The sequence below is a fragment of the Stieleria sedimenti genome (assembly GCF_025060895.1).
In the GTDB taxonomy this organism is placed as follows: Bacteria; Planctomycetota; Planctomycetia; order Pirellulales; family Pirellulaceae; genus Stieleria; species Stieleria sedimenti.
Map to the genome: position 1 here is coordinate 57,672 of NZ_JANZKV010000063.1, position 57,671 is coordinate 115,342.

Consider the following 57,671-nt stretch of genomic DNA (forward strand, 5'->3'; position numbering starts at 1 on the left):
AGTCCGTCGGCCAGCCGACTTTGCCGCTCAACCGCATGACGGGACATGTCCAGCGGCACGGCGGTTTTCGGAGCCGCACGGACAACGACAGAATTCAGCTCGGTCAAACGTTCCCGCAGAAACTCCTTCTCGCTGCGATTCAAATCAATTTGCTGCTTGAGTTTGGCAAACAACTGTTGGTGTTCCGATTGGGACTGAATCTGCAGCATCTCGCTGATTTCGGCGCGGGTTCGTTGAATCAATTGCTCCAATTCCTCGGCGAACCGGTCGCGTTGGTCCGTCAGACGTCGCATCTGTGGCGAATCCGAACTGGCGGCAATCTTCTCCATTTGCTCGCACTGCAGTTCCAAACCCATCAGCTGCTTTCGCGCGGTGCTGACCTCACGATCCTGCCGCAGTAGTTTTTCGACGACTTCATCGCTGACCGCGGGTTGTCCCTCGTGACTTGCCTGCAACTCGTCCAGCTGGCTTTGCAGTTGATTGCCCCTGAGCTGTGCCGCTTGCAACTGTTGGGCGAAGTCCCGATAAGACTGGAACTGCAACTCGTCACGAATCGTCAACGATTCAGAACTGTCCGAACCCACCGATCGTGCGACGCTATTGAGATCCTCCCAGAGCTTGTCCAGCTGCAGGTCAGCCGCCACCACCGCTTGCTCGAGCTGTGTTTCACGCAGCTTTCGATCCGACGTCATCCGGTGTGTGATTTCGTCCAGATACGCCCGTGTGATTGCGTTGCAAAACGCTTGGGCGACCGACGGCGTTTCGTGGTGCACCGTGATGCTGATCACTTCCGATCCCGATTGGGTCTCAACCCGCAACAGCCCGTCCAGCCATTCGACTCGATTCCCATCGGGAATCACATCGGTCAACGGCTGGACTTCGTCGTCATCAAAGGCGGCCGAAAGGACTTGATGGGATCGTACCAGAGCGGCCTGGGAACGAAAGAACGCGAGGTCTTCTGACCGCGACGTCTGCGGGGCGAACACCACGTTTTGCTTCTCGCGAACACGCACCAAGGCCTCGGCGTGATAGCTCGGCCGGATCCACGACCAGGCGACCATCGCCAGCGTGCCCGCGAACACGCTGCTGACCACGAACGTCAGCGCCAGGTGATGACGGCAGGCCAACATCAGGTCGCTGAATTCGGGGATGCCACGATGAATCGAGGCCCCGATCGCGTGGTGCATCAGAGATGTTTGACCGTCAGACGCCGCCAAACGGCGTCCCTCGTCGGTTGGGGATTCGATTTGCATTGAGTTTGGTTGGTTGCTCGCTTTGTCTCAATCATCTGTGCTATCCGGTCGCCGTGTCTGGAGAACCAAACGCGTGTGGCGACTGAGTCAGTGGTGGCACGAACCCCTTGACGGATTTTCGTCTTCCGTAGCTGTGCGAGTGAGAGAAATGCGCGTTCCCCGCACAGGGTCAGCAACCGCACGACTTTCATTCAACGGGACGTTTTCCGTGTTCGGCAAACCGATCCGCAATTTGTGCAACACACCCGCTGCGGTGAGGTTCAACCGACAAGCAAGCGATTTCGTTTCACCCGACCGAAGGTAAGCCCAGCGATTCCAACCGCCGCGGGTGTCGAACACGGCATGATGTTTTGATGAGGTTTGAGGAGTGCATTTCGTGATGCACGGCACGACACCCGGAGTTTCGAAGGGAATTTCGTGTCCCTGGCAGAGGGCGGAATCGGTTTCGTTTCAATCGGACAGCCTCAACGGGCAGCGGCGGGCGTTCGACTCGGCTAAACTGATGAGCCCCGAAAGGATGCTTCCTCCATCCATCCCACCCAATGGCCCCTGCATGAACGTTCGAACGATCGCCGGCGTTTCATTTCTAGCTTGCTTGTTGCTCACGTCGACCGTCTCGGCCGACTGGCCGGCCTACCTGAACGGCAACGATCGCGCGGGCTTCACGTCGGAGCACTTGGACGCTTCGCTTCGGCAGGCTTGGACCTACCAGTCGCCGGCCAAACCGGTCAAAGCTTGGTCGGGACCGCGAGAGGATCCGATCGAAGGCCATGAGATGAAGCATCGCGTCGATTTTGATGACGCGTTGCAAGTCGTGACGGCCGACGGGCGAGTCTACTTCGGCAGCACGGTCGATCATCGTTTGCATTGTGTCGACGCGAAGTCGGGGCAGCCGATCTGGGATTTTTACACCGAGGGTCCGATTCGCCTGGCCCCGACGCTGGCTCATGGCAACGTCTATTTTGGATCCGACGACGGACTCGTTTATTGCCTGCGTGCGGTCGATGGAGAAGTCGTCTGGCAAATGCGCGTCGGACCTCAAGATGATCGATTGCTCTCACGCGGAGAAATGATTTCGCGTTGGCCGGTTCGCACCGGCGTGTTGATCGACGGCGACACGGCCTACTTTGGTGCCGGCGTTTTTCCGCATGAAACGGTGTACCTCTGTGCCGTCAGCGCGAAAGACGGCTCGATCCTGTGGCGCAATGACACGATCAGCGAGCAGGACGCCGGGCGCAACGACCTGTCGCCACAAGGTTATTTGCTGGCCAACGACCAATACCTGTACGTCCCATCGGGCCGATCGCTGCCGGTGGCGATTTCGAAAGCAACCGGAAAAATCGTTTTCCAACGCACGCATTCCTGGCGAACCGATGCCGGTGGTGTCGTGGGCGGAACCAAAGCGTTGTTGGGTGACGGTCAAGTCTATGCCGGTGGTCCCCATCACTTTTTGGCGATGGACCAGAAGACGGGCAACGTCGGTGAATCCTGGATCAACGGCCGCCAAATGGTCTTGGCCGGCGAGCTTGCTTATTTGATGGATGGCGAAAAGATCTTTTGCGTCAATCGCGCCGAGCACGCCAAGGCGAGCCAAGAAAAACAAAAGTGGTTCCTCAAGCTTCGCGAGCGGCCGACGACTCCGGAGAAAATCGCCCATGCCAAACGGATGATGAAGGAGGCGATGAAAGGTGGCATCCTCTGGGAGTACGCCAGCGACTTCGATGATGTGTTGATCGCAACCGAGAACGCGGTCATCGCCGGCGGCCTGAACCAAGTGGTGATGCTCGATCGATCCAACGGCGAAAAGCTGTGGCAGGCAAGCGTTGATGGCAACGTGCGGGGACTGTCCGTCGACGACAATCTCCTGACGGTAAGCACCGACAGCGGAAACATCTACGCGTACCGCAGTGACGTGACGACCGATCAAGCCGCAACGTGGCCTGGCCCCCTCTCGGCCCCGTTCCCCGCCGACGACCTGACCGAGTTCTACCAGTCGGCGGCGCGACAGATTCTCCAGCAGAGTGGACAGCAAACCGGTTACTGTCTCGTCGTCGGAAATGGTCAAGGACGATTGGCGTACGAATTGGCCCGGCAGAGCGAATTGACGATTTATGCGGTCGAACCGGACGCGGAAAAGGCGGCAGCGTCGCGCGAAGCTTTCCAGCGGGCGGGCATTCACGCCACCCGGATCACGGTGGTCAACACGCCGATCGACGACATGCCATTTTCGAATTACTTCGCCAACCTGATCGTGTCCGAGTCGATGCTGCTCGATGGTCAATTGCCGGGTGATCCCGAACAGATCGCGCGGCATCTCAAACCCTGCGGCGGCGTCGTCATTCTGGGGCGTCCGGCCGGTGCGGCGAACTTGCCAGAGATGACGCCGGCGGAGGAGACCCTCGCTTGGCTGACGCAGTTCTATCAACAGGAAGAAGGCGAAGTGGTCACGGGAGCGGATTGGCAACTGCTGCGACGCGGCAAGCTGCCCGGGGCTGGAAATTGGTCTCACCAATACGGCAACGTCGCCAACACCTCCTATTCCGATGACCATCGCATTCGCGACGGACTTGGCGTGTTGTGGTACGGCGACCCCGGCCCGAGCGCGATGATCAATCGTCACGAGGCCGCCGGGGCGCCGCTTTCGACGAACGGCCGCATGTTCATTCAGGGAACGGACCGGCTGATGGCCTACGACGCCTACAACGGCACGTTCTTGTGGGACTATGAAAATCCCGGCGCGATTCGTACCGGTGTATTCAACAATCGCGAAACTCACAATCTGGCCGCCAGTGATGACGCACTCTACGTGGCGATCAACAACCAGTGCATCGCGCTCGATGCCGCGACCGGCACGGTCAAGGCGACCTACCAAACACCCGAATCGCCCGATGGGGTGCAACGTGCCTGGGCGTACTTGGCTTATGACGACGGACAGTTGTTCGGCACGAGCACGATTCGCGAAGAACTGGAACAACGGATGCGTCGACGCGGCTTGACCGTCAAGAGCCAGACCGACGCGGTGTTTGCAGTCGATACCAAGACCGGGGAGCGGATGTGGACGTATCGCGGAAGCAATATTCTGCACACGACGATTGCGATCGGACCGGAACGGATCTATTTCATTGACAGTTCGATCACGCCCGAAGAACGTCAACAGCTGTACCTGAAAGACAAGAGCGACTTGAAAGCGTTGACCGGTGAAGCGGCCAAGCAAGCCGAAGCGGAGATGAAGAACTATGACGTGCGGTTGGCCGTCGCGTTGGATCGCCGCAGTGGCGAAAAGCTGTGGGAGAAACCGGTGAACGTCACCGACACCACCAACGTCAGTGCCGGCGGCGGAAGTTTGACGTTGATGGTTGCCGACGGGCATGTCGTGTTGTGTGGTGCCAATGCGAACGGGCACTATTGGAAACAGTTTCTCGCCGGAGAATTCGATCGCCGCAAGTTGTTGGTCCTGGACGCGACAGACGGAACCGAGCTGTGGTCCAAGAACGCCAATTACATGAACCGCCCCGCCGTCGTCGGCGGCGAGATCTACGCCGAACCGTGGGCGTTCAACTTGCACACCGGCGAGCCGAAGACGCGGCCGCATCCGTTGACCGGCGCCGACAGCCCATGGCGTTTCAGTCGTCCCGGCCACCACTGCGGGATTATCACCGCGACGCCGAACATGATGTTCTTCCGCTCCGGCTTCATCGGCTATTACGATTTGTACGAGGACAGCGGCACACGGCATTTCGCCGGTCAGCGACTCGGTTGTTGGGTCAACGCCATTCCGGGCAACGGACTGGTGATGATCCCCGAAGCCAGTGCGGGCTGTGTGTGTCAATTTTCGATCGCATCGACCGTGGTGATGGAACCGAAAACGGAGAACAAGTCCTGGGGGATTTTCAGCGCCGTGGGTCCGACGACGCCGGTCAAACGGATCGCCATCAACTTCGGTGCGCCGGGCGACCGCAAAGAGATCGCCGGCCGGGAGTGGTTCGGCTATCCGAGGCCCAGCAGCCGGGCGCGGCTGGAGTTCGTTTTTGATTTGAAACCGCAGCTGTCCGGCGGCGGGGGCTGGTACAGCCGCAATCTTGAATCGGTCGAACTGGGGGATTCAGACAAGCCCTGGGTCTACGCTTCGGGGGCACGGGGGCTGAAACAATTTGAAATCCCGCTGTTGGGAAAAGACGACCCGAAGGCGACCTATGACGTCAAGTTCTTGTTCGCCAACTTGGACGAATCCGATACGGGCGCGTTCGCGATCAAGCTACAATCAGAAATCGTGAAGTCCGGGATCGTCATCGCGGCGACACCGGGGCAACCGGCCAAGTCGCAAACGATTGAGTTCTCCGACATCACGGTCAACGACAAACTGTTGGTTGAACTGGTTCCCGACGATCCATCGCGACTGCCGATCGTGTCGGGGATCGAGGTCACACGAAAGGAATAGCCATGAGCCCCTGCAAACAATCGTTCCCCTGCAAAGCAGCCGCCCTGGTTTCGATGGCACTGCTTTCGTTCGCGTTGGCGGCGGTCGCCGATGCCTGCCAGGTCCCGGTGTTCCGCTACGCCCTGGAGCGTTGGCCGGCGGACAATTATGAGCTTGTCGTGTTGCACGACGGCCCGCTCGGCGATGCGGAATCGAAGCTCGTCGAGCACTTGCGGGCGTCCGATCATCAATCGCCGGTTTCGGCCAACTGCGGCGTCAGACTGATCGAAGCAGCCGATCTCCAAGACGGGGTGCTGAAATCGGCGTGGGCGGAGCATGGCAAATCCGGCAAACCGGTTTTGGTGTCGCTGTATCCCTTGACGGCTCAAGAAGTCCCCGATCGTCTGATTGCCGCAGCCCCCTTGAACACGGAGTCGGTCGGCAACCTGATCGACTCCCCGATCCGACAGGAAATCGCAAAACGGCTGGTCGGGGGAGAGTCTGCCGTTTGGATCTTTGTGCCCTGTGGTGACCCCAAGCAAGACGAGGTCGCACTGGGCAACTTGACACGCTTCGTTCAGCAAAACGAACAATCGTTGGAGTTGCCCGAGCAGGAAGAGGTCGAGGACGAACAAGCATTGTTGGAACAGGCGGCGATCGACCTTCGATTGGATTTTTCGATCCTCACGCTCCGTCGCGATGACCCCAAGGAGCAGTTTCTGTTGAAGATGCTGTTGGCCAGTGAACCGGATCTGGAGGGACTCGATCAACCGATGGCGTTTCCGGTGCTGGGCAGGGGCCGTGTGCTGTACGCACTGGTCGGCAAGGGAATCTCGGAATTGACGATCGGGTTGGCATCGCGTTTCATCATCGGCCCCTGTTCCTGTCAGGTCAAAAATCAGAACCCGGGTTTTGACCTGTTGATGGCGATCGACTGGGAAAAGAAAATCGGTACGGCAAAGTTAAGCGACCCGTTGCCGGAGGCGTCGGCCGCCCCGGTGCTGCTGACCATTCCGCCCGGGCGAAACGCCAAGTGATCCGGTCGGACGCTGTGAAAGCGGCTCAGCCGATCGAGGACCGCCCCGTTCCAAGGCGCCCTCGTCGTGATTCTGCGATTTTTACCGTGCTTTCCGCGAAAAAGCGTTCCCCGCCGCAGAAGGTCCCGCAACGTCTGTATGGCAATCAGCTTATCTGTTGACGGATTCTCGAGGCCCGGAGGGCCGGCAGAGTGTCTGCCGGTGGCGTGACGGCCTGTCGATGGAAGCCGATCACAGATGGCATCAGCCGGTTCGCGCGTCGATCAGCGACGGTCCCAATGCCGAATCTGCGTGGGAACAGACCCCCTGCGGGTCAACGGCGTGTCGATAGGGTATCATCAAAGTCTTATCCTATTGCCCGCCGGGAACATTTATTTGATTCCACCAAGGTTGCTTTCCATGACCACCGTCCTGATCGTCGATGATTCCGCCGTCTGCCAGCGAGTCGCCGGCGCCTGTGTCCAAGCGGCTGGATGCGACGTCCGCTATGCCGCCGATGGATGTGAAGCCCTTGAATCGGTCAACACGGACAAGCCGGACATTGTGTTAACGGACCTGCAGATGCCCAAGATGGACGGGTTGGAGCTGGTCGAACGGCTTCGGGACGTGTATCCGCAACTGCCCGTGATCCTGATGACGGGATTCGGCAGCGAAGAGGTGGCCGCCCGCGCGCTGCGGGCCGGGGCATCGAGTTATGTGCCCAAGGAGAACCTCAGCAAAGGACTCAGCGAAGCACTCCGCACCGTCATGTCGGTCGTGCATGCGATTCAGGAGCGGGAAAAGGTCTTGGCCTTCTTGGAGGAGAGCCAGTCCCGTTTCGTGTTGGGGTATGAACCCGGTGGGACTCAAGCGCTGGTCGGCTATCTGCACGAACAATTGAAACTGCTGAATTATTTTGACGAATCGACCTTGGTGCAATTGACGACCGCGCTCAGCGAATCGATCACCAACGCGATCGACCACGGCAACCTGGAACTGGACTCCGACTTGCGTGAAGAGGACGACGGTTCCTATCGCGATCTCGGCGAAGAGCGGATCCAACAGCCACCGTATTGTGATCGGCGGGTGACCGTGATGGCGACCTTGACACAGTCCGAGGTCAAGTTTGTCATCAGCGACGAGGGGCCGGGATTTGATCCGTCGTCGTTGCCCGATCCGACCGACCCGGAGAATTTACTCAAGGCCAGTGGCCGCGGCATCATGTTGATCCGCACCTTCTTAGACGAAGTCACGTTCAGTGAAAAAGGAAATGAAGTCACGTTGATCAAACGTCGCGATTCCGTCGACGGAGACACTGAAATTTGAGATTTGAAAAGCCGCGCGGAGGTAGGGCGGTTCGATTAGGATCTTTGTTTGACGATTTCAGCTTTCGCTGTGCCCGAGCAAACCAACCCAGCCATCCACTCGCCCCGGCTTCGGCATCGACATGATTTGGAACCACCGGAAACGCCATCGCCCGATCCCGGTGCGTCCGATTGAACGACTCGAATCGCGATCGTTGCTTTCGGCCGATTTCGCTGTTCCCGTGGGCGATTTGCAGATCGATCCGATCTCCGGGCATGCCCCTCACGAATCCGTCGTTGAATCGGCCTTGTCCGGCGACGGGGATGTGCACACCGCTCACCGGCAGAGCTTCCTGCCAGGCGCCGAGGCACCGCAGAACGCCTCGTCACCCAACCTGCGTTTGATCACCGGATACGTTCGCGACGGGCTGGGCAATCCGATCGCGGCGCCTTTCCTGGGGCAGCGACTGGCGATTCAAGTACAGTTCGAAACGACGGATCTGCCTGCCGAGGCGTCCTATGCGTTTCACTTCACCGTCGATGGAGTGACGCTGGGCAGTGGAATCGTGACGACCGGCGCGGGGCAATCGATCTACACCGGGTTTCGTTGGCGGGCCGGCTGGTTTGCGACGCCGGGCACTCACAATGTGGTCGTGACCGTCGACGCGTTTAACTCCATTTCCGAAAGCGACGAATCGGACAACTCGTTCAGTTTCAGCTTCACCACCGGGCAAGCGACGTTTGCCCAGCCGTTGATCTGGCCTGTGGAAGGCGTCCCCTACTCCAACCACGCCTTCCTCAACTACGTCGACGTCGATCCGACGACGGGAATCCGAGACTTTCGTGGTGGCCGTTATGCTTACGACGGCCACTCGGCGTGGGACATCGCCGTGCGGGGGTATGACGAGCAAGACGCCGGCATCGAAATTTATGCCGCCGCCGACGGGGTGGTCGTCGACACGCATGACGGCGAATTTGATCGACAGACCGATCTCGGGCCCACTTTCCCTCCGGTCAACTACGTCGTCGTCGATCACGGTGACGGCTGGACGACCAGGTACGTTCACCTACGGCGTGACTCGGTCCAGGTCGCTGTCGGTGACGCCGTCTCCGCCGGCGACAAGCTTGGCTACATGGCCAGTTCCGGTTGGTCTGACATCACGCATCTGCACTTCGCGCTGGAACATCACGGGTTCTCCGTCGAACCCTGGTACGACCCAGCTGTGTTCCTGGACGCCTCGGTCGCTTCGCTCCACTACATCGGCGAGAGCCAATACGTGCTCAGCAACGGGATTTCCAATGTCCCCGTGGCGGCGCATGTCCGCGAAGGCACCTCGCGGGTCAGCGTTTTTGAGCAGAAGTCGGGACAGCTCGTTTACACTTGGAATTGGTTTTCCGGTGTCGAACAGGGAGATCTGATCCACTTGGATTGGCGACGTCCCGACGGATCGGTGTTCTGGGTCAATGAAACCACGGCGGGAAATGATTGGGCACATCAGTGGCGTTGGTTTTCTTATCGTTTCCCCACCACGCCCGAACTGGGGACGTGGACCATTGACGTCCTCGTCAACGGCATCAAACTCGCCGAGCAATCCTTCGCCATGGCTGCCCAAGGTGTCCCCGAGGCTCGTGTTTTGCAAGCCGGCGCATTGATCGTTGATGACCGCGTCACCCCGATCGATTTCGGAACGGTCCCGCAATCATCGTTCGCTCCCTCTCAGAACTTTACCGTCGAGAATCACGGCGAAGCGGTTCTCAACATCGGCGATGTCTCGGTTCCGGCCGGCTACACCATCACCGATCCGCTCCCGACCTCCTTGGCCGCCGGTCAGTCAGACACGCTGACTGTTCAACTCTCGACCGCGACACCAGGTCACTTCGCCGGTCAGGTGCGAATCGAAACCGATGATGATGATGAAGGCGTCTACGAGTTCTCGGTTGAAGGAATCGTGACCTCCGCCACACAGCCGCAGCAGTTGATTCTGGGGATCAATGAACGAAAAGAATCCGAGGGGGCGACGCTGTTTGGCAACGTCCGCCGCAGCGACCAGGGGGCAGGGACGTCGCAGCCGTTGGTGGTGAATCTGGCTTCGGACTCCCCATCGGTTTCGGTCCCCGACTCGGTCACGATTCCGGCGGGCAGCGATCGCGTGATCTTCCCGATCGTGACCACCCCGGACGGAGTGATCACGGGCGATCGTGTCGTGCAGCTGTCGGCGACATCCGCGGTCACGCCGGCTGCCCACAATGAATTGCTGTTGATTGACGTGCCGCTGCCGCCGACGATCGTCGATGTCATCGTCAATGCCGGAGACCCATCGAGATCGTCGCTTGATTCGGTCGCCATCCGGTTTGACCAGATCGTGAGCATCGATTCATCTGGCCCCGATCCGGCAGTTGAGATTGTCAATCGAGTCACGGATGCCTCGCTGCCGATTGACATGCTGGCATCGATCGTGGACGACAAGACGGTTTTGGAGATCCGTTTTTCGAACCCAGCGGGGATTGCCGACGCCAACTATGTGCTGAACCTGGATGCCCAGTTGATCACGGCTGCCGGTCTTCCGCTGGACGGAAACCGAAACGGTGTCGTCGATGGAGAAGACGATTTTCAGTTCGGCGCCGAAACGTCCGATGCGTTCTTCAAGTTCTATGGCGACAGCGACGGCGATCGCGATGTCGATGGACAGGATTACGGTCGCTTTGGACTCAGTTTTTTGAAAACGACCGGGCAGGCGGGGTTCGACCCCCGTCTGGATTCTGATTTCGACGGCGACGTGGACGGGCAAGACTACGGTCGATTCGGAATCCGGTTTCTAAGGACGTTGCCCGATTGACGCGTGGTGCACGGGGTTTTGTGGGGCTTTTTGAGTCCATTGTGACGCTGACGCATGTTCATCACGGGAGTGTGCCTGCCGGTCCTTCGCCCCGAAAACGCTGGTCCCCGCAACGCCACAGAACAAGCAACTACTGGTCAAGTGGTTGCAAACCGTACCGCTGTGTCTCAGAACCGACGGCAAAGAAGCGCTTCAGCTGGGGTTCAACCTCAACCCCGACGTGATGTTCGTGCTCGGCGACGGAGCCTTCACCGACGGAGCCTCCCGCTACTTCAGCGAGCGACCAAACAAGAAAGTAGTGGTTCACACCCTGGGGATGGAGGTCAGCGGAAAGAACGCGCAAACGTTCAAGCAACTTGCCGCCAAACATCGCGGCACCTACCAAGACGTCGGTGTTCATCCGCAAGCCGCACTGATCGCCAAACAGTTGCCTCGCCCACGACTGAAAACCAGAAACGGGTACTGGGGATTAAAATTGCCGGCTAACAACAAAAAGCTGCAGTAGCTCCGAGTGTGGACGCCGAAGCACCTGCACCGCCCGCCGTCGATGCCCCAACGGCACCCGCCGACCCGGATCAGTCCGCGCCGCCGGCCCCGGCCGCACAGTCGGCGGGCCCGACGACGGCCAAGTCAATCGCTCAAGACGCACATCAAGTGCACTACACCGGTGCGGATCGCTCGGGTGATCTGCATCAGCTTGAGCATCTCTGTGACCTGCTCGCAAGCCGCGGCATCAAACACCCCCAGCTCGACACGATGCGTTTTGCGACCGCCCAGTTTTATCAGCGCGACGGATTCCATCTCAAGGCCGCGCAAACCTGCCTCAAAATCCCCAAGCGTTCCCCTCTCTACGCAAAGGCTCAGTTGGCCGCCGGCAGAGAGTTCTGGGCCGAGGCGGTGCGGCGCGACAACGAAGGGATCAACAAACAACGTGCCGCGATCGTCAGCTGCGCGGCGAAATACCTGCGCGGCGCCATCGACCAGATCGATACCAAGAGCGAGATCACGGCACCCGTATTGGCGGGGATGTTCTCGCTCGCCGAGATCTCATTGATGCGTGACGATCCACGGCGAGCGATTGCGTTACTCGATGGAAAGCAAGGCGTTTTGGAACTGGCAAAGAAGGTGAAATTGTCGGAGGATTGGATGAAGAAACTTCAAACGCTTCAAGCGATGATCGATCAAATCGAGCAATAGCACGTACGGCAGTCGCAGGGGTGTGGAAATTTGGCAGAACGATACGGGGCAGAATCATGTCGGACTGAAATCATTCTGCCCCGTATCATTCTGCCCCTTCTTTTCAGGAGATCGGAACACTGCAACTTTGTGAAAAAGACACTCAGCGACGGCCCCATTCCTGAACATTGATGTTCGAATCTGCCGGGACACGGTTCGGCTATACTGTTGGCTGCCAGAGCCCAGTCCCCCGCCGCAGGGTTGAACATGAGACACCGAGTCACGAACATCACGTCCGCAACCCTTCTCGTTGTCCTTGCGTTAAGCGGTGCAGCGGAATGCCCGGCCGAGGACGCGACCCAGTTTGACCCAGCCGCCGCCGCCAATCTACAGGGTGGTTTGATCGTTCAGCTGGGTGGTCAAAACACCGATGCCGCCGCCCGGCTCAGTCGAACGGGGCGTTACCTGATTCACGTGCTGGATGCCGACGCCCAGGTCACCCGGTCTGCGCAGCAGCGATTGCGTGAGCAAGGGCACTATGGTTTGGCATGGGCGGAGCACGTTCGCGATCCGCGGCGGCTTCCCTACGCCGAAAATGTGGTCAACCTGATCGTCGTTGACGGTTACAGTGTCCCCGCTGCGGAACTGCTGCGCGTCTTGACGCCTGGCGGATCGGTCGTGGTTGTCAATGAAGGCTTGTTCGAAGCGATCGATTTGAATGCGCCGGGGTTTGCATCGGCTCGCCAAGTCGACTCCGCGCGAATCCTGCAGAAACGTTGGCCATCCGAAATGGATATTTGGTCTCACTCGCGACACGATGCCGATGGGAATGCCGTTTCGCTGGATACCGCCGTCGGACCCCCGCAACGCGTGCGTTGGATTGCCGCCGCGACGTCGGAAGTCGAAGGCATGGTGACCGCCGGCGGTCGCAACTTTTACGGCGGTGTTTTGGCGCGTGACAGCTTCAACGGGTTACGTCTCTGGCACCGCGACTTGAACAAAGACGGTGTCAACAATCCCGACACGTTTAGCCTGCCAAGACTCGCCGGCGATGGCTCCCGACCGGTTGCGTCGGATCGGCGACTGTTTGCCAAATTGAAAGACAGGTTGGTGGCGATCGATGCGGCGACCGGCGAAGTGTCGGTCGAGTTTGCGGAAATGAAGTCGCCCCGAGCGTTTTTGTTTGATGGCGTCCGCGTGATTGCCGCCGATGACAAAACGGTACGCGCGTTCGACGTTGAAAATGGGGCGGAGCTATGGCGGGTCGAGTCGGCCGAACCGCGTCACGTGGTCGCCGATGGCCAGCGAGTCGCGCTCGTTCAGGGTCGGATCAAACGTGGCGAAAAAGCGGTCGCGGTTGTGTTGGACGCCGAGTCGGGGGAGACGACCTGGACACGAGATGATTTTTCCTGGCTCGGTGAAACGACGCGTACCGTGCTCGCCAAGGGGCTGCTGGTCTTCGAAGTGTCGACGTTGAACGACCACGATGCCGGCAATGGAATTCATGTCGTCTCTGCAGACGCCGGCGAGCACCGTTGGTCGAAAGAGTATCCGCCGGGGATGAACCATGCACGGCAGGCGCGGGCGATGTTCTTGGACAACGACATCTGGATTCTGCATGGGGGAAAATCGAACACGACCGACAAAGACAATCTGATTCGATCGAAACCGCAAGTCTCCGCGCTCGATCCCAAGACCGGCGAAGTGCGTGTGAGCTATCCGGCGGGGCTGGCCCATTGTTTTCCGCCAGTCGCCACGCCCAACTATTTGTTTGCCGGCGAGTTGGACATGACCGACCTGAGTTCCGGCGAAGTCATCGCCAACCGAATCACGAAGGCGAATTGTTCACGCGACAGCGGTTGGATTCCGGCCAACGGGCTGATCTACACCACGCCCAAGCACTGCACCTGCTGGCCGATGTTACGCGGATTTGTGGCGATGGCCAAAGCACCCGGTCGTGAGAGTGACGCCAACCGTCCGCTGGCGGAAATCGAATTCGTACTCGAACAGGGGCCGGCGGAGATCGACCCGGATGCGGCAGGAACCGGTCCGAACGACTGGCCGCTGTACCGTCACGACCGCTGGCGCAGTTCGAGCACCGGCGGATCGGGTCCCGACGGGTTGAGTCAAAAGTGGACGGCCGTTTTGTCCGCTGACTTGGTCACCGATGCAAAAATCACCGGGCCGATCATGCACGACTGGAACGAAAATCCGGTCGTCAAAGGCCCGCTGAGTGCCCCGACGATCGCCGGCGGAACCGCCTTCGTGACGCGGTCCAATGCCCATGAATTGATCGCGGTGGACACTCAATCGGGATCGGTTCGGTGGAGATTCACCGCCAATGGTCGACTCGATACGCCGCCGGCGATTCACCGCGGGCTGTGCCTGTTCGGGACGGCCGCGGGTTGGGTGTACGCGGTCCGCGCCGACACCGGCGAACTGGTCTGGCGGATGCGTGCCGCCCCCCATGACGAGCGAATCGTCGCCTACGGTCAAGTCGAATCGCCTTGGCCCGTTCCCGGCGCCATCCTGGTCATGGATGGCATCGCGTACTTTGCAGCCGGCCGACAACCCTTGGCCGATGGCGGCATCCTGGTTTTCGCCGTCGATCCGATGACCGGCAAACGCCACTGGGTCAAACGCATCGACAGCGTTCCACAAAAAGGTTTCTACGAAAATTCCGGTTTGGAATTTGATCCTTTTGATATCCTGCATGCCGAAGGTGACAAGTTGGCGATGTCGCGTTGGATCTTGTCTCTCGATGGCAAGGACGTTGACGTCGACAAGTGGAACGCATTCGCCAAGCTGAACACCGGCAAAGGGGATGTTTGGGTTCCGCGCGGCAGTTGGACCTACGGCGCGCGGCATCAACATCGTTTCCGTGGTGAAGCACCACGACGACCGCTGACTGTTTTCAAGGACGACAAAGTTTTCAGCTCACTCGACGGCAGCACGGACGTGTTCCGCCGCGATTTCAGCGCCGCAGACGTTCAATCCTTCAACAGCAAGTGGATCACCGGATGGGAAGCGGGCAAGTTGGCGCGAGAAGGTGGAAAACCCTATCGAAACCAACGCGTTTCCACCAACTCGGCCTGGGTTCACGATCCCTTTGCCGATCCAGAGGAGATCAAGGAGGAACCCGAATACGGAACTCAACTGCACAACGAGATCTACGCGATGGCGTTGTCCGGCGATGAAAAACTCTACGTCGTGCACCGGGACGGTCGTTTAAAAGTCCTGTCGACCGAAACCGGTTACGTCATCAAAGAATCAAAGGTGCCGCCGCCGGCCTGGGACGGACTGGCGATCGCCGATGAACGTCTTTTTCTGACGACGCAGGACGGAAAACTGATCTGTCTTGGAGACTAGTGCTTCAACCCTAAGATTCAATCTGGACAAAGCACTCCAGCAATTTCACCGGGTTCACAATCGAAAACAAGATCCACCGATGGCAGCGTGACCCCACGGATGACAGAGAGCAAAAAATCCGTGGGTCCGCGCTGCTATCCGTGGGCCCAGTATTTATTTCATTATTCTGTCTTCATTCCCATCCGCAGCTTCATCGTGAACGCCAACGCCGCGAGTGCCATCACGGCGAGCACCCAGATCTTGCCATCGTCTTGATCCTCATCGCCCGCCGCTTCGGTCGCGGTTGTCTGCGGTGTCTCGGGTTTCCCGGCAGGAATCGCCAACTCCAGTGGCTCACCCGAGTCCGCCGATTCGACCATCACGATTTGATCGCCGAGGGTCTGTTGCCAATCGGTTTTTAAGATCAGGTCGACGCCCGGGTTGAGCGCCTTGACGCTGCAGCTGCACTCGCCAACCAGATAGCGGCACGCCGCGATGATCGAACCGGCGTCAAAGTCTGCAGCGGGCAGGGGTTCGATCATTCGTCCGCGGCCGAACACCGGAAACACGAACGGGGCCTCGACCGTTTCGGTCCAGCCATCGACCATCGCGCGAAATGCGAATTCGTTTTCATCGTCGTGTCGAAGTCGCTCGATCGTGAATTTGATTGAGAGCGGGATGTCACAGCGCAGCACGTCATCCATCGACGCCGCCGGGTGGTCCTGCAGATACTGCGCGGCCTCTTCTCGTCGAATCACGCCCTCGGGAATGGCGATCGCGGCGGTCGCGTCCCGGAGTGCAGATTGCAGGTTCGCCCGCAGCGCGTCGTTCTGAGATTCGTCGGGGCCTTCGACCAGGACCCAGACGGCGGACGCACCGGTTTGGATTTCACGAATGATGTTCTCGCGTAGCGGAGACTCGATCCAGGCGTTCAGATTCGCCGATGTCAGTGCGCCGCTCCAGCAGAGCGCTGGTTGACCGTCACGCTCGGGATAAAAGACCTGCAGCAGCGGCGTCTGCTCGGTGCTTTCCAATCCCTCGACCGACCAGAGTTCGGCTTCGGAGAGGGTGGCCAAATCGACGACTCGGGTGGTCACGTTGATGCTTGGTCCGGCGAGAGACCGCAGTGCCGCGAGTGCGTCGGCCGCATCGCCGGTCGATTCACCATCGATCAAGGCCACGATTTCATACGTGTCGGCCGGCCACCGTTCGAGTGCATAGCGAAACACGGGAACCTTGCACGCGTTCGCGGTGTTGGCGAATAACAGGGTGAGGACGACGCAGAGAGTGCGTCGATAGAAGGATCGCCTCAAGGCTAGACACCAACGATTGCCGTTCATCGTTGCGACCCGAAGGCGTAGATGTGGCCGAGTCCGGTGCTGACGAGCAGTCGGCCGTCGGCGACCGCCAGCCCGTGGGCGACACCGTCAACCTCGGCCGACCATTTCAGCGTGCCGTCGTCGGCGTCATAGGCACGGACTTCGTTTTCCAGGCCGACAACGATCGAGTCGGCGGTCTTGATGAACCCGGTCGGGTTTGGGCAATCGACCTCCCACCTCCAAGCTTCCGCTTGTTGCTTGGTGGCCTTGGCCAATTCCGCTTTCGCGGCCGCCTCGGCTTGTTCGTCAGTCCTCTTCTTGTCGTTGATGATCCCGTTGGCTTTAGTCGCGGCAACCTGTGCGGCGACATAGCTGGATCGGTTCAGCATCTTGAGTTTTCCCGCGGTCGGAATCCAGGCACGTTCTCCGGCGACCAGGATGCGATTGGTGCCACTGAAGGTCGCCAGACGCTGTCGGCTGCGCGCATCGGCCAATCGCATTTGATCGCTGGACGATTTTTGGTCTTGCGGGCCGGCCAACAGCATTTCGTCTTCGGTCAACACGCAGAACACGCCACCGGCTTCACCGATCGCACCGAGGCGACTGCCGTCGGCCATCTCAAACGCCAACGGCGCCGCCCGGCCTTGGGGCACATAGATCCGCTCCGACGACGCCAGCAACGCACCCTGCATCGTGACGCCTTGAACTTCGTTACGGAAGCATCGATCGCCGTCCAAAGCCCCCGTCATGGCGTCGACCTTGCACAGGTAAGACGCCTTCCACGGAACCAGCGACGCGCCGAACAACGCGGTGCCGTCTTGGACGAGCACACCGGTCCGCACCGGCCACATCGAAATCAGCTTACGATTGCTCGCCACCTGTTTCCGCTCCGGTGCGGCTTGCCGTTTCCAAATCAATTCGCCGGAGCTCTGGTCACAACAATAGACGAACCCGTCATCGGAACCGAAGAAGGCCCGTCCATCGGACAAGGTGGGAGGAAATCGGACGGCGGATCCGGTGAAAAACACCCATCGTTCTTTGCCCGTCGCGACGTCCAACGCGTGCACGGCATCATCGACCGACGAACCGAAAAAAACTTGGTCGCCATCGACCGTCACGAAAAAGCAGGGGTCGAAGTTGCGCATCGATTGCAGGCCGCTATTGCCCGAATAGGCGTCCCACTTTGCAGGTCCCGTCCACGCGGTTTGCGGGGGCTGCTGCGAGACACGCACCCAATGCGGTTGCATGGGGAACGTCAGGCTAGCGTCGGTGACGCCGCTGCGACGGGCGTCGTGACGATACGTCGGCCAGGGTTGGGCGCACGCTTTGGAGCCAACGCCGACAACTTGGCTGCCGATGCAGCCCAACAAGACGATGACGGTTCGAAGTTGGATCATCGCTCCTCTCCCAACGGCAAGACGGGGGCAAAACCGATCGAAGTTTCCATCCAACCGCCACAGGAACACCCGCCACCGCCCTCCGGTGAAAACAGCATGCCTTGAGCCGGAATGGTGCTCAGCCAACAACTCGGCCGCAAGCGGGTGAATTCGCTGGGTTTCTCGTCTTGGAGTGACCATAGCGACAGGGGGCCGGTTCCACCGCGATAGATGATCGAGTTGCCGGCGCCGATCGGTGTCGCACATCCGCGGCGTTTGCCCAGCGTCCCCGATTTGACCACGCGGCCGTCGTCGGCACTGAGAATATGCGGTTGGACGAAGATCTGTCCGTTCATCAACACCGCGTGTTGGATGTGTGCGCTGTGATGGTCTTCGGGCCACTGGACGGATTGCTGCCAACGCGGCTTGCCGGATGCGGCATCCAACGCGACGAAGTGAAACTCGTTCTTTCCAGAGGTTTGCAAGATGAACTGATCGTCGTCGGCGATGCCAAAACTGATCAGCGTTTCATGATCCTGGGCGGGCACCTTTGCTTTCCATCGCTCTTCGCCGCTATCAAGGTCCAGGCAAACGATGGAGGCCGCGCTCCAGATTTGGCGGTTGAGTAGTTTTCCACTCGACGCTTGTTTCAGCGAGGGATCGTCGACTTCGACAAAGTAAACATGGTTGCCGGAAATGGTGATGGTGGAATGCACGATCGCGTCGGCATCACGCTGCCAATCGATGCTGCCGTATTGCTTGTCGTAGCCCACGATGGCGTTCCCGCAGACCTTGGCGGTCGCCGCGTCGTCTTTGCCGTCGTACCACGCCGCCTTGTCCCAAAATCCCGAATAACCGCTGCCTGGTTTCATCACGGTTCCGACGACGCGATGCTCCGTGACGGCGACGTAGCCCCATTCGCTGTTGCCCTCGTATTCTTCCGGCAGCAACATCGTGCGAATCATTTCTCCGCTGGCGGCGTCGATCACCCACAAGCGATCTTTCACGGCGGCATAGACGTGCGAATCATCCGCACACCAGTTGCCACAGTCTCGCGGGATGTTGACGCGTCGCAGGTCGGGGATTTCGAGCGACCACAGCACGGCGCCGTTGAAGGCATCGAGCGCGATCATGCGGTTCATGCCTTGATGAAACAGTCGGCCGCCGACGGCCAACGGCGCGGGCATGCGGGGGTTGCGGTCGATGCCAAAATCCGCCCCCGGTCGCCCGATCCATCTCACCTCCAGGTCGGCCGTGTCGTCGACGCCGCCGAGCATTTCGCCGGAGTACGAGGCGTTGCCGCTGGAGCCGTACTGGTGTCCCCAGGCGGCGAGTTCCGGTGCGGCGCGTCGCCCGAAATGGACGTCGGGGTTGATGGTCTGCCAAGCGTATTCGTCGTTTTTCGACTCAGCCACTTCATCGCCGCTGCCCAGTTTGATGATCTGTCCCATCGGGGAGAGCAGACCGGCGACATCGTTGACTTGATTGCCGCGAACAACGACGACGTTGGCGATCGCGTGGGGAACGTCTTGTTTCAGTTGGGCGGTCAGACGAATGCCGTAGGTTCGATCGGCATACCATCGTTTGCGCAAGCGGTTCAACACGTCTGAATCATCGACCGCGGCGACAACTGTCATCGACGTCCCCGCCGCGATCGCTTCGCACCAAGAAGGGGGTACGTCGCCCCACACGACCGCGTACCCGCCGGGCTGAACCAGCCGTTTGATCGCCTCCTCGGCTCCGGCGGGGACCTCGGATGTCTCAACCACCGGAGGCGTGTAGTTCATCCCGCCTTCGAGTTGATAAAACGAGCTAAAGGAACGCTTACCGCCTTGATTCAAGCCGAATCGATACCAGTAGGTTTGGCCCGGGATCAGATCGTCCACGACGACGCGATGGCTGGTGCCGGAGGATGGCGAAGCGATGACACGTCCCAGTCTTCGGGTTGGTCCAAAGGCGACGGCGGCCGGACCGGCGATCGTCGTTTCCCAGCGAATTTCGGCCGATGTCGGCGTCAAAAAGCGGACTCCCGGGCGGACGCCGAAGACGATCGGCTCGTCCGGCAGCGTTTCGTCCTGGGCGTGCGACGACACCGCCAGCCCGATCCAGAACGCGACGATGACCAACAGACGGAGAGGCATGATTGCGTTTCACCAAAAAATCGAGACGCGGAAAGGAGACGATGGCTTGAGGTTAACCGTGTCGCAGACGGCAGTCATCGGTGGTCGCACCGGTTTTGTAAAGCAACCCTCCTGGCAGGAGGGTCGGGCGCAGCGAGGGGAGGTCGAACGGTGAATCGCCACGGTGGTCGCGGCGAGCCGCGACGATCGCAAGCTAGAAACTTACGCCACGGCGCACGTAAGCGGGAAGCAACTCCGCGTTTAGGGCATCAGCTTCATCGTCTTCATCCAGTTGGCCGCTTGCTCGGGCCAGCGGGTGACAGGCTGGTCGGTGACACGGAGCCCGTAACCATGGCCGCCGGTCGCGTAGACGTGAAGCTCCGCCGGCACGCCGGCTTCTTTCAGCGCGCCGGCCAACGTCAGGCAATTGTGAACCGACACGCGATCATCAAAGGCGTGTGCGAAAAACATCGGCGGCGTGTCTTGCGTGACCTTGATGTAGTCGTGCAGCTGCGTGGTGCCTTTTTCGACCATGCCCGCTGCGTAGATCAGCATCGCGAAATCGGGCCGGATCGAAACCTGGTCGACCTTGTCCACGGCTTCGTATTGACGCTCTTCCTGAAACAGCGCGGTCAAACCGGCGGTTTCGCCGCCGGCGGAGAAGCCGCAAATGCCGATTCTCGCGGGATCAATTCCCCACTCTTCGGCGCGAGATCGCACCAGACTCATCGCCCGCTGGGCGTCCTGCACGGCCGCGCCCCAACGACGATCGGGGTCGCGCGCCGGCACGCGGTACTTCAACACGATGGCGGTCACGCCGATCGAGTTGAGCCACTCGGCGACTTCGGTCCCTTCCAAATCATACGCCAAAATGTGGTGTCCACCGCCCGGACAGATCACGACGGCCGTTCCGTTGCTCTTGTCCGCCGGCGGTTGATACACCGCAATCTGGGGTGTGGAAACGTTGCCCAGCTTGATGATCCGCCGTCCCGCGATCAACTTGTCGTCCGGCTTGGTCTGGTCCGCTTCCGCGGGCAACGTTTTGGTTTCGCCCGGTGGCATCCCCGGCCAAACGTTCAAGACAATCGGATCGCCGGCGGCGACCTGCGGCAGCGATGTAAAAACGGATGCGGAGATCAGTGCGATCACGAAGACGGGTTTCATGTGAGTTTCCGGGGGGGGCGCGAATTGAGCGACCGCCATTCTAGCTTCGGTCGCGGCAGCGTGCTGCCGCACCCGCGTTCCATCAAAGTGGGGTAAGCATCTTGCTTGCCACCCCCGACGGCTCCGCCGGCGGCCCCCGAGGCGTAGCCTCCGAGACAAGGTTTTCCCAAGATTCACTCGACCGCGCGTCGTGCTGGTATCCTGCATTCTAAACAGTGACTCCCAGGTCATCGGTCCTGCCCCGATTCCTCCCCCTTTCGAGATCCACCGTCATGCGATCGGCCCGATGGACCTTCATCGTTCTTCCCTTGCTGTTGATCTGCGTTCCTGCCGCGGCGCACGATTACTTTGTGATCAAAGTCGTGGATCGGGCGACCGGACGCGGGGTGCCGATGGTCGAACTGAAAACCGTCAACCATATCCGCTATTTCACGGATTCAGCCGGCGTCGTGGCGTTTGATGAACCGGGATTGATGAACCAATCCGTCTTCTTTCACGTTTGGAGTCACGGCTACGAGTTCCCCGCAGACGGTTTCGGCTATCGCGGCAAACGATTGAATGTCCAGCCGGGCGGCATGGCGACGCTGGAGATCAAGCGGCTGAATCTCGCCCAACGCCTGTATCGCATCACCGGTGCGGGCATCTACCGCGACAGCGTCTTGGTCGGGCATCCCACACCGATCAAACAACCGATTTTGAACGGTCAAGTGTTCGGGTCGGACAGCGTCGTCAACGCCGTCTACAAAGGCAAATTGCATTGGTTCTGGGGGGACACCCATCGACCCTCGTATCCGTTGGGCAATTTTGATGTGCCCGGTGCCGTGTCACGGCTGCCGTCCGACGGGGGACTGGATCCCGATGTCGGCGTCGACTTGGATTACTTTGTCGATGAAAGCGGCTTTGCAAAACCGACGGCCAAGTTACCTGGAAAAGGGCCGACCTGGATCAACGGCTTGGTCACACTGGGCAGCAGCACGGACCGTGAGCGGATGTTCGCGGCCTACGTCAAAATCAAGCCACCGCTGACGGTCTATGAACGCGGGTTGGCCGAGTTTGATCACCAAACCCATCAATTCGAAAAACGGAAGGCATTTGCAATCGATGCGCCGTTGTTTCCCCACGGGCACCCCTTTGAGCATGAAGACAACGGGGTTCAGTACGTGTACTTCGCCGACCCGTTTCCTTTGGTCCGTGTCCCGGCGACCGCCGAGGCACTGAGTGATTTGTCGCGGTACGAAGCATACACATGTCTGAAACAGGGCAGCCGTGCGGACTCCATCGCGGTCGAGCGGCACAACGGTGCTCCGGTTTTCAGTTGGAAATCGGACACCATCCCCTTCACGCCGGCACTTCAAAATCGACTGATCAGGGAAGAACACCTCAATGCGGCCGACGGATTGTTTCGCCTGGTAGACGAATCGGGTAAACCGGTGACGATGCACCGCGGATCGGTGGCCTGGAACGAACACCGGGGGCGTTGGGTGATGATCGGGGTTCAGTACGCGGGCACGTCGATGCTGGGCGAGGTCTGGTATGCGGATTCGCAGCAGCTGACCGGCCCGTGGATCAACGCCAGAAAGATAGTCACCCACGAAACGTACAGTTTCTACAACCCGAAACAGCATCCGATGTTTGCCCAAGACGACGGGCGGGTGATTTTTTTTGAAGGCACGTACACGACGACGTTCTCGGGCAACGACGACCCGACACCCCGCTACGACTACAACCAGATGATGTACAAACTGGATCTTGCGGATCTCGGTTTCGGAGAACGAAACGCAAGCGAGTGAATCGATGTCCAGATCGCACCGATTCCCCTCGTTTCAGGGCTCCGCCGCTGGCACGCCAGACTGCCGCGCCTGGCCGCCTTTTCATCCACGTTCCCGCGTAAAATGGGTTATGATGGCTGACCCGAACTCGCGCCGCGAGTGCCTTCCCTCCTAAATCCCACATCCACTTGGAGTCTATTCAGATGAAACCATTTAGTCGTCGCCAGTTTAACGTCGCATCGGCCGCCTCGCTCGCCGGGCTGGCGACCGCCGTCCACACCAGTTCGGCGGCCAAGGCTGCCGACGGCCCCAACGAAAAACTGGGCGTGGTGGTGGCCGGTGTGAACGGACGTGGGCAATCGCACATCGCCGGATTCGGCAGTGATCCGCGGGCGGAAGTCCGCGCCATCGTCGAAGTGGATTCCAAAGTCGCGGAGCAACGTGCCGGTTCGATCGAAAAACGAACGGGGCTCAAGCCGAAGGTGTACCGGGACATCCGTGAAGCGCTCGAATCCGATGATTACCAAATCGTGACCTGTGCGACACCGAACCATTGGCACGCGTTGATCGGCGTCTGGGCGATGCAAGCCGGGAAAGACGTTTACCTTGAGAAACCGATCAGCCACAACGTGAACGAAGGACGGGCGCTGGTCGCGGCGGCCAAGAAGTACGGCCGGATGTTCCAAACCGGAACACAGTGCCGCAGCAGCAACGGCGTGATCGATCTGGTCGATTTCATCCAGAACGGTGGGATCGGTGAAGTCAAATTGGCTCGCGGGCTGTGTTACAAACGCCGCAAGTCGATCGGCCCGATCGGCAACTATCCGATTCCCGACTCGGTCGATTTCAATCTCTGGAGCGGCCCGGCGACCTACACCGATCCGAAGGTGACGCGGCAACGCTTCCACTACGACTGGCACTGGCAACGCCATTACGGCAACGGCGATTCGGGAAACCAAGGCCCTCACCAAACCGACGTCTCACGCTGGGGACTGGGGCTGGAACGTCATCCCAACTCGATCCTGACCTACGCCGGACGCCTCGGTTATCAAGCCGAACGGAAAGATCCGAACTATGTCGATGCCGGCGACACCGCCAACACCCAAGTTTCGATCTACGACTACGGCGACAAAACGATCGTTTTCGAAACACGTGGTTTAAGCGTCGACGATAGCGCCGACGACGAAATCAACACCCTATTCGGTAGCAACCGGGGCAACAAGATCGGCGTCGTCTTTTATGGCAGCGAAGGTTACGCGATCCAGGGTCCGAATTACGAAAACGGACGCGTCTTTGACCTCGATAAAAAGCCCGTGCGTGATTTCAAGCACAACAGCAAAGAAGATGGTCAGCTGAACGAGTTGCACATGAGCAACTTCATTGACGCGGTCGTCTCGCGTGACGGTTCCAAGCTGAATGCCGATGCGATGTGCGGACACCTGTCCGCTTCGATCGCGCACCTGGGTAACATCTCCTACTATGTCGGTCAGGAAAATCGCGTCAGCCCCGATGAGATTGCCGCAGCCGTGGAAGCGTTCGGTTCATCCGATGATGATTCCGCGACGCTGCAACGAACGCTGCGGCACCTGCGCGACAATGGTGTGAAACCCGAAGTCGAACAGTTGTCGCTCGGTCCGGTGCTGAAATTCGATCCGGTCAGCGAACGCTTTGCCGACAACGACGCCGCCAACGCGATGTTGACCCGCCAGTACCGCGACGGATTCGTCGTCCCGGATCCGAGCAACGTCTGATCGGCAGTGATCAAGCAGCGATACGGAGCAGCGAACGGGCAGTCACTGTCCGTTCGTTGCTCAGCCTAGGATTCTCAGCGAATCATTTGGCGGAAAGGCAGACGACCGATCCATCCTTCAAGCAAACGAACAAGCTGTTGTGGGCGATCGCGACGCCGTCCCAAACCGGTGCCGCGTCAAATCGCAGTTCTTGTAACGGGCGACCGTCTGCGGCGTCCAACAACCAGGCGATGCCGCCGTTCCGGCCGGCGTAGGAGGCATTGGTCTGCTCCGCCGAGGCCGCCGGGCCTTCGACGGTTCCAAACGCAGGCCCCTTCACCAGACGCGGCTCGATCGAAACGTTGAAGCGGCGGTCGGTATTGCCGCAACCGTTGTAGAAACCGTTCACGCCGGTCGCCATCGTGCCGATCGCGCACTGACAGACAGAGGGGCCGTTGTAAAGCATGCCGTTGGCGGGCATCACCGCCAGCCCGCAAGTCGGACGCGCCCAGGGATTCGGCGTTTCCGCCGTCCCATCGAGCTTGACAAAGTCGCTGCCGCCGGACGCGCTGTTGAGGTAATAGCGATGCGTGATGCGATTGCGATAGCAGCGGTCATGCGACATCGGGCCGGCCATCTCCTGGGACAACGTGCGGACGACCTTGCCGGTTTTAGGATCGCGGCCGTTCAAGTCGCGAACTCCACACCAATCCATCGGTCGCCGCCGCTTTGGGCAGCTTGTAGGGCGTTCCCGGACCCCGTCAATCCGCGCTGCCCCTGTCAATCTGCCAGTGGTTCGAATTCGAGGATCGGTTGATCGACTGCCAGCGTGTCGCCGATGCTGGCCGTGATCTTGGAAACGCGTCCTTCGCGTTCGGCCCGTAGGACGTTTTCCATCTTCATCGCTTCGATCACTGCCAAGTCCTGACCCGCGTGCACTTCGGTACCCTCTTCGACTCTCAGTTGCGTCAGCAGGCCGGGCATCGGGGAGAGCAAGAAGCGGCTCATATCCGGTGGCTCTTTGACCGGCATGCAGGCGAGCAGGTCAGCGGCGCGCGGGGTCAAGACCATGATGTCGATTTGCGACCCCCAGTGGAACAGGCTGTAATGCATGTTGCGGCGTTCGACCTGGATACAAACCGTTTCGCCGTTGACCGTGCCCCGGAAGAGCGGTTGGCCGAATTGCCAGTCGCTGATCACTTGATAGGTGTCCGTCCCGTAGGTGATTTCATGGCCGCCGGGCAGCGGACGCATCGCCACCGGAGACTGCTGGCCGTCGAGCATGATCACCCAGTGATCGTCGATGTTTCGTTCGTAGCCGGCCAATTGACCGCTGATCCCGGCGGCCCGGTCCATGTAGCGCCGATGGATGGCTGCGGCGACGACGATCAGCAACGCGGGGTTTTCATGCACGAGATCCGAGGGATGGAAACCGTCGGGATACTCCTCGGCGATCAGATTCGTACTGATGTTACCGGCCCGAAAACGCGGGTGTTCGATCAGTGCGGCCAGGAAGCTGATGTTGTGCGACACACCGCGGATGTAAAACTCGTTGAGCGCTTCGCGCATGTGTCCGATCGCGGCGTCACGCGTCGTTCCATACGTGATCAATTTGGCGATCATCGGGTCATAGTGCATCGCGATCTCTGCACCTTCATAGACACCGGTATCGACGCGGACGACATCGTTTTCTGGCGGCGGGCAATAGCGAACGAGTCGACCGATCGACGGCAGGAACCCGCGGAGCGGATCTTCGGCATAGACCCTCGATTCGATCGCCGATCCGTTGAGTTGGACATCGGACTGGGACAACGGCAACACTTCGCCGGCGGCGCTGCGAATCATCAGTTCGACCAGGTCCAACCCGGTCACGTATTCGGTCACCGGGTGTTCCACCTGCAACCGAGTGTTCATTTCCAGGAAGTAGAAATTGCGATCATTGTCGACGATGAATTCGACGGTTCCGGCCGACTCGTATTGGACCGCGCGGGCGAGCGCGACCGCCTGGTCTCCCATCGCCGAACGGGTTTGGGCATCCAGGAACGGCGAGGGGGCTTCTTCGATCACCTTTTGATGGCGTCGTTGGAGTGAGCATTCGCGTTCAGCGAGGTGGATCACGTTGCCGTGTTTGTCGGCGATCACTTGGATTTCGATATGGCGTGGTTGTTCGATGAACTTTTCGATGAACACGCGGTCGTCGCCGAAGGAGGTTTTCGCCTCGCCGCTGGCGCGTTGGAATCCGTCACGACATTCGTCATCGTTGCGGGCGATCCGCATCCCCTTGCCGCCTCCGCCGGCGCTGGCTTTGATCATCACCGGGTACCCGATTTCCTGGGCAATCGTGACGGCAACGTCTGGGGACTCGATGATGTCGGCGTGACCGGGGACGGTATTCACGCCGGCCTCCTGCGCCAGTTTCTTGGACGTGATCTTGTCGCCCATGTTCTTGATCGCATGGACGTTGGGACCGATGAACGCGATCCCGGCTTCCGCCAACCGCTCGGCAAAGGTTGCGTTTTCGGAGACGAATCCGTAACCGGGGTGGACGGCCTGGGCGCCGGTGTCTCGACAGGCCTGGACGAGCTTGTCGATCACGAGATAGCTTTCGGCCGACGGCGGTGGGCCGATCAACACCGCTTCGTCCGCCATCGAGACGTGGAGCGCATCGCGATCCGCTTCCGAATAAACGGCGACCGTTTGAATGCCCATTTTGCGGGCGGTCTTGATAACGCGGCAAGCGATCTCGCCGCGATTGGCGATCAGTATTTTATTGAACATGATTTTGAATGACCAATCTTTTAAAGCGGAATGTTTCCGTGCTTCCGCCAAGGGTTCTCCAGTTTCTTGCTGCGCAGCATGGCCAACGATCGGCAAATCCGCTTGCGTGTCATCCGCGGCATCACCACGTCGTCGATGAATCCTCGCCGTCCGGCGATGAACGGGTTGGCAAACTTGACACGGTATTCTTCGGTCAGCGCGGCGATTTTTTCGGGGTCGCCCAAGTCTTTGCGGAAGATGATCTCGACCGCGCCCTTGGGACCCATGACGGCGATCTCCGCACTCGGCCATGCCAGATTCACGTCACCGCGAAGGTGTTTGGACGACATCACGTCATAGGCGCCGCCATAGGCTTTGCGGGTGATCAACGTCACCTTGGGGACGGTGGCTTCGGCATAGGCATACAACAGCTTCGCACCGTGCTTGATGATCCCGCCGTATTCCTGGGCGGTTCCCGGCATGAATCCGGGGACGTCGACGAGTGTCAAAATGGGAATGTTGAAGGCATCGCAAAAACGAACGAAGCGGGCCGCCTTGATCGACGACTTGATATCCAAGCAGCCGGCCAACACCAACGGCTGGTTGGCGACGACGCCGATCGGATACCCGTCCATCCGGGCCAGCCCGACGACGATGTTTTTTGCATGCTCGGGCTGCAGTTCGAAGAAGTCGGTGTCGTCGACAATCTTGAGGATTAACTCTTTCATGTCGTACGGTTTGGTCGGCGAATCGGGAACGAGCGTGTCGAGTGAAGGTTCGACGCGATCGGACGGATCGGGGGTTGGCCGATGCGGCGCGTCGACTCGGTTGTTGGCGGGCAAGTAGTTGATGAAACGCCGTACCATCGCGAGCGCTTCCACGTCGTTTTCGAACGCGCGGTCGGCGACGCCGGACACGGTCGAATGGGTCACCGCTCCGCCGAGCTGCTCGTGCGTGACCTCCTCATGGGTCACGGTTTTGACCACGTCGGGGCCGGTCACAAACATGTAGGAACTGTCTTTGACCATGAAGATGAAATCGGTCATGGCCGGGGAGTAGACCGCGCCACCGGCGCAGGGTCCCATCACCAACGAGATTTGCGGGACGACGCCGGAGGCGAGTACGTTGCGTTGAAAGACATCGGCGTAGCCGCCCAGTGACGCGACGCCTTCCTGAATCCGGGCGCCGCCGGAGTCATTGATGCCGATGACCGGCGCGCCGACTTTGATCGCATGGTCCATGACCTTACAGATCTTTTCGGCGTGGGCTTCGGACAGCGAGCCCCCGAAGACGGTAAAGTCTTGGCTGAAGACAAATACGACGCGACCGTTGATGGTCCCGTAGCCCGTCACCACGCCATCACCGGGAATGCTTTGCTGGTCCATTCCGAAGTCTTTGCAACGATGTTCGACGAACATGTCCCATTCTTCGAACATCCCCGGATCCAACAGCAGTTCGATCCGTTCCCGCGCCGTAAGCTTGCCTTTCTTGTGCTGCGCATCAATCCGTTTCTGTCCGCCGCCCATTTCGGCGGCCTTGCGCATTTCTTCAAGGCGTTTGACTATTTCCTGCATGATGCTTCTCGTTGGATTGCGTCGAACGCTGTTGAAGGCGTTCGCGTGACCAGGTTTTTACCGCTTGGTTGAGTGACTTGCGATCCATTCCGCCGCCAGGGGCCAGAGATTGCGCTGGGCTTGTGAGCCCACCGCCAATCCGATGTGCCCGGCTTCGATCGACAATGAGGTGACATCCCGGGAACCGACACGTTCTTTGATCGCCAGTGTGGATTCTGGCGGTACCAAGTGATCGCGTTGGGCGACCAGCAATAGCAACGGGCAAGTGATCGCTGCCAATCGTATCGTTTCACCGGCGAGAACCATTTGATTGTTCACCAGACGATTCTCTTGATAAAGCATCGAAACGAATTCGCGAAACGTCTCCCCGGCGATCGGGATCGTGTCGCTGGACCAACGCTCGATGGTTTTAAAATCATCCAAGAACTCCGCATCGTTCGCATTCTCCATGAACGACAGCTGCTTTTCCGCAAAGTTTTGCACGGGCTTCATCAACTGAAACACGAACTGCAGGAATTCGCCGGGGCAATTCCCAAACGCGTCGATCAGTCCATCGACGTCGAACGTTTCCGGACGTGCCCACAAATTCAACAATCCGTCCTCCCCGTCGAACTCGATCGGCGCCGCCATCAGAATCAGGTTTTCGATCCGCTCGGGATGTAGCGCCGCAAAGAGCGTCGACATGGTGCCGCCCATACAATAACCGAGCAGGCTGAGCCGTGGGGTGTGGGATCGCTGGCAAACGAAGTTGACCGCGTTGTTCAACATCGAACAGACGTAATCTTCCAGCCGCAACGTCGAATCCGATTCATCGGGGCTGCCCCAGTCGATCACATAGACGTCAAAACCGCGATCGAGCAACCGACGGACCACGCTGCGGTTGGCTTTCAGATCCAGGATGTAGGGGCGGTTGACCAACGCGAAACAAATCAGGACGGGTTCGGCGAAGCGGACATTGCGGGGTTTGAAGTGCAGCAGTTTCAGCGGCGTTTGCTCGTAGACCACATCAAACGGTGTGGCCCACTTGGATGGTTTTTTCGGTGCATCCGGTGTCGCGGCACACGCGCCGCCGGTGTGGATTGGGGTCGGCAAGCCTCTCGTTTCCGGAAAGAGTTGCCCAAAACTCATCGAGAGTGCCTGGACATCGTCGCTCAACGTCCTGCCGCTCGCGCGGGCGTCCGCCGGGTCGAAGTTGCCGGCCAACTTTGCGGCGATCAGCGAATCGATGTGTCGTTTCAACAGTTTCAAAAAATCGGAACTGCGGAGATAGGATTCGGTCGCTTGCCCCCACAGATCGAACCACTGGCGGCGGTGAGTGTTCGGGTCCGCGTTGGGATGGGACGCCCGACGCAGTTGATGCGCATTGTCCGCCGCGTGTTGAACAGCCTGAGTCCAACATTCCACCAGGGGCGGCCAGGTTCGATCCGTCGCACTCGTTTCGTCGATTGGTTGGTTCATGCACGGCTCGAACTGCGTTTTGTTTCGCACGCGTTGACGCAATGGCTGCACGGCGTTGACGTTTAGAACAGGGTAACCGTTCCCGCGTAACATGGTTCTAACCCGGCGGGGGTTTCGATGACCAGAGCACCCTCGTCGTTGATACCCCGACATCGTCCCGAAACGTCGCGAGTCCCGAGATCGACTTGGACGGTGCGGTTGGTCAATAAACATCGTTCTCGCCACATGGTTCGTAGTTCATCGTCACGGCAACCAATGCACTCCAGCCGATGCTGCAGTCGATTCAGCACCGCAATCAGCACATCGGTCAACGGAAACGGGTGCCCTGCGACGTCACACAGCGCGATCGCGGTCGTCCGCAATTCGTCCGGTGCCCGAGACAAGGAGTTGTTGACATTGATCCCGATGCCGATCGCCAAAAGCTGTGGATTGGCCGTCGGTAATTCGATCAAAATGCCGCTCAGTTTGCGTTGCCGGCAGTACACGTCGTTGGGCCATTTGAGTTGCATCTCGGAGGATTCAACGATCCCTTCGATCGCCTCGCAGACGGCCAGTCCGACGGTCAAGGATGCTTGGGGCAAACGCCGCTGGGGCAGCCCGGTGTCGAGCAACAGCGTCAAGGTGAGGGCGCCCGAATCGGCCCACCAGTGATTCGTGCCGCGGCCACGACCAGCGGTCTGTGACTCGGCCAGGATCAACAGGGGGCCTGCTGGGCTCCCGTTTCGGGCGAGTTCCATCGCGCGACGATTGGTTGAATCAATCTCGCGATGAAAATCGACCCGCTCCACGAACGTCGACTTGGTCAGATGATCCAAGTCGGCGTCCGAGAACAACATTTCTCGTCTGGGAGTTTCCCGTGCGGGGGCTTCCCGCACGGCGGCGTCCTGCGTCTTGATACCTCGATGCATCGCTCTTCCTTCGCGTGTGGACCGCTACGATCCTGCTTTGGTGACCAACTCGCTCAGTTTTCCCATCGCCTCTTGGTACTCTTTCATTTGAGCTTCGGAGGCTTCACGCATGCAGTCGAGCGTCTTTCGGAAAAACTGCTCGGTGCGTTTGCGAAATTCTTCGGGATCGCTGGACTCGCCGACCTGCAAGGCTTCTTCGAAGGATTCCAGAGCGGCTTCGTACTGCTGGTCCAGGGTGGTGCGATGTCGATGCGCCAATTCAGAGAGGACCGCGCCCCACTGCTTTTGGAATTCACGCACTTTGTCGACCCACACGGATTGCGGCGAGGGCATGGCCGGCCATAATGCAGTCCATTGGGCGATGGCCTCCTGTTGCATCTTCAGTCCGGCATCGGTCGCCTTCTTCATGTTTTCAAAGACTTGATCGTACACGTTCGATTCTGTTTTCGTAGCCATTGTTTCGCTCCTCATGTAAGCGTCGGTTCCAAACGGGTGTCTGTCGGACGATCGGTCCGGCGGACGTTCCTGCAGCGGTAACAACGCTGCAGTTTTATTAAGTGGCTTTGTTGTCCGGGAGGATCACGGTTCTGATGACCGACCATCCGATCTTGATCAAGCGGTATCCCAATCGCCGTTATTACGCCAGTCACACCAGCAAGTACGTGTCGCTCAGGGACATCGAAGAGATGGTGATTGACGGCCACACGGTGGAGATCCGTGACAGTCAGTCGGGCGAGGACATGACCCAAGCGGTTCTGATTCAAATCATCATGGAGCGGCACCCGGATAAAATTTCGCTGTTTCCCGCCGAGATGTTGCATTTCATTCTCCGGTCCAATGACCTGATGTCGGGCTTTTTCGGCGATTACTTTCGTCATTCTCTTTCCTATCTCGATTACTTGCGACGGCACAATCCCGCCGCCACATCGCTTGCCCCGATGCAATGGATCAAGTCTTGGCTGGACAACGTTTCCGCGACCAGCAAGGCCGACCCGGCCAATCCTCCGTCGTCCGAATCCGCCCAACTGGCGCTTCGCGTGAAGCAACTCGAAGAGCGGATCGAACAGTTGGAATCGGATGACGACTAGCGGGCTGTCGTTTTCGTCGTCGTTCCGAAATCAACGCGTCCATGCCAGCCCGCTAGGCGGGCCCGTGCCATCCGGCGTCAGCCCACAGCTCGCCGCTGACCGCCGAGTTGGAGATCATGAAGCAAATCGCATCGGCAATCTCTTCGGGTTTGATCAAACGTCGCAGCTGGGTGTAAGGCAACACATTCTTGTCCAAGAAATCTTGTCCCAACGCCCTGGCCATCGGTGTGTCGGTGAACCCGGGGTGGATGATGCCACAGCGGACGCCGTGGAAAATCGCTTCCTTGGTCAACGTCGCGGCGGCACCTTCCAAGCCCGCTTTGGCGACGGCGTAGGAAATCTGTCCCTTGTTCCCTTGCGACGACACCGAACCCAGGAAGACAACAACGCCTTGGATCATCTCGTCCGGATCCCAACGCTTCAGTCCGCGTTGGCGTCGGTCTTCGGCGATCCGGGCCACCATCTCGATGCCCCAATAGATCGGCGCGATCAAGTTCACTTCGGTGACTTGGCGGAAGGTTTCCGTCGGATAGATCTGAGCCCGGCCGGTTTCTTTGTTGATCGTCACGGCGAGTGCGTCGCGAGTGATCCCGGCTGCCGGCACACAGATGCTGACGATGCCATATTTTTCAGCCGCTTCGTTGAAGACGCGTTTGCGGAAGCCCTCGTCCGTCGTGTCGCCCAGCTTGGCTTCGGCCACTTCACGGCCGGCTTTCTGGTTGATCGACTTGGCCAATTCCTGGACGCTGTCGCTGCGGTCGACCAGCATCACGGCTTTGGCGCCGCGGGCGGCCAATTCCCGCGCCACCGCTTCGCCGATCCCACTGGCCGCACCGGTCACGACGGCGACTTTTTCACGGATGTTCTTGTAAACACTCGATGGAAGTTCAGGTGTTTCTTGCAGTTCTGGTTCTGGTGCGTTGGTAATCATCTCGGTTTGTCCCTGTTCGCTGGTGTTGATCGTTTCTTTTTGTGTTTGCACTGCACCTGGCGGTGGCACTGCATCCTTGGTTGGCGATTGCGTTGCCGGAGGAGCACTGACCGCCTCGGCCTCTTGGCTGATCCCCAGCACCGAGTCCAATGCAGCCAGCACACCGTCATAGCGTTGTAGCGCCAGTTGGTGTTGGGTTTTGGCCAGACGCAGGGCAGCTGCGGAGATCGGATTGGAAAGCCCGCTCTCTTGATCCACCATCGGAGCAACCGGCCGTGCCGTGAAGCCTGGCCAGTAACGCGTCCAGCCCCGCAGCAGATCCTGCTGCAGTTTGAAGTTCGCTTCGGTGGCTTGACGCATGCCCTGGAGCATCGAATCAAGCACGTCGCTGTCTGTTTTGAACATAGGAGAGCCTCCGAAATTAAGTGGTGGTGCTATTCCAAGGACAAACAGGCTCCTTGCAACGCCCGAATGCTGCAAACGCAGCAAAGCGACAGCATGCAAACGCCGTACCGCGGCAAAAAACCGAGTAAAACGGCTAGACGCTGTAGTGCAACTGCGTCAAACGTGTGCGGATGCACACTTGGATGTGGCATTCCGCGCACCTTCGGCGACCTGCCAGCTGGGGCGGGACGGTCGAAGATTTCCGATTGGGTAAAAAGTTCAGATTGCTGCCAGCGCGCCGTCGCAACCGGACCGCCGACGCCCCCTGCCGCCGACTTTGGCGACACGTGAGATCGCGGCCGCGAACCGGGTATCCCGGAGGGATTTCAGCGAGTAGCCGGAGATCAGCGCAGCGCCACCTCCGGGCAGTTTGTCGCCGATTCCCACCGACCCCGGACGGGTCGCAGCGAATCAATCTGCCGGCGCTACCGCAGTCCGCCATGTTGAAAGGGTTGATCGGGATGCATGTCCCCTCGGGGCGGCAAGCTGGGCTGGGAGCTCTGACGCGATTTGCTTCGACACCCATGCACCGCTGGCGACGGCGGGTCGCAGGGCGAACGTCAAGAACGTGCGGTAGCCGCCCGAAGCGAGCGATTACGCACGAAGCGGAGCGCCGCGTACCGTAAGTGCTACGCCACCGCACAGTTCTTTTGGAATCGGTCCGAAGCAGGTACGGATCGACGGCCAGAAAGTCTGGATCATTCCGCGCGCCAGTGCGCTTGATTGCGTGTTTGCAGATCGTTGGTGTCAGTGGGTTCGCCCCTCGTCGTTTCACACTCCCGGGCACGGGGCGTCCCCCATGATTGGTATAGCGTTTGCTCCGGCTGACGCCATTGCCCACCGAGGAGTTGATTCTTTGAAGTGGTAAGTCTGGTGTCCTTGTTCCCGCACTCGGTGCGAATCTTCAAGGTGCCGTATTCATCAACGTGTTGTAGAGGAGAGCCAGCGAGATGACGCGTGAAGTGGTGGTACTCAGTGGCGTGCGAACCCCGATCGGAGGATACGGCGGCAGTTTGAAAGACACCCCGCCGTGCGACTTGGCCGCAAAGTGTGTGAAGGAAGCGGTGAAGCGTTCGGGTGTCAAGCCGAGCGATGTCGGACATGTGGTGTTTGGAAACATCATTCATACCGATGCCCATGATCATTATCTTGCTCGCGTCGCAGCGATCAAAGGCGGCTTGCCGCATGAGACACCCGCACTGACGTTGAATCGTCTCTGCGGCAGCGGGTTGCAAGCGGTGATCACGGCGGCCCATGCGATCATGCTGGGTGATGCCGATGTCACCGTAGCCGGCGGTGCCGAGAACATGAGTCGCTCGCCGTACAGCTCTGCCGCGATGCGGTTCGGGGCGCGGATGAACGACACGACGTTGGTCGACATGATGGTCGGTGCACTCAGCGACCCCTTCGACGATTGTCACATGGGTGTCACGGCGGAGAATGTTGCCAAGAAGTATCAGATCTCGCGTGAAGACCAGGATGCGTTGGCGGTGGAGAGCCACCGACGTGCGGGTGCTGCGATCGACCACGGTTACTTCAAAGCACAGATTGTTCCGATCGACATCAAGGTCAAGCGGGACGTGGTTCCCTTTGAAGTCGACGAAACGGTGCGTTACGGCGTGACGACGGAAAAGCTGGCGCGTCTGCCCACGGTGTTTGATCGCGAGGGGACGGTGACGCCCGGCAACGCATCGAGCATCAATGATGCCGCGGCCGCCTTGGTGTTGGCCGATGCACAGCTCGCCGAGAGCCGCGGGCTGAAGCCGATGGGCAAGTTGGTGGACTACGCCTATGCCGGTGTGGATCCCAAGTACATGGGGATGGGGCCGGTCCCGGCGGTTCGCAAGCTGCTCGAAAAGACCGGTTTCGGACTCGACGACATCGACGTGTTTGAAGTCAACGAAGCGTTCGCCTCGCAAGCCCTGGCGGTATGCCGCGAATTGGACCTGCCGATGGACCGCACGAACCCCAACGGCAGCGGGATTTCGCTCGGCCACCCGATCGGCGCGACCGGTGCGATCCTGGTGATCAAGGCGCTGTACGAGCTCAATCGCACCGGCAAAAAACGCGCCTTGGTGACGATGTGCATCGGCGGCGGACAGGGAATCGCGGCCATTTTTGAACACATCTAACGGCATCACTGAATCTGTACCACACAATTGAATTGACACGGAGCACGAAACAATGGGAAGGGTCGACGGAAGAACGGCATTGATCACCGGCGGGTCACGTGGGATCGGACGCGCGATCGCGTTGGAACTCGCCCGCGAGGGTGCCAGGGTCGCCATCAATTTCTCCAGTAACGAGGCCAAGGCCCAAGAGGTGGCTGACGAAATCGGTCGCGAAGGGGGAACGTGTCTGTTGGCGCAAGCCAACATCGGTGACCCCAAGCAAGCACGGGCGATGGTTCAGAAGATCGCCGATGAATTCACCCATCTCGACATTCTGGTCAACAACGCGGGGATCACCCGCGATGCGATGTTGCCCCGCATGACCGATGAGCAATGGATGGAAGTGATTCAAACCAATTTGGGCGGATGCTTTTTCTGCACCTCGGCCGCGATCCCGATCATGACATCGCAAAGTTATGGCCGGATCGTCAACATCAGCTCGATGAATGGTCAGTTGCCGGCGATCGGCCAGGCGAATTATAGCGCCAGCAAGGGAGGGATCATCGCATTCACCCGCACGGCCGCCGCGGAGCTGGTGCATTCGGGCATCACGGTCAACTCGATCGCGCCGGGGTACACCGACACGGACATGTTTGAAGCGGTCCCGCCGGTGATTCAAGCCAAGATCCGCGGTGGGATCCCGATGGGACGATTTGCCCATCCCGAAGAAATTGCCAAAGCCGTGACCTTCCTGGTCGCCGACGGCGATTACATCACGGGGCAACAGATCAACGTCAATGGTGGAGCCTTTATGTAAGGCCGACCGCGCGCGCCGAGCAGGTGCCACGATCGAAGAGATTTTAACGAGTTATTCAGGAGCCAAAGAATCACGATGTCGCAATCCAATGACAAACAAACGTTTGATCCCTTCGATCCGACGGGCATGCTCAAGCAAATGCGAGACTCCAACATGGAAACCTGGTCGAAGGTGATGACGGAATTCGTCAATACCGAAGCCTATGCCGAGTCGACCGGCGCCATGCTGGACGCCTGGCTCACGACCTCCGGGCCGTTCCGTAAAGCCATGGAATCCAGCATGGGCCAAGCGATGGCACAAATGAACATGCCCACTCGCGATGACATCACGCGTCTGGCCGAGCGTCTGACCAATATCGAAATGCGGTTGGATGATCTCGACGCGAGACTGAGCGAAGGGGCCCAATCCAATAACACGCAAACAACCAACTGAAGGGGACTGACATGACCACGAAAGAATCGACCCCGGCGGTGGACGCAGGCATGCCTTCCTTCTCGGACGTCTGCGAAGGCTGGCACCGGGCCGCCGAAAATCTCGACCGATTCAACCGGATGCTCACCACCGATGCCAAAATCGCCCAAACGCCGAAGGAAGTGGTTTGGACGCTCAACAAGGCCAAACTCTATCACTACATCCCGGTCGTGCCGGAACAGGATCGCAAGCCGGTTCCGCTGTTCATGGTGTTTGCCATCATGAACCGACCGCACGTGTTGGATCTGCGGCCCGGCCACAGTTTCGTCGAGTACATGCTGCGGCACGGTTACGAGCTGTACTTGATGGACTGGGGGGAACCCGGTCCCGAAGACAAGAACATGTGCTTCGATGACTACACGCTGGAATACCTGCCGCGTGCGATTCGCAAGTTCAAGAGCATTTCGGGGGCGGAGGAGTTCAGCATGCTGGGCTGGTGCTTGGGCGCCTTGATCAGCACGATGTACGCGGCGCTGCGACCCGATGACGGGCTGAAGAATCTGATGCTGCTGACCGCACCGCTGGACTTCAGTGACCAAGAGGCCGGAGGGTTCACGCGTTGGTCGAGCAACCCGGCGTTTAATGCCAACACGATTGTCGAAAAGCTGGGCAACGTCCCGGGTGAAATGATCGATTCGGGCGCCAAAATGCTCAAGCCGATCGAAAACTACTTCGGCAGCTACAGCATGTTGTGGGACAAGATCGAAAACCCCGGAACCGTGGAAGCCTGGCACGCCATGAACACCTGGGTCCGCGACATCATCCCGATGGCCGGTGCCGCGTACAAGCAGTTGATCAATGAGCTTTACAAAGAAAACAAGCTGGTCAAAGGAACGCTGCAACTGCGCGGCGAAACGGTCGACTTGAAAAAGCTGAAAGCCAATCTGTTCAACGTGATTGCCGAGGCCGATCACATCACACCCCCGTGCCAGTCCGAGTCGATCATGGACTTGGTGGGCAGCGAAGACAAGGAACTCTTTCGAGTGCGAGGTGGGCACATCGGCATCATGGCCGGACGCGGCGCCGAGAAAAACACCTGGCCGCACATGGAATCCTGGCTGTCGGCAAGGTCGGGTGGCTGAGATGACTCCCCCTTGGGAATTCCTGCTCGATGAAGCCGCGTTCCGGTCGATCCTGCCTCCCGAACACGCGCAATTTGCGCGTCCGATTCGGGAGGGGTTGAGTCTGTTTCTTGGTGGTCTGCCGCCGGAGCAACAGATTTCGATTGTGCGGGCTCAAGCCAATTTGCCGGCGTCGGCGTCGTTCTCACAGCGGTTGGGGATTCTCGCCCGCAGCTCGCCGGTGTTGCACAAGGTCGGCCAGATTCTGGCACGCGACAAACGTCTCCCGCTGGAGCTGCGCGGCTACTTGAGCGAATTGGAAAGTCTTCCGCCGGTGGTTTCGCAACCGCTGCTCGAGCAGGCAATCGCCCAGGAACTCGGACCACTCGATCGATGGGGCATCCGACTCGGACCGGCGATCGCCGAAGCGAGCGTGGCGGTGGTCGTGCCGTTTGATCGGAATCAATCCTCAAGCGGCCCCTCCTCAAATGGCCGGGCGACGACCAAGGGCGTGTTCAAAATTCTCAAGCCCGGTATCGAACAACAACTCGATCACGAGTTGCGTCTGCTCACCCAGGTGGGCGAGCAATTGGATCGCCGCTGCCAGGCGTTGCAGATCCCCGAGTTGGATTACGAAGACGCTTTCAGTCAGGCGCACGTCAAACTGCTGGACGAAGTGCAGTTGGAGCACGAACAGCGACATCTGGTGGAAGCCAAAGCGTTTTTTGCCGATGAACCACGGGTGCAGATCCCCGAATTGCTGGAGCACTGCACCAAACGCGTGACCTGCATGGAACGTCTCAGCGGCGGCAAGGTCACCGACCACGGACTGTTCGGCGGGCGACAGAAACGGGACCTTGCCGCGTTGATCGGTGAAGCGTTGATCGCGGCGCCGGTGTTTTCCAAACGCGAAGATCCGATTTTTCACGGGGATCCACATGCCGGCAATCTGTTTCTGACCGACGACGGCCGGCTGGGGATTCTGGATTGGAGTCTGGTCGGACGCTTGAGTGCCGACGTCAGGCGAATGATTGTGCAAATTTCGTTGGCCGCCGTGATGCTTGATGCGCGCGGCGTCGCCGTGCGGATGGCGGCACTGGCTGCGCCGCAACGGCCCGATGAACGAGCCCTCAAGGCGGTTGCCGAGAAATGGGTCGCATGCGTTCGCCGCGGTCGATTCCCCGGATTGAGTTGGCTGGTCGCGATGCTCGACGAGGCGGTCCAGCAAGCCAAATTGCGAGTGCCCGAGGACTTGATGCTGTTTCGGAAATCGCTGTTGGCACTCGAGGGTGTCGTGATGGACGTCGGCGATCGAACGGGATTGATCGATCGGACGCTGAACATGGAATTCATGCGACACTTCGCGGTCGAACTGCCCCAGCGTTGGTTCCACCCACCATTCTCACATCGATTCGCCACACAGGTTTCGAATTTCGATATAACCCAAGCCTTGCTCGGCGCCCCCACCGCGCTGGCAAGTTTCTTGACCGGCCACGCACTGGACGCGATTGAAAGTTGCCAAGGCAAGGCATCCAACACGATGAATGTTTCCCATTAACAACGGAGGATCAAAATGGCGGTCAAGTCTTTGAATCACATCGGCATCGCGGTGCAGTCCATCGATGCCCACAAAGCGTTTTACGAAGGGGCACTCGGATTGGAATTCGAGGGGCTGGAGGACGTGCCCAGCCAAAAGGTGCGTGTCGCGTTCTTCCGCGCCGGCGACGTTCGACTGGAATTGCTCGAACCGACGTCGGACGACAGCACGGTTGCCAAGTTCATCGAAAAACGCGGTGAAGGCTTGCACCATCTGGCCTACACCGTCGAAGACATCCAGGCCCGTATCGCTGAATTGCAAGATTCCGGTTTGCGGATGATCGATGAAAAACCGCGGGGGGGATCACATCACATGCAGATCGCGTTCCTGCACCCGAAAAGTTCCGGCGGTGTGCTGACCGAACTTTGTGAACCGGCCGGCGGAAGTTAGGGAATGGGGCAAGCTGGAAGCTTACGCCACTCGCAAGCTGGAAGGTTAGGGCACTTTACTCGTATTGAATGAAAGCACGATGACGGTCACGTTTCCCCGTGAATTTAGTATTCAAGATGATTTCCCTCCGGTCGACTACGATCAATGGCGGGCGCTGGTCGAAAAGGCGCTGGCCGGAGCACCCTTTGAAAAGAAGCTCGTCTTAAAGACGTATGACGGGCTCCGCATTCAACCGCTCTACAGTCGCCGCGATGACAGTGGCCGAGACGATCCCATGGGTTTCCCAGGTCTGGCGACCCGGGTTCGCGGAGGACGTCCGCTGGGATCGGTGCAATCCGGCTGGGATCTGCGTCAGGAGTTCTCCGCCCCCTGCCCGGTCGCCTGCAATCAGGCGATCTTGGCGGACTTGAGCGGCGGTGTGACGTCGATTCAGATCCGGCTGGATCAAGCCGCCCGCAACGGGCTGGATCCCGATGACGCGGCGAGTGCCGGTTGCGTCGGTCGCGATGGCGTGATGGTCTATGGCGTCGACGACATGGACAAACTGCTCGGCGACGTTCAACTGGAACTGATCACGGTTGCGTTGGACGCCGGCGCGGCATTCTTTCCCGCCGCGGCGACCCTGATGGCGACCTGGAATCGGCGCGGCGTCTCGCCGGAAACCGCGCGAGCGGCGCTGAACGCCGATCCGCTGGGTGAGCTTGCACGCCGGGGAACGTTGCCGTTGGAACCCTCGTCGGCTCTGTCCATGATGTCCGACTTGGCCAGTTGGACGTCCGAGCATTATCCGCACGTCACGTCGGTCGGCGTGGATAGCTCGCCGTACCATGACGGCGGCGCGAGCGCGGCCCAGGACATCGCGTTCAGTCTGGCGACGGGCGTGGAATACTTGCGAGCGATGACCGCCGCCGGGATGGACGTGTCGGCGGCGGCCGAACAGATTCTGTTTCGCGTCAGCCTCGGCACCGAACACTTTCAAGCGATCGCAAAACTGCGGGCCGCCCGATGGCTATGGTCTCGTGTGCTGGAGTCGTGTGGCGTGCCGGAAGACTCTCGGTCGATGCGGATTCACACCCGAACCGGCAACCGCGTGCTGACCAAACACGATCCCTCTGTCAATCTGTTACGCAACTCGGTGGCTGTCTTCGCCGCCGGCATCGGCGGTGCGGATGCGATCACATCGGTTCCGTTCGATGTGATGGCCGGGTTGTCCAACGACTTCAGCCGCCGCGTCGCACGCAACAGCGCGCTGGTGTTGCAAGAAGAATCGCACCTGCATCGCGTGATTGATCCGGCCGGCGGCAGCTGGTTTTTGGACCGGCTGACCGAAGACGTGGCCGGTAAGGCGTGGGAGATCTTCCAAGAAACAGAACGTCAGGGTGGCATGCTGGCGGCGTTGACCAGCGGATGGGTGGCGAAAGAAATTGCTGCCACCGCCGCAGCTCGGGCCAAGGATGTCGCCACTCGCAAACGCGGGATCACGGGCGTCAGCGAGTTCGCCAATGTCGGCGAAGAGCCGGTGATTCGTGATGCACCGGATCTGGAATCCCTTGCCGGGGAAGCAGCCGATCGAATTCGCGGCCTTCGATCGGCCACGCAGGAGACCCTGTCGCTTGATACGGCGGAGGACCGTGTTGCCGCGGCGGTTGCGGCGGCATCCGACGGTGCGACGCTGGGGCAGATCGCCGCCGCGCTCGGGCTGGGACGCGGCCAGAGTGCAACGATCGCCGCCATCGAGCCCCACCGCCTGGCGGAACCGTTTGATCAATTGCGTGATGCCTGCGACGCGTGGCAAGACGCCCAGGGGAAACGGCCACGCGTGTTCTTGGCCAACCTCGGTCCCGTGTCACACTACAGCGGTCGGGCCACCTGGTCGAGCAATTTCTTTGCCGCGGGCGGTTTCGAAGTGCTCGACAGCGGAGGTTTTGCGGACGCGGACGCTGCCGCGGAGGCGTTTTCCCAAACCGATGCGTCGATCGCGGTGATCTGTTCCTCGGACAAACTTTACGCCGACGTGGTTCCCACAGCGGCTGCCAAACTAAAACAGGCGGGGGCCAGCTCGGTCGTGCTGGCAGGAAACCCGGGTGACAATGAACAGGCATGGAAAGCAGCGGGCGTCGACCGCTTTATCTTCATGCGTTGTGATGTGCTCGAGACGCTGCGAAGTCTGTTGACACAAGTCGGTGTGATTGAAGAAGGAGAGCCGGTACGATGACCTTGATTCCAAACTTTTCCGATGTGCCCCTGGAAAGCGATCACCGCGCGGCGGGTTCGTTAGACGACTGGCACGCCAAGGTCGCTAGCGATGCGGAGGAACTCCGATGGCAGACGCCGGAACAGATCCCCGTCCGGCCGTTGTACACCTCGGCCGATCGTGCGGGGCTGGACCACTTGGACACGATGCCGGGGCTGGCGCCCTTTTTGCGTGGACCGTATGCGACGATGTACGTGCAACGTCCCTGGACGGTGCGTCAGTACGCGGGATTTTCAACCGCCAAGGACTCCAACGCGTTTTACCGACGCAACCTGGCGGCGGGCCAGATGGGGTTGAGCATCGCATTCGACCTGGCCACGCACCGCGGCTACGATTCGGATCACCCCCGCGTCAGCGGCGACGTCGGCATGGCCGGTGTGGCGATCGACAGCATTCAAGACATGCGAACGCTGTTCGAAGGCATCCCGCTGGATCGGATGAGTGTTTCGATGACCATGAACGGCGCGGTGCTTCCCATCATGGCGTTGTACATCGTGGCCGCGGAAGAACAGGGGGTGAAACCGGAGCAGCTTGCCGGCACGATCCAGAACGACATCTTGAAGGAGTTCATGGTTCGCAACACCTACATCTATCCGCCCGCCCCGAGCATGCGGATCATCGCCTCGATTTTCGAGTACACCAGCCAGCGGATGCCCAAATTCAACAGCATCAGCATCAGCGGCTATCACATGCAGGAAGCCGGGGCGACCGCGGACTTGGAATTGGCCTATACCCTTGCCGATGGACTGGAGTATGTCCGCACGGGTATCGCATCGGGCCTGGACGTTGACGCCTTTTGCCCACGGTTGTCGTTCTTCTGGGCGATCGGCATGAATTATTTCATGGAAATCGCCAAGCTGCGGGCCGCCCGCATGATCTGGGCCAAGCTGATCAAACAGTTCAACCCCAAGAACCCCAAGAGCTTGTCGCTGCGGACGCACAGCCAGACCAGCGGCTGGAGTTTGACCGCTCAAGACGTTTACAACAATGTCACGCGGACTTGTATCGAAGCGATGGCGGCGACGCACGGCCACACCCAATCGTTGCACACCAACGCGCTCGATGAAGCCCTCGCCCTGCCGACCGACTTCTCGGCACGGATCGCGCGGAACACGCAATTGTTCTTGCAACAAGAAACCGACACGTGCAAAGTCGTCGATCCTTGGGCGGGCAGCTACTATGTCGAACGCTTGACACGCGATTTGGCCCAGCGTGCCTGGAGCCATCTGGTTGAAATCGAAGAGCTCGGCGGGATGACCCAGGCGATCCAAGCCGGGATTCCCAAGATGCGGATCGAAGAAGCGTCGGCACGCACCCAAGCCCGCATCGATTCCGGTCAACAAACCTTAATCGGTGTCAACAAGTACCGGCTGGCGACCGAAGATGACATGCGTGTGCTGCACGTCGACAATTCGGCGGTGCGGAAGTCACAGATCGCGGGCTTGAAACAACTCCGCGCCGAACGTGATTCGTCCGAGGTCGATGCGGCGTTGGATGCGTTGACCGAAGCGGCACGCAGCGAACAAGGTAACTTGTTGGAACTGGCCGTCAACGCGGCACGTGCCAAAGCAACCGTGGGGGAGATTAGCGCGGCGTTAGAAAAGGTTTACAATCGATACGAAGCGCCCGTGCAATCCGTCCGCGGCGTCTATGCCGCTGCACTTGAGAGTGAATCGATGACAACGGAAGTGGGCCAAATCGTAGAGGCATTTGAACGCAACGAAGGCCGTCGGCCACGGATCTTGGTCGCCAAGATGGGGCAAGACGGGCACGACCGTGGACAAAAGGTCATCGCCAGCGCGTTTGCCGACTTGGGCTTTGATGTCGACATCGGTCCGTTGTTCCGCACGCCGGCCGAAACGGCACGGCAAGCGGTCGAAAACGACGTGCACCTGGTGGGCGTCAGCTCGTTGGCGGCCGGTCACCTGACACTGGTCCCGGAACTCCGCAAGGCGTTGGCGGATCTGGGTCGCGAGGACATCATGATTGTCGCCGGCGGAGTGATCCCGCCAGAAGATTACGAGGCGTTGTACGCGGCCGGCGCCGCCGAAGTGTTCGGCCCCGGTACGGTCATCAGCGAGGCGGCGATTCGAGTGGTTCGAGACCTCGCCGATCGACTCGGATTCTCGGTGGATGAAGCAGTCGAGACTCAAGATGCCTGATCGGAATTCAGCATGAAGCGTGATGTTCCACGACGTCGTCAGTTGACGACGGAGGATTATTTTGCCGGTGTCCGTAACTGTGACATCACGGTACTGCCGCGAGCGTTGACGCTGATCGAGTCCAACAATGCCGAGCACCAGCGGCAAGCCGAGATGCTGTTGACCCGGCTGTTGCCCCACACGGGCAACGCCATCCGGGTCGGCATCAGTGGCGCCCCCGGGGTAGGCAAAAGCACCTTCATCGAAGCGCTCGGATTGCAATTGATCGCCCAAGGGCGACGGGTTGCGGTCTTGGCGGTGGATCCATCGAGCGGCATCAGTGGTGGCAGCATTCTGGGTGACAAAACCCGGATGTCGCGACTCGCGGCCGAGCCCAACGCCTACATCCGACCCTCACCTTCAGCCGGAACGCTCGGGGGCGTGGCCAGCAAGACGCGGGAAAGTCTACTCGTTTGCGAGGCGGCCGGTTACGAAGTCGTGTTGGTCGAAACCGTCGGCGTGGGGCAATCCGAAACCATGGTGGCGGAAATGACGGATTGCTTTTTGGCGTTGATGCTGCCCGGCGCCGGAGACGACTTGCAAGGCATCAAACGCGGGTTGTTGGAACTCGTCGATGTGATCGCCGTGAACAAGGCCGACTCGGCGACACTGAAAGCGGCCGAGCTGGCCGCCCACCAATACGAGATGGCGATCCATTCCATTCTGGGGAAACAAGATCATCCGCCGCAGGTGCTGACCTGCAGCGCGTTGCACGACGAACGGGTCGATGCCGTCTGGCAGGCCGTCGAACAGCGTTACAGTGCGATGAAATCCAGCGGCGACTTGGCCGCAAAGCGACGTCGACAACAAGTCCGTTGGTTGTGGGCGATCATCGAAGACCGAATGAAGCAAGCCCTCCGCAAGCATCCCGGCGTCCGGCGCATCCGCGAAGGACTCGAATCCGAGGTGCTTGCCGGCAACCTGCCGCCCGAAGCGGCCGCCAGCAAGATCCTACAGGCGTTCGGCATGCACGAACCTTGCGGCGTTTCATTGAGACCTGACGGAAAAAGAACTGCAGTAACATGAGTATTCGAAAAGAGTTTTTGACTGGGCTAGAAGAACGCCGTGCCAAATTGCGTTTGGGCGGTGGCGAAAGCCGGCACGCCAAACGCCGCGAAAAGGGAATGCTCTCGGCGCGCGAGCGGCTGGATGTCTTTTTCGACGCCGACACCTTTCAAGAGTGGGGAATGCACGTCGATCATTCCTGTCATGAATTTGGGATGGAGAACAAACCCATGCCCTGTGACGGAGTGGTCACCGGCGTGGGGCGGGTCGGCGGTCGACCGGCCGCATCGTTCAGCCAGGATGCAACCGTCGGGGGCGGTGCGTTGGGCATGCGGCACTCCAAGAAGATTTGCGACATCATGGACTACGCGCTCGAAAGCGGAATGCCGTTTGTGGCGATCAACGATTCCGGCGGCGCACGGATCCAAGAGGCCGTCGACTCGTTGTCGGGATACGGTCAAGTGTTCTATCGCAACGTCATGCTTTCCGGCTGCGTCCCGCAAATCGGAGTGATCGCCGGCAATTGTGCCGGCGGGGCGGCTTATTCGCCAGCGCTGATGGATTTTTTGGTGATGACGCGCGAGAACGCGAACATGTTCATCTGCGGGCCGCAGGTCATCAAGGCTGCGACGGGCGTCGATTGCACGATGGAAGAAATCGGCAGCGCGGCGGCCAACGCCAGCATCAGCGGCAACGTTCACTTCGTCGCCGATGACGACCAGCACGCCATGCAGATCGTCCAGCAACTGCTGTCTTACTTGCCACAGAACAACGCGGAGAACCCGCCACACGCCCTGGTGGAAGACCTGTGCCTGGATCCAGACCTGTCGATGAACGATGTGGTTCCGGAGAACATTAAAGATCCGATGGACATGTACGCCGTGATCGAACGGATCGTGGACAAGGATTGTTTTTTGGAAGTCCATCGCGAGTTTGCCCCCAACATCATCGTCGGTTTTGCACGCGTCGATGGTGTGGTCGTGGGCATCATTGCCAACCAACCCAACGTGAAAGCGGGCACGCTGGATATCGACGCGTCAGACAAAGCCGCCCGATTCATTCGTTTTTGCAACGCGTTCAACATCCCGCTGCTGACGTTGGTCGATGTTCCCGGATTTCTGCCCGGGGTGGGCCAGGAACAGGGTGGCATCATTCGTCACGGGGCCAAAATGTTGTTCGCCTACGCATCGGCGACCGTCCCCAAGATCACCGTCATCATCCGCAAGGCCTATGGCGGATCGTACTTGGCGATGTGCAGCCGCGATTTGAAAGCCGACATGGTGTTTGCCTGGCCGACCGCGGAGATCGCGGTGATGGGCGCCGAAGGCGCAGTCAACGTGCTCTACCGCAAAGAACTTGCCGCGGCGGATGACAAAGCGGCGATGCGCGAGCAATTCATCCAAGAATACCGTGACCGATTTGCGTCGCCCTATTTGGCGGCTTCCCACGGAATGATCACCGATGTGATCGACCCGGCGCAGACCCGGGCGGTCGTGTCACTTGCACTGCAGAACACGCTGAACAAGAGCGAGACCCGTCCTCCAAAGAAACATGGTTTGATTCCGCTATGAAAAGATTACGCATCACCGTCGGAAATAAATCCTACGACGTCACCGTGGAGGATCTCAGCGAGACCGAAGCGTATCCCGTTCCGACACGCCCCATCCCCTCGCAGCCGTCGGACGCCGCACCGCCAGCGGCGATCGCCCGCCAGACGCCGACAAAGGCCCAGCCGCCCGCCGGTAGCGGCGCGGTGACAAGCCCGATGGCGGGCGCCATTCGATCGATCCTCGTCAAGCCCGGTGACGCGGTCGAGCGGGGGCAGGGTATGGTCATCCTGGAAGCGATGAAGATGGAAAACCAAATCACCGCGCCGGTCGCCGGCACGGTGAAAAGTGTCGACGTCGCGGAGGGTGATTCCGTCGCAGAAGGCCAAACCCTTGTCGTACTGGAGTAAGTGATGTCGCTGCTCGCTCAAGAGGAAAGCAAACGGCTGATCGAGTTTTCGCTGGCACCCCTGACGGAAGAGCATGGCATTCCGATGGCCATCATGGGCATCGTCGTGGTCTTTTCGGCGCTGGTGCTGATCGTCGTTTTTATCACTGTTCTGCCGCGTCTGGTTGCACCCTTCATTCAACCCGAGCCCGCACCCCAAGCCGCGTCACCGCTCGCTCACGATGACGAACTGCCGGAAGAAATTTTGGTGGTCATCGCCGCGGCGGTCGCGGAGGCGTTGGATCGACCGCATCGGATCGTCAAGATCCGTGGTCTGGGAGCCGGCGAATCTGCCTGGTCCCTGGAAGGGCGTATGAAGCATCACATGTCGCACCGCATTCAACATCGAGACCCCAAATGAACGTCATGGAATACCTGAGCCAGAAAGTGGTCCAGCTGTACGAGACGACGGCCTTCGCAGGGCTGGAACTGGGCAACGTGGTCATGATGGTAATCGCCCTGGGGTTCATCTACCTGGCCATCACCAAGCGCTACGAACCCCTGCTGTTGATCCCGATCGGTTTCGGTGTCATCGTCGGCAACATGCCGACCGAGTCCGGTGTGCCACTGGTTTATGGCGAAGACAGCGTGCTTCGGTTCCTCTATTTCGGGGTCGAAAAAGAGATCTACCCGCCGTTGATCTTTTTAGGCATCGGCGCGATGACCGATTTTTCCACCATGCTTTCCAATCCCAAGCTGGTGCTGTTGGGTGCCGCGGCGCAAGTCGGCGTCTTCCTGACCTACCTGGGCGCACTGTGCCTGGCGTTCACGCCCCAACAGGCCGGTGCGATCGGGATCATCGGCGGTGCCGACGGCCCGACGGCGATCTTCCTCGCATCCAACCTGGCTCCCGAGCTGTTGGGAGCGATCGCGATCGCGGCGTATTCCTACATGGCGCTGGTGCCCGTGATTCAGCCGCCGATCATGAGGCTGCTGACGACGAAAAACGAACGTTTGATTCGGATGAAACCGTCGCGCAAGGTGACGCGTCAGGAATTGATCATGTTTCCGATCGTCGCCTTTCTGATTTGCACCTTGTTGGCGCCCGGTTCGATCGTGCTGATGGGGATGCTGTTCTTCGGGAACCTGCTGAAAGAATGCACGGTGACCGACCGGCTGGCGCTGACGGCACGCACGGCGATGATCGACATCGTCACCATCCTGCTCGGGTTTTGCGTCGGTGCGAGCACGACCGCCCAGTACTTCTTGAAAGGCGAGTCGATCTTGATCTTCGTACTCGGTGCCGTGTCGTTCGCCATTGCCACCGGGTGCGGCGTGTTGTTCGCCAAGCTGATGAATTTGTTCTTGAAAGAAAAGATCAACCCGCTGGTCGGTGCCGCCGGCGTGTCCGCGGTCCCCGGATCGGCGCGCGTGGTGCAATTGGTCGGCCAAGAAGAAGACCCGGGCAACTATTTGCTGATGCACGCGATGGCACCCAACGTCGCCGGCGTGATCGGTTCGGCCATCGCCGCCGGCGTGTTGTGGTCACAGTTGGCGAATTAGTGCTTTGTCAAGGATTAGAGGTGGGGTAAGCGTCCAGCTTGCCGTCTCGTTTCACTCGTGAAACGCAAGCTGGAAGCTTACGCCACTTTCGTGCTGGCATCGCAACGGATCACGGTATCGTCTCGATCAGAATCAGTTCCGGATGGAACCAGTGCAATACGAATAGCACGATCGGTGGTGAAACGGACAAAATCAACAGCGGCAGCAGGAATAAGAGGATCCGCAGCTCTTCACGGCTGAGCAGCCTTTGGGGCTCCCGGTCGTCTTGTTGAACGGATTGGGATGCCTGCCGCGTTTGGTTCAGCGACGGATCCGTCACCGCCGGTCGATCCGGCGGATTGGGCTTGGAATTGCAGTTGGCGATCAGTGCATGAATCATCGTGGTGCCCTCTGATGGTTACCCCAACCATCAGAGCAACATTTGGACCGACGGCGAAATGATTGCCAAAACCGCTGTTTAGGCACCAAAACCGTCAACCCAGGTTGACGCCGGCAACGGGGGTTGCCACCCCAGCGGGACGCGTCAGCGACCGGCCGTGGATCCTATCCCAGCGGGACGCGTCAGCGACCGGCGCGTGGTGAAACCGCAGACATCACGGGCCACACGCTGAAAGGCGCCGGCTGGGCGGATTCTGCTACACTTCGAGCATGAATTGTGACCTCGACTGCAGTATTCCCGAATGGATCATCGAGCATCCGGAAACGACCCGGGTGTTCAGCGAGTTGGGATTGGACATCGGTTGTGCGGGCAAATCGCTGCGGTACGTTTGCGTCCATCAAGGCCTCAGTCCGCCGGAGGTGCTTGAGCGATTGCGAGCCTCCATCGCGGGCTCGTTGTCCATTGACCGAAATGCCCGATAGCCTTACGCTGATCAAAACAATTCTCTTTTGTACAGCTTTGGCAGCCTTGGTCGGAGAGCGGGGGGGCGCCGTGCGGTTGCGAATCCCATGAAGCTCACCACGCAGACCGACTACGCCTTGCGAACGTTAATGTTCCTGGCCACACGCAGCGAGCGAGCCAACGTGGCCGATGTCGCAGCGTTGTTTGGCATTTCGACGAATCATGTCGCAAAGGTCGTCAATCTGCTGGCTCGCGCGGGCTATGTCCAAAGCACACGCGGGATCGGCGGCGGGATTGAATTGGCGCGTTCCCCGGAGGAGATTGTGGTTGGGGACGTGATCGCGACCATGGAAACCGACACGCACCTGTTGTCCTGTGTCGGCAGCGACGATTCCTGTGTGATTCATTCGTTCTGCAAGCTCAAGGGAGTCCTGGCAGAAGCCGAACGCATTCAGCAGGAGTTTCTCCGCGGCATCACGCTCGCAGACGTGATTCCGACGCGGCGACAACTCAATCGCGTTTCACGGTGACGTCGCTTCGCGGTCGTTCGCTGTGCTCGATTGTTGCCATGTTTCGGTCACTTCGCATCCAAGAAAGAGGGTGTACGGTTGCGTGTGATCGCCCCGGTAGTCGAACTGGGCCGCGATCAGTTGCTCGTCGGCCCGTTCTGGAATTTCGTCGGCCAAGCCGTCGGCCATGAATCGCTGCCAAAGCGCGGCAATCTCGTGCGGAGTCTCGTTGGAGTTCCGCGTTTGGATCCCGTACAACGTTCGGGAAAGCTGCGTTTTGGTGTTCATCACGGCTTAGGCTACTCGTATTGAGACGATCGATAACACGAACTCAACTATTCGATCGGCACGGTGTAACTGATCGCTCCGATCGGCTCACCCTCGGCGACATCTTCGTAGTGTGCGTGACACATCACGCATTTTTGCATGACGACAGGCACCGGTGTCATGGCGCGCAAGTAGTGCTTGCCGTCCAGGGTGACGACTTCGTCGACGCTCTTGGCTCCGGCCTTCAACTTCTTGATGCCCTGCTTTTCAAAGTCATCCTTGGCGACATTTTCGGATTCATAGGGATCGCCCGTGGCGTCGATCAGTCGAATCGTCTTGTCGCTGCCATCCGAGATTTTCTTGAACAACAACACCGCGGCACTGCCGGCTGCAAAATCGTCATCGTCATTGACGTACTTGTCGGTCACCAACACGATCGTTTGCTTGAAAATGTTGTCCAACGTTTGCACCGTCTTTCGCGATCGCTCGATCGCTCTCTTGCCCGGTTTCTTCTCAGCTTTCTTCGCGTCGGCCTGCGCGGTCGCCGCGGGTTCTTGTGCTTGAACCGGCCGGACCGTCAGTGAAAAACCGCTGGCGAGCGAGACGGCCAGCGTAGCGACAAGGCAGGCGGACAGGGGAAGGCGTTTCATGGGGATTTCCTGAATCGAGGGGGGAATGGACAAAAAGCTCTAATCTGCATGTCTGAGTGTAGTATTGGCGGCGGGGGGACCGTTGTCAATTCTTCGGCTCTCCGGCGGGCATGGTTGTCTTCTCAAGACACGGGTTAACGCAATGCCCTTAAACATGTATCATTGATGCATGTTTGTGGGATCAGTTTTCCCCCTGTCAACCTTGAGTCATGCCAGAGCGCAGCTGGCGCTGATTCGGGATCGCTGCGGCGACGGACCCGAAAGCCGGCGAGTGCTCCAGCGAGATTGATTTTGGGCTAGCAGAACTCGCCAAGAGATTCGGATCCGTCGGCAAACCGCCGAAAGCCTTGCGGTTTGTCGATTGAATCAGCCGTTGAACGCGAGCCTACGGGCCTCGATGCGTTTCCTTGGTGGTTGAGGCTTGTACGCTCGCGCGACACGGCGAATCCGACGTGTGATGCGATTCATGCGACAAACCGTTGGCGGTTTTCGCTACGGCTTCAACCCTGCGTTTCAAGTGTGACAACGCACGGGCCGATCGGTTCAAACTTCGATCAGCCCGCTCCCGCCCTGCCTGTTCGAAACCTGCCCGTTCGAAACCTGCCCGTTCGAAACCTGCCCGTTCGAAACCTGCCCGTTCGAAACCTGCCCGTTCTAGACCTACCCGACCACCCAGGCTGACCACGATGATTCAAGCCGAACCACACGACACCTCCATCCTTGGTACGCTCGCGCGGGAACGGATCCTGCTTCTTGATGGCGCGATGGGAACCATGATCCAGCGTCTGGGATTGGACGAAGCCGCCGTGCGGGGTGAGCGATTCGCCGATCACCACAAGGACCTCAAGAACTTTTCCGACATCCTCTGCCTGACGCATCCCGACAAGATCACCGAGATCCATCGGGCCTACTTTGAGGCCGGCAGCGACATCGTGGAAACGAACTCGTTCGGGGCTTCACCGGTCGGGATGGTCGAGTTTGACCTGCCGCTTGACCTGGTCGATGAAATCAACCATGCGGCGGTGGCGTGCGCACGAACTGCGGCCCAGGAGTGGACCGAACGCACCCCCGACAAGCCGCGTTTCGTGGCCGGTTCGATCGGACCGACGACCAAGCAGTTGGCCATCAGCACCGAAGACGATCCGGCGTATCGCGGCACGACGTTTCAGGAAATGGTGGACAGCTACCGGGCCCAGGTCGAATCGTTGGTCGCCGCCGGGGTCGACGTGTTGCTGCCCGAGACCGCGATCGACACCTTGAATCTAAAGGCGTGTTTGTTCGCGATCGCCGACTTTTTCAATGCCGGTGGTCGCCGCGTTCCCGTGATGGCCAGCGGTACGTTCGGCGATGGCGGCCGAACCTTCGTCAGCGCTCAAAGTGTGGAGGCCTTTTGGACGGCCATCAACCACTTCCCGTTGCTTTCGGTCGGCATGAATTGTGCGCTCGGCCCCGACGTGATGCGGGCTCACATCGAAGAACTTGCGAAAGTTTCCGAGATTCCCATTTCCTGCCATCCCAATGCCGGTTTGCCCAACGAGATGGGCGAATTCGACCTCGGCCCCAAGGCGATGGCGGACAAGGTGGGTGAATACGCCGACAACGGTTGGGTGAACATTCTGGGCGGTTGTTGCGGCACGACGCCCGATCACATCCGCGCGATGGCCGAACGCGTGAAAGGACGCCGGCCCAAGCAAGACGCACCCGGCCCGGTCTACACGCGGTTGTCCGGTCAGATGCCGCTGGTGATGCGTCCCGAAGTGCCTTTCACGATGGTCGGTGAACGCACCAACGTGATGGGCAGCAAGAAGTTCGCCCGCCTGATCCGCGATGAAAAGTATGAAGAGGCGGTCGAGATCGCGCGTGAGCAAGTCGAAAACGGGGCCACCATCATCGACGTCAACTTTGACGAAGGGATGCTCGATGGTGTCGAGGCGATGACCCGCTTTCTGCGTTTGATCGCCGGTGATCACGTCGCCGCGTCGGTTCCCGTGATGATCGACAGCAGCAAGTGGGAGGTGATCGAAGCGGGGCTTCGCAACGTGCAAGGCAAAGCGATCGTCAATTCGATCTCATTGAAGGACGGCGAGACCGAGTTTCTGCGACGGGCCGCCTTGGTGCGTCAGTACGGTGCCGCTGCCGTCGTGATGGCCTTTGACGAACAAGGCCAAGCGGCCGACGAAGAAAGCAAGGTCCGGATCTGCAAGCGGGCCTACGACCTGCTGACCGAAAAGCTGCGTTTTCCCACCGAAGACATCATTTTCGACCCCAATATTTTGACGATCGCCACGGGGATGGACGAGCACAACAACTATGCCGTCGATTTCATTAACGCCGTGCGGCGAATTAAACAGGTGTGCCCCGGCGCGAAAACCAGCGGCGGCGTTAGCAACATCAGTTTCAGCTTTCGCGGCAACGATCCGGTCCGCGAAGCCATCCACAGCGCGTTCCTGTACCACGCCGTCGATGCGGGACTGGACATGGGAATCGTCAACGCCGGTCAACTGGAAATCTACGAGCAAATTCCCAAAGACCTGCTCGAACGCGTCGAAGATGTGCTACTCAATCGCCGCCCGGATGCGACCGAGCGGATGCTGGAATTCGCCGAAACGGTGAAGGGCGATGGAAAGAAGAGGTCGGGGGAAGACCTGGCTTGGCGGGACGCCCCGGTGGCAGAGCGGATGACGCACGCGCTGGTCAAAGGCATCGACAAATACATCGTCCAGGATACCGAGGACGCCCGCCAGCATTTTGATCGCTGCATCCAAGTGATCGAAGGCCCGTTGATGGATGGGATGAAAGTTGTCGGTGATCTGTTCGGCGCCGGCAAGATGTTTTTGCCGCAAGTCGTCAAGTCGGCTCGCGTGATGAAGAAGGCCGTCGCCTACCTGGAACCGTTCATGGAGGAAGAGAAACGGTTGGCGGGAACATTGCACGAAGCGGCACGCGGCAAGTTTCTGATCGCGACGGTCAAGGGTGACGTGCACGACATCGGCAAGAATATCGTCGGCGTCGTGTTGCAGTGCAACAACTATGAAGTCATCGACTTGGGCGTGATGGTCTCCGCCGAAACGATCCTCCAGGAAGCGGCCAAACAGAACGTGGACATGATCGGGCTGAGCGGCTTGATCACGCCGTCGCTGGATGAAATGACGCACGTCGCACGCGAGATGAAACGTACCGGGATGACCATGCCGCTGTTGATCGGCGGCGCGACGACCAGTGCCAAACACACCGCCGTCAAAATTGCTCCGGCCTACGACGGTCCCGTGCTGCACGTGCTCGATGCGAGTCGAAGCGTGAACGTCGTCGAACGTTTGCTCAGCGACGGTCGCGATGCATTCGTCGCCGAGAATGTCTCGACGCAAAAGAAGCTGGCCGATAGCTTCCGCGACCGCAAGCAGAAACTCGTGCCCTATGCCGAAGCCCTGGAAAAACGATTCCTTACGGATTGGAATTCTGTCCCCATCGATGCGCCGTCGTTCACCGGCACCCGCGTCTTGCGTGACATCTCGCTGGAACGGATTCGACCCTACATCGACTGGTCTCCGTTTTTCAGCACGTGGGAATTGAAAGGCAAGTTTCCTAAAATCTTTGAGGACCATGTGGTCGGGCCGCAAGCCCGAGAACTCTACGAGGACGCGAATCGATTGATCGACGAGATCATCGCTGATCGATCGCTGACCGCCAACGCCGTTTACGGGTTTTGGCCCGCCGCCAGCGATGGCGACGACGTGATCCTATTCACCGACGCGACCCGGCGGCATGAATTGACGCGGCTTCATTTCTTGCGACAACAGTGGGAACGCAAGGGACAACAGGACTTTCGCTCGCTGGCCGACTACGTCGCACCGCGGGACTCCGGCCGCGAGGATTTCCTCGGCGGCTTCGCCGTCACCGCCGGGATCGGAGCGATGGAACTGGCGATGAAATACAAAGCCGAACTCGATGATTACAAGGCGATCATGGTCCAAGCGGTTGCCGATCGATTCGCCGAAGCGCTGGCGGAAATGTTGCACGAGCGCGCACGCGGCGACTGGGGATTCGGCCAAACCGAAGGCCTGTCACAGGAAGACTTGATCGCGGAAAAGTACCGCGGCATCCGACCTGCCGCCGGCTATCCCGCGTGCCCCGATCACACCGAAAAACGCGCGCTTTTTGACTTGCTGGACGCCGAGAAGAACACGGGAATTGAGTTGACCAGCAGCTTCGCCATGACACCCGGAGCCAGCGTCAGTGGTCTGTATTTCGGACATCCCGAGGCACGTTACTTTACCGTCGAGCGGATGACGCGAGACCAGATCGAAGCCTATGCCAAACGCAAAGGCAAGCCGATCGAAGAGATCGAACGCTGGCTGGGGCCGAATTTGGCGTATTGAGGCTCCACGGCGTCAACGCCGGTTGACGCGGAACCTCGGGGCGACGCGAATTCCGGCTCCATTGCGTGGAATGGCTCGTTGGCATGCGGAATGCTTCGATGACAAAGACCTCGTGTCGCCAGGAAGGTGTTCCGTCTTTTTCCATCGAATTGGTCTCGATCATGTTCATGCGCAACCCCGAGCATGCGGTTCCTCGTCCGCACGACGACTCAACCGGTCACGGCGAACCTCACGTTGCCTCCACGTCTCTTGAAATGATGTTCGGGCAAATGGTGTTGATCGCCCTCTTCGCGCTCGCAATCCTGCTGCGCACGTTGGCCTAAAGGCGGGGCAAACATCGGCGTCGGTCCGTCGCCGCGGTGCACTTTCTGCCCTTGGAATCTACCCCAACACACCATCATGACCTCTCGAATTGTTTCCGTCACACGAACCGACTTACAACAACTTCGTAAGCTTTTGCAAAGCGAGTCCGCCCGTGCGCTCAGTGGCGGCAGGTCTCATCTGGCTGATCTGGACAAGGCACTTGACTGCACCCCTGTGGTCGAGCCGGAGGAGATGTCGCCGGACGTGGTGACGATGAACTCGACGGTCCAATTGCGCGACATGGATTCAAATGACGCGGAAACCTACACCTTGGTGTATCCGCACGAAGCATGCATTGCCGAGGGGAAACTCTCAATTCTGTCGCCGTTGGGCGCGGAAATTTTTGGACGCCGGATCGGCCAGAGCATCACCCTGCCCCTGCTCAATCGAAAAACGCAAAAGCGAGTCGAACGAATTTATTTTCAACCCGAACGGGCCCGCGCGCTCAACTATTATTAGCTGAGCTTCAATCCGACGATTCCCGCGATGATCAACGCCATGCACACGATGCGCATCGCGGAGACGGGTTCGGCAAACAACAGAATCCCCAGCGTAGCCGTCCCGACCGCTCCGATGCCGGTCCAAATCGCGTAGCCGGTCCCGATCGGAATTTCTTTCACCGCCAGTGCCAAGCAATAGAAACTGGCGATCATCGTCACGAGGGTCAGCACGCTCGGCCAAAATCGTGACCAGCCTTCGGTGTATTTCAAACCGATCGCCCAACCGATTTCTAAACAGCCGGCGATCAGCAAGTAGATCCATGCCATAAGGGGATGATGTTACAAGGTTGCGAGAACTACTTCGGCCGCCGATCGTCCCCCGTGAGTCTCGCCCAATTTAACGAACGTGATCTTGCCCGTTTCATCCAGGACGATCGTGGTCGGATAGGCGGTCTCATTGGGGGCGTTCCAACGCAATCCGTATGCATTGGCTCAGATCATCAAAGACAACAGTTCTTCGACGGAGACCGTCGCAAACGTGGTCGCATAATCCGACATGGCATAAGGAAGCACCAATTGTCCGTTGTGGATCACGCTGCCGCAACTGTAGACGACGTTCGGGACATAGCCTTCGCGTTCATTTTCGTTTGGGGTCAACAGTGGCTCCTTCAAGCGACCGATCACGCGTGACGGATCCTCCAAGTCCAGCAGGATCACGCCGATACAGTACTTGCGCATCGGCCCGACACCATGCGTGAGCACCAGCCATCCTTCATCCGTCTCGATGGGCGAACCACAATTTCCCATCTGCACAAACTCCCAAGGGTACGT

The 57,671-nt window shown here is 59.4% G+C and carries 45 protein-coding genes (2 of these 45 cut by a window edge); 28 read left to right on the top strand and 17 right to left on the bottom strand.

Going from position 1 to position 57,671, the window contains the following annotated elements; genetic code table 11:
- A protein-coding gene (locus tag NZK35_RS10050; protein WP_259632406.1) for a GumC domain-containing protein crosses the window boundary here: on the bottom strand, positions 1-1,253 show its 5' portion. Its footprint begins 1,108 nt before the window's first position; only the first 1,253 of its 2,361 coding nucleotides appear in the window; its start codon is at positions 1,251-1,253; the stop codon falls past the left edge of the window.
- Positions 1,254-1,806: 553 nt separating this feature from the next.
- On the opposite strand from NZK35_RS10050, the gene NZK35_RS10055 reads away from it, so the two are divergent.
- The 7 genes from NZK35_RS10055 to NZK35_RS10085 all read left to right on the top strand — a co-directional run bounded on the left by NZK35_RS10055 (position 1,807) and on the right by NZK35_RS10085 (position 15,372).
- Entirely contained in the window at positions 1,807-5,691 is a 3,885-nt protein-coding gene (locus NZK35_RS10055) for an outer membrane protein assembly factor BamB family protein (RefSeq protein ID WP_259632407.1), read from the top strand.
- Between the two features lie 2 nt (positions 5,692-5,693).
- Positions 5,694-6,707 carry a hypothetical protein gene (locus NZK35_RS10060; protein WP_259632408.1) on the top strand — a complete coding sequence of 338 codons (1,014 nt, stop codon included), beginning with the start codon at positions 5,694-5,696 and terminating at the stop codon, positions 6,705-6,707.
- Between the two features lie 399 nt (positions 6,708-7,106).
- Positions 7,107-8,012 (top strand): ATP-binding response regulator, encoded by a 906-nt coding sequence (locus NZK35_RS10065; RefSeq protein WP_259632409.1) that lies wholly within the window; start codon positions 7,107-7,109, stop codon positions 8,010-8,012.
- Between the two features lie 121 nt (positions 8,013-8,133).
- Positions 8,134-10,827, top strand: coding sequence for a peptidoglycan DD-metalloendopeptidase family protein (locus NZK35_RS10070; RefSeq protein WP_259632410.1), 2,694 nt, complete (start codon positions 8,134-8,136; stop codon positions 10,825-10,827).
- Between the two features lie 145 nt (positions 10,828-10,972).
- Complete coding sequence (locus tag NZK35_RS10075; protein WP_259632411.1) at positions 10,973-11,332, top strand: hypothetical protein; 360 nt, start codon at positions 10,973-10,975, stop codon at positions 11,330-11,332.
- An 8-nt stretch (positions 11,333-11,340) separates the two neighbouring features.
- On the top strand, positions 11,341-12,024 hold the full coding sequence (locus tag NZK35_RS10080; protein ID WP_259632412.1) for a hypothetical protein: 684 nt from the start codon (positions 11,341-11,343) through the stop codon (positions 12,022-12,024).
- A 246-nt stretch (positions 12,025-12,270) separates the two neighbouring features.
- A complete protein-coding gene (locus NZK35_RS10085) occupies positions 12,271-15,372 on the top strand; it encodes an outer membrane protein assembly factor BamB family protein (protein WP_259632413.1) in 3,102 nt (1,033 codons plus the stop codon).
- A gap of 161 nt (positions 15,373-15,533) precedes the next feature.
- Here the strand turns inward: NZK35_RS10085 and NZK35_RS10090 are convergent, their stop codons facing one another.
- The 4 genes from NZK35_RS10090 to NZK35_RS10105 all read right to left on the bottom strand — a co-directional run bounded on the left by NZK35_RS10090 (position 15,534) and on the right by NZK35_RS10105 (position 21,330).
- Positions 15,534-16,691 (bottom strand): hypothetical protein, encoded by a 1,158-nt coding sequence (locus tag NZK35_RS10090; RefSeq protein WP_259632414.1) that lies wholly within the window; start codon positions 16,689-16,691, stop codon positions 15,534-15,536.
- Positions 16,688-18,067 carry an outer membrane protein assembly factor BamB family protein gene (locus NZK35_RS10095; RefSeq protein ID WP_259632415.1) on the bottom strand — a complete coding sequence of 460 codons (1,380 nt, stop codon included), beginning with the start codon at positions 18,065-18,067 and terminating at the stop codon, positions 16,688-16,690. Before NZK35_RS10095 ends, NZK35_RS10090 begins: the two co-directional genes overlap by 4 nt.
- Positions 18,064-20,187, bottom strand: coding sequence for an outer membrane protein assembly factor BamB family protein (locus tag NZK35_RS10100; RefSeq protein WP_259632416.1), 2,124 nt, complete (start codon positions 20,185-20,187; stop codon positions 18,064-18,066). The genes NZK35_RS10095 and NZK35_RS10100 overlap by 4 nt, the downstream gene beginning before the upstream one ends.
- A 240-nt stretch (positions 20,188-20,427) precedes the next feature.
- Positions 20,428-21,330: an alpha/beta hydrolase gene (locus NZK35_RS10105; protein WP_259632417.1), complete on the bottom strand. Its 903-nt coding sequence runs from the start codon at positions 21,328-21,330 to the stop codon at positions 20,428-20,430.
- A 272-nt stretch (positions 21,331-21,602) separates the two neighbouring features.
- Here NZK35_RS10105 and NZK35_RS10110 point away from each other — a divergent pair, with 272 nt between their 5' ends.
- Both NZK35_RS10110 and NZK35_RS10115 read left to right on the top strand, forming a co-directional pair.
- Positions 21,603-23,120 carry a hypothetical protein gene (locus NZK35_RS10110; RefSeq protein WP_259632418.1) on the top strand — a complete coding sequence of 506 codons (1,518 nt, stop codon included), beginning with the start codon at positions 21,603-21,605 and terminating at the stop codon, positions 23,118-23,120.
- A gap of 182 nt (positions 23,121-23,302) precedes the next feature.
- Positions 23,303-24,850 carry a Gfo/Idh/MocA family protein gene (locus NZK35_RS10115; protein WP_259632419.1) on the top strand — a complete coding sequence of 516 codons (1,548 nt, stop codon included), beginning with the start codon at positions 23,303-23,305 and terminating at the stop codon, positions 24,848-24,850.
- Between the two features lie 82 nt (positions 24,851-24,932).
- On the opposite strand, the gene NZK35_RS10120 is transcribed toward NZK35_RS10115, so the two are convergent.
- The 6 genes from NZK35_RS10120 to NZK35_RS10145 form a co-directional block, all read right to left on the bottom strand.
- Positions 24,933-25,544, bottom strand: coding sequence for a hypothetical protein (locus tag NZK35_RS10120; protein WP_259632420.1), 612 nt, complete (start codon positions 25,542-25,544; stop codon positions 24,933-24,935).
- A 65-nt stretch (positions 25,545-25,609) separates the two neighbouring features.
- Positions 25,610-27,607, bottom strand: a complete 1,998-nt coding sequence (locus NZK35_RS10125) for an acetyl-CoA carboxylase biotin carboxylase subunit (protein WP_259632421.1) — start codon at positions 27,605-27,607, stop codon at positions 25,610-25,612.
- A 20-nt stretch (positions 27,608-27,627) separates the two neighbouring features.
- Complete coding sequence (locus NZK35_RS10130; protein ID WP_259632422.1) at positions 27,628-29,160, bottom strand: acyl-CoA carboxylase subunit beta; 1,533 nt, start codon at positions 29,158-29,160, stop codon at positions 27,628-27,630.
- 57 nt (positions 29,161-29,217) lie between these two features.
- A complete protein-coding gene (phaC, locus tag NZK35_RS10135; RefSeq protein WP_259632423.1) occupies positions 29,218-30,618 on the bottom strand; it encodes a class III poly(R)-hydroxyalkanoic acid synthase subunit PhaC in 1,401 nt (466 codons plus the stop codon).
- A 62-nt stretch (positions 30,619-30,680) separates the two neighbouring features.
- Positions 30,681-31,526, bottom strand: a complete 846-nt coding sequence (locus NZK35_RS10140) for a biotin--[acetyl-CoA-carboxylase] ligase (protein ID WP_259632424.1) — start codon at positions 31,524-31,526, stop codon at positions 30,681-30,683.
- A 24-nt stretch (positions 31,527-31,550) separates the two neighbouring features.
- The gene (locus NZK35_RS10145; RefSeq protein WP_259632425.1) at positions 31,551-31,982 is read right to left on the bottom strand and encodes a hypothetical protein; all 432 of its coding nucleotides are present in this window, start codon (positions 31,980-31,982) and stop codon (positions 31,551-31,553) included.
- A 134-nt stretch (positions 31,983-32,116) separates the two neighbouring features.
- On the opposite strand from NZK35_RS10145, the gene NZK35_RS10150 reads away from it, so the two are divergent.
- Positions 32,117-32,614: a polyhydroxyalkanoate synthesis regulator DNA-binding domain-containing protein gene (locus NZK35_RS10150; RefSeq protein ID WP_145212826.1), complete on the top strand. Its 498-nt coding sequence runs from the start codon at positions 32,117-32,119 to the stop codon at positions 32,612-32,614.
- 52 nt (positions 32,615-32,666) lie between these two features.
- Here NZK35_RS10150 and NZK35_RS10155 read toward each other — a convergent pair whose 3' ends face one another.
- Complete coding sequence (locus NZK35_RS10155) at positions 32,667-33,950, bottom strand: SDR family NAD(P)-dependent oxidoreductase (RefSeq protein ID WP_259632426.1); 1,284 nt, start codon at positions 33,948-33,950, stop codon at positions 32,667-32,669.
- A gap of 989 nt (positions 33,951-34,939) precedes the next feature.
- On the opposite strand from NZK35_RS10155, the gene bktB reads away from it, so the two are divergent.
- The 13 genes from bktB (at position 34,940) to NZK35_RS10220 (ending at position 49,394) form a co-directional block, all read left to right on the top strand.
- Positions 34,940-36,121, top strand: coding sequence for a beta-ketothiolase BktB (gene bktB, locus NZK35_RS10160; protein WP_259632427.1), 1,182 nt, complete (start codon positions 34,940-34,942; stop codon positions 36,119-36,121).
- A gap of 52 nt (positions 36,122-36,173) precedes the next feature.
- Positions 36,174-36,917 carry a 3-oxoacyl-ACP reductase family protein gene (locus tag NZK35_RS10165; protein ID WP_259632428.1) on the top strand — a complete coding sequence of 248 codons (744 nt, stop codon included), beginning with the start codon at positions 36,174-36,176 and terminating at the stop codon, positions 36,915-36,917.
- Between the two features lie 75 nt (positions 36,918-36,992).
- Entirely contained in the window at positions 36,993-37,349 is a 357-nt protein-coding gene (locus tag NZK35_RS10170) for a hypothetical protein (protein WP_259632429.1), read from the top strand.
- Positions 37,350-37,360: 11 nt separating this feature from the next.
- Complete coding sequence (locus NZK35_RS10175; RefSeq protein ID WP_259632430.1) at positions 37,361-38,470, top strand: alpha/beta fold hydrolase; 1,110 nt, start codon at positions 37,361-37,363, stop codon at positions 38,468-38,470.
- 1 nt (position 38,471) lies between these two features.
- On the top strand, positions 38,472-40,007 hold the full coding sequence (locus NZK35_RS10180) for an AarF/UbiB family protein (protein WP_259632431.1): 1,536 nt from the start codon (positions 38,472-38,474) through the stop codon (positions 40,005-40,007).
- A 15-nt stretch (positions 40,008-40,022) separates the two neighbouring features.
- Entirely contained in the window at positions 40,023-40,436 is a 414-nt protein-coding gene (mce, locus tag NZK35_RS10185) for a methylmalonyl-CoA epimerase (protein WP_259632432.1), read from the top strand.
- A 79-nt stretch (positions 40,437-40,515) separates the two neighbouring features.
- Positions 40,516-42,651 (top strand): methylmalonyl-CoA mutase subunit beta, encoded by a 2,136-nt coding sequence (locus NZK35_RS10190; RefSeq protein ID WP_259632433.1) that lies wholly within the window; start codon positions 40,516-40,518, stop codon positions 42,649-42,651.
- Complete coding sequence (gene scpA / locus NZK35_RS10195; protein WP_259632434.1) at positions 42,648-44,852, top strand: methylmalonyl-CoA mutase; 2,205 nt, start codon at positions 42,648-42,650, stop codon at positions 44,850-44,852. Before NZK35_RS10190 ends, scpA begins: the two co-directional genes overlap by 4 nt.
- 12 nt (positions 44,853-44,864) lie before the next feature.
- Complete coding sequence (meaB, locus tag NZK35_RS10200) at positions 44,865-45,917, top strand: methylmalonyl Co-A mutase-associated GTPase MeaB (protein ID WP_259632435.1); 1,053 nt, start codon at positions 44,865-44,867, stop codon at positions 45,915-45,917.
- Positions 45,914-47,467, top strand: coding sequence for an acyl-CoA carboxylase subunit beta (locus NZK35_RS10205; RefSeq protein WP_259632436.1), 1,554 nt, complete (start codon positions 45,914-45,916; stop codon positions 47,465-47,467). The genes meaB and NZK35_RS10205 overlap by 4 nt, the downstream gene beginning before the upstream one ends.
- Positions 47,464-47,853, top strand: coding sequence for a biotin/lipoyl-containing protein (locus NZK35_RS10210; RefSeq protein ID WP_259632437.1), 390 nt, complete (start codon positions 47,464-47,466; stop codon positions 47,851-47,853). The genes NZK35_RS10205 and NZK35_RS10210 overlap by 4 nt, the downstream gene beginning before the upstream one ends.
- 3 nt (positions 47,854-47,856) lie before the next feature.
- Complete coding sequence (locus NZK35_RS10215; RefSeq protein WP_259632438.1) at positions 47,857-48,252, top strand: OadG family protein; 396 nt, start codon at positions 47,857-47,859, stop codon at positions 48,250-48,252.
- Positions 48,249-49,394 carry a sodium ion-translocating decarboxylase subunit beta gene (locus tag NZK35_RS10220; RefSeq protein WP_236649867.1) on the top strand — a complete coding sequence of 382 codons (1,146 nt, stop codon included), beginning with the start codon at positions 48,249-48,251 and terminating at the stop codon, positions 49,392-49,394. Before NZK35_RS10215 ends, NZK35_RS10220 begins: the two co-directional genes overlap by 4 nt.
- Positions 49,395-49,503: 109 nt before the next feature.
- Here NZK35_RS10220 and NZK35_RS10225 read toward each other — a convergent pair whose 3' ends face one another.
- The gene (locus tag NZK35_RS10225; RefSeq protein ID WP_259632439.1) at positions 49,504-49,773 is read right to left on the bottom strand and encodes a hypothetical protein; all 270 of its coding nucleotides are present in this window, start codon (positions 49,771-49,773) and stop codon (positions 49,504-49,506) included.
- A 269-nt stretch (positions 49,774-50,042) separates the two neighbouring features.
- On the opposite strand from NZK35_RS10225, the gene NZK35_RS10230 reads away from it, so the two are divergent.
- Complete coding sequence (locus NZK35_RS10230) at positions 50,043-50,255, top strand: DUF542 domain-containing protein (protein ID WP_259632440.1); 213 nt, start codon at positions 50,043-50,045, stop codon at positions 50,253-50,255.
- Positions 50,256-50,342: 87 nt separating this feature from the next.
- The gene (locus NZK35_RS10235; RefSeq protein WP_259632441.1) at positions 50,343-50,765 is read left to right on the top strand and encodes an RrF2 family transcriptional regulator; all 423 of its coding nucleotides are present in this window, start codon (positions 50,343-50,345) and stop codon (positions 50,763-50,765) included.
- Here the strand turns inward: NZK35_RS10235 and NZK35_RS10240 are convergent.
- Entirely contained in the window at positions 50,757-51,032 is a 276-nt protein-coding gene (locus NZK35_RS10240; protein WP_259632442.1) for a GyrI-like domain-containing protein, read from the bottom strand. The genes NZK35_RS10235 and NZK35_RS10240 overlap by 9 nt on opposite strands.
- Positions 51,033-51,079: 47 nt before the next feature.
- Positions 51,080-51,661: a c-type heme family protein gene (locus NZK35_RS10245; protein WP_259632443.1), complete on the bottom strand. Its 582-nt coding sequence runs from the start codon at positions 51,659-51,661 to the stop codon at positions 51,080-51,082.
- 686 nt (positions 51,662-52,347) lie between these two features.
- On the opposite strand from NZK35_RS10245, the gene metH reads away from it, so the two are divergent.
- From metH to NZK35_RS10260, 3 genes are all read left to right on the top strand, one after another.
- The gene (gene metH, locus NZK35_RS10250) at positions 52,348-56,037 is read left to right on the top strand and encodes a methionine synthase (protein ID WP_259632444.1); all 3,690 of its coding nucleotides are present in this window, start codon (positions 52,348-52,350) and stop codon (positions 56,035-56,037) included.
- Between the two features lie 98 nt (positions 56,038-56,135).
- Complete coding sequence (locus tag NZK35_RS10255; protein ID WP_259632445.1) at positions 56,136-56,360, top strand: hypothetical protein; 225 nt, start codon at positions 56,136-56,138, stop codon at positions 56,358-56,360.
- Between the two features lie 76 nt (positions 56,361-56,436).
- Positions 56,437-56,859, top strand: coding sequence for a GreA/GreB family elongation factor (locus NZK35_RS10260; RefSeq protein ID WP_259632446.1), 423 nt, complete (start codon positions 56,437-56,439; stop codon positions 56,857-56,859).
- Here the strand turns inward: NZK35_RS10260 and sugE are convergent.
- Positions 56,856-57,167 (bottom strand): quaternary ammonium compound efflux SMR transporter SugE, encoded by a 312-nt coding sequence (gene sugE / locus NZK35_RS10265; RefSeq protein ID WP_259632447.1) that lies wholly within the window; start codon positions 57,165-57,167, stop codon positions 56,856-56,858. The two genes, NZK35_RS10260 and sugE, sit on opposite strands and share 4 nt — an antisense overlap.
- A 165-nt stretch (positions 57,168-57,332) precedes the next feature.
- A protein-coding gene (locus NZK35_RS10270; protein WP_259632448.1) for a glycoside hydrolase family 130 protein crosses the window boundary here: on the bottom strand, positions 57,333-57,671 show its final stretch. The gene runs 1,056 nt beyond the window's last position; only the last 339 of its 1,395 coding nucleotides appear in the window; its start codon lies off the right edge, out of view; its stop codon occupies positions 57,333-57,335.

Coding starts and splice junctions, on each gene's coding strand:
- NZK35_RS10110 (WP_259632418.1), top strand. CDS start 21,603: ATGCGATCGGCCCGATGGACCTTCATCGTTCTTCCCTTGCTGTTGATC.
- NZK35_RS10175 (WP_259632430.1), top strand. CDS start 37,361: ATGACCACGAAAGAATCGACCCCGGCGGTGGACGCAGGCATGCCTTCC.
- NZK35_RS10165 (WP_259632428.1), top strand. CDS start 36,174: ATGGGAAGGGTCGACGGAAGAACGGCATTGATCACCGGCGGGTCACGT.
- NZK35_RS10210 (WP_259632437.1), top strand. CDS start 47,464: ATGAAAAGATTACGCATCACCGTCGGAAATAAATCCTACGACGTCACC.
- scpA (WP_259632434.1), top strand. CDS start 42,648: ATGACCTTGATTCCAAACTTTTCCGATGTGCCCCTGGAAAGCGATCAC.
- phaC (WP_259632423.1), bottom strand. CDS start 30,618: ATGAACCAACCAATCGACGAAACGAGTGCGACGGATCGAACCTGGCCG.
- metH (WP_259632444.1), top strand. CDS start 52,348: ATGATTCAAGCCGAACCACACGACACCTCCATCCTTGGTACGCTCGCG.
- sugE (WP_259632447.1), bottom strand. CDS start 57,167: ATGGCATGGATCTACTTGCTGATCGCCGGCTGTTTAGAAATCGGTTGG.
- NZK35_RS10240 (WP_259632442.1), bottom strand. CDS start 51,032: ATGAACACCAAAACGCAGCTTTCCCGAACGTTGTACGGGATCCAAACG.
- NZK35_RS10215 (WP_259632438.1), top strand. CDS start 47,857: ATGTCGCTGCTCGCTCAAGAGGAAAGCAAACGGCTGATCGAGTTTTCG.
- NZK35_RS10170 (WP_259632429.1), top strand. CDS start 36,993: ATGTCGCAATCCAATGACAAACAAACGTTTGATCCCTTCGATCCGACG.
- NZK35_RS10105 (WP_259632417.1), bottom strand. CDS start 21,330: ATGAAACCCGTCTTCGTGATCGCACTGATCTCCGCATCCGTTTTTACA.
- NZK35_RS10095 (WP_259632415.1), bottom strand. CDS start 18,067: ATGATCCAACTTCGAACCGTCATCGTCTTGTTGGGCTGCATCGGCAGC.
- NZK35_RS10125 (WP_259632421.1), bottom strand. CDS start 27,607: ATGTTCAATAAAATACTGATCGCCAATCGCGGCGAGATCGCTTGCCGC.
- NZK35_RS10255 (WP_259632445.1), top strand. CDS start 56,136: ATGACAAAGACCTCGTGTCGCCAGGAAGGTGTTCCGTCTTTTTCCATC.
- NZK35_RS10115 (WP_259632419.1), top strand. CDS start 23,303: ATGAAACCATTTAGTCGTCGCCAGTTTAACGTCGCATCGGCCGCCTCG.
- NZK35_RS10220 (WP_236649867.1), top strand. CDS start 48,249: ATGAACGTCATGGAATACCTGAGCCAGAAAGTGGTCCAGCTGTACGAG.
- NZK35_RS10205 (WP_259632436.1), top strand. CDS start 45,914: ATGAGTATTCGAAAAGAGTTTTTGACTGGGCTAGAAGAACGCCGTGCC.
- NZK35_RS10145 (WP_259632425.1), bottom strand. CDS start 31,982: ATGGCTACGAAAACAGAATCGAACGTGTACGATCAAGTCTTTGAAAAC.
- NZK35_RS10060 (WP_259632408.1), top strand. CDS start 5,694: ATGAGCCCCTGCAAACAATCGTTCCCCTGCAAAGCAGCCGCCCTGGTT.
- bktB (WP_259632427.1), top strand. CDS start 34,940: ATGACGCGTGAAGTGGTGGTACTCAGTGGCGTGCGAACCCCGATCGGA.
- NZK35_RS10190 (WP_259632433.1), top strand. CDS start 40,516: ATGACGGTCACGTTTCCCCGTGAATTTAGTATTCAAGATGATTTCCCT.
- NZK35_RS10090 (WP_259632414.1), bottom strand. CDS start 16,691: ATGAACGGCAATCGTTGGTGTCTAGCCTTGAGGCGATCCTTCTATCGA.
- NZK35_RS10180 (WP_259632431.1), top strand. CDS start 38,472: ATGACTCCCCCTTGGGAATTCCTGCTCGATGAAGCCGCGTTCCGGTCG.
- NZK35_RS10130 (WP_259632422.1), bottom strand. CDS start 29,160: ATGCAGGAAATAGTCAAACGCCTTGAAGAAATGCGCAAGGCCGCCGAA.
- NZK35_RS10260 (WP_259632446.1), top strand. CDS start 56,437: ATGACCTCTCGAATTGTTTCCGTCACACGAACCGACTTACAACAACTT.
- NZK35_RS10100 (WP_259632416.1), bottom strand. CDS start 20,187: ATGCCTCTCCGTCTGTTGGTCATCGTCGCGTTCTGGATCGGGCTGGCG.
- NZK35_RS10155 (WP_259632426.1), bottom strand. CDS start 33,950: ATGTTCAAAACAGACAGCGACGTGCTTGATTCGATGCTCCAGGGCATG.
- NZK35_RS10225 (WP_259632439.1), bottom strand. CDS start 49,773: ATGATTCATGCACTGATCGCCAACTGCAATTCCAAGCCCAATCCGCCG.
- NZK35_RS10150 (WP_145212826.1), top strand. CDS start 32,117: ATGACCGACCATCCGATCTTGATCAAGCGGTATCCCAATCGCCGTTAT.
- NZK35_RS10065 (WP_259632409.1), top strand. CDS start 7,107: ATGACCACCGTCCTGATCGTCGATGATTCCGCCGTCTGCCAGCGAGTC.
- NZK35_RS10120 (WP_259632420.1), bottom strand. CDS start 25,544: ATGGATTGGTGTGGAGTTCGCGACTTGAACGGCCGCGATCCTAAAACC.
- NZK35_RS10085 (WP_259632413.1), top strand. CDS start 12,271: ATGAGACACCGAGTCACGAACATCACGTCCGCAACCCTTCTCGTTGTC.
- NZK35_RS10230 (WP_259632440.1), top strand. CDS start 50,043: ATGAATTGTGACCTCGACTGCAGTATTCCCGAATGGATCATCGAGCAT.
- NZK35_RS10235 (WP_259632441.1), top strand. CDS start 50,343: ATGAAGCTCACCACGCAGACCGACTACGCCTTGCGAACGTTAATGTTC.
- mce (WP_259632432.1), top strand. CDS start 40,023: ATGGCGGTCAAGTCTTTGAATCACATCGGCATCGCGGTGCAGTCCATC.
- meaB (WP_259632435.1), top strand. CDS start 44,865: ATGAAGCGTGATGTTCCACGACGTCGTCAGTTGACGACGGAGGATTAT.
- NZK35_RS10140 (WP_259632424.1), bottom strand. CDS start 31,526: ATGCATCGAGGTATCAAGACGCAGGACGCCGCCGTGCGGGAAGCCCCC.
- NZK35_RS10070 (WP_259632410.1), top strand. CDS start 8,134: ATGATTTGGAACCACCGGAAACGCCATCGCCCGATCCCGGTGCGTCCG.
- NZK35_RS10245 (WP_259632443.1), bottom strand. CDS start 51,661: ATGAAACGCCTTCCCCTGTCCGCCTGCCTTGTCGCTACGCTGGCCGTC.
- NZK35_RS10055 (WP_259632407.1), top strand. CDS start 1,807: ATGAACGTTCGAACGATCGCCGGCGTTTCATTTCTAGCTTGCTTGTTG.